Origin of the sequence: Streptosporangium sp. NPDC049046 (genome assembly GCF_040649155.1) — a bacterium.
Lineage (GTDB): Bacteria > Actinomycetota > Actinomycetes > Streptosporangiales > Streptosporangiaceae > Streptosporangium.
Genome location: NZ_JBEZEZ010000049.1, coordinates 1 through 43,754, shown reverse-complemented (window position 1 = coordinate 43,754; position 43,754 = coordinate 1). Strand labels below are relative to the sequence as shown.

The following is a 43,754-nucleotide window of genomic DNA, read 5'->3' as shown; positions in this document are numbered from 1 at the left end:
GACCAACCGGTCCGGCAGAACTCCGGGGCGTTCGTTTTATTCTGTTCTTTCGTTGTGCCTTTATTCTTTCAGGCCCGCTTTTTCGTGTCAAACCGGCTCGTTTTAATCCGGTTGATTCGATCTGGCAGATCCTGATGGAATTCAGGCGGCTCCGTTTCCAGAGCAACCCCTCAAACTTACCAGCCTCTGAGCGGCTCTGCGAACCGATCTCCGAGGCCGTTGGCTTCAAAGGGATTGTCGACGAACACGACACAAGCCATACGGAAGTCACCGGAGTGATTGGAGTGGTTTGCGCCGGACCTCGCCGACATCAAAAGATTAGCAGCCCTCGCGGACCGCTCAGGACACAACGACGAACCTCGCGGCCGTATTCCCCGGACTCCCCTAGCCGGGAGGAGCCGGCGAGCCGGCGCCCCGAGGGCTGGGGGCCCGGCCCCCCGGGGCGGCCTCGGCCCTCAGCCGAGCGCGCCCGCACGGAAGGGACCGGCCAAGCGAGACGGACAGCGCCAACGAGACAGGCAGTGCCAAGGGGGACCCGGCGAAACCGAATGGAACGAAGCGCGACGACCGAGCGGGTACACCCGAACAGGCACCGGCGGAAACATAGACTCGGCCGAGTGAGCAGCCAGACGCCGCCGACGGCGAAGAAGGTTCCCAGCGAGCGCGTGCACCACGGGGACACCGTGGTCGATGACTACGCGTGGCTGACGGTCAAGGACGACCCGGAGGTGGTCGCCTACCTGGAGGCGGAGAACGCCTACACGCAGGAGGCGACCGCCCACCTCAAGCCCCTGCGGGAGACGCTCTTCCAGGAGATCAAGGCACGCACCCTGGAGACCGATCTCTCGGTTCCCACCCGCAAGGGCGGCTGGTGGTACTACTCGCGGACGGAGGAGGGCAAGCAGTACGGCATCCAGTGCCGGGTGGCCGCGGACGGCGAGACGCCGCCCGAGCTGAAGGCCGGGGAGTCGCTTCCCGGCGAGGAGGTCATGCTCGACGGCAACGAGCTCGCCGGAGACTCCGACTTCTTCTCGATCGGCACCAGCTCGGTCAGCCCCGACGGCACCCTGCTGGCCTATTCGACCAACTTCACCGGCGACGAGCGCTTCACCCTGAAGGTGAAGAACCTCGCCACCGGCGAGACCCTCCCCGACGAGATTCCCGGCATCTTCTACGGCGGCGCCTGGTCCGCCGACGGCACGACGTTCTTCTACACGACGGTCGACGACGCGTGGCGCCCCAACCAGGTCCACCGGCACACGATCGGAAGCCCTGCCGAGGACGACGTGCTCGTCCACGAGGAGTCCGACGAGCGGTTCTGGGTCGGTATCGGGCTCAGCCGCAGCGAGCGCTACCTGGTCCTCTCCGCCGGAAGCAAGATCACCAGCGAGGTGCGCATCCTGGAGGCCGACAACCCCTCCGGTGAGTTCCGCGTCGTCAGGCCCCGGGAGACCGGTGTCGAGTACGGCGTCGACCATGCGGGCGACCACTTCCTGGTCCTGCACAACCGGAACGCGGAGAACTTCGAGCTGGCCACCGCGCCCCTCGACGCCCCCGGCGACTGGACGCCGCTCATCGAGCACCGCGCCGACACCCGGCTGCTCGACGTCGACGCCTTCGAGGGCCACACCGTCGTGCACTTCCGCAGGGACGGCCTCACCGGCATCCGCATCCTGCCCCGCGGCGGGGAGGCGTACGAGATCCCCTTCCCCGAGCCGATCTACGACGTCGCCCCTTCCGGCAACCCGGAGTTCGTCACGGGACGGCTACGGCTCGGCTACACCAGCATGATCACCCCGCCGTCGGTCTACGACTACGACCTGGGCGCGGGCGAGCTGGTCCTGCTCAAGCAGAAGGTGGTGCTGGGCGGTTACGACCCGGCCGACTACGAGCAGTTCCGCGAGTGGGCGACCGCCTCGGACGGCACCCGCGTGCCGATCTCGATCGTGGTCAAAAAGGGCACGGAGCGGCCCGCCCCCACCGTGCTGTACGGCTACGGAAGCTACGAGATCTCGATCGACCCCTCGTTCTCCGTCGCGAGGCTCAGCCTGCTCGACCGGGGCTTCGTCTTCGCCGTCGCGCACGTGAGGGGCGGCGGCGAGATGGGCCGCCACTGGTACGAGAACGGCAAGTTCCAGCAGAAGAAGAACACGTTCACCGACTTCGTCGCCGCCGCCGAGCACCTCTCCGCCTCCGGCTGGTCGAGCGCGATCATCGCGAGGGGTGGCTCCGCGGGCGGGCTGCTGATGGGCGCGGTCGCCAACCTCGCACCGGAGACCTTCGCGGGCGTGGTGGCGGAGGTGCCGTTCGTGGACGCGCTGAACACGATTCTCGACCCGTCGCTGCCGCTGACCGTGATCGAGTGGGACGAGTGGGGCGACCCGCTGCACGACCCCGAGGTGTATGCGTACATGAAGTCGTACACGCCCTACGAGAACGTGGACGGCCGGGTGTATCCGCCGATCCTCGCGATCACCAGCCTCAACGACACCCGGGTCTTCTACCACGAGCCCGCCAAGTGGGTCGCGAAGCTCCGCGAGGTGGCGCGCGGCGGGCCGTTCCTGCTCAAGACGGAGATGGGCGCCGGACACGGCGGCCGCAGCGGCAGGTACGATTCCTGGCGCGAGGAGGCCTTCACCCTCTCCTGGATCCTCGACACGGCAAAGGTGGCCCAGTGACGTACATCGCGGCGAACGACAGGTACGACGACCGTCAGCCGTACAACAGGGTCGGCAAGAGCGGGCTCAAGCTGCCCGCCGTCTCCCTGGGGCTCTGGCACAACTTCGGCGACGACAAGTCCTTCGAGGTCCAGCGGGACATCCTCAGGAGGGCCTTCGACCTGGGGGTGACCCACTTCGACCTGGCCAACAACTACGGCCCGCCGCCCGGGAGCGCGGAGACCAACTTCGGGCGGCACTTCCGCGAGGACTTCGCCCCGTACCGGGACGAGCTGGTCATCTCCACCAAGGCGGGCTACGACATGTGGCCGGGCCCGTACGGCGAGTGGGGTTCGCGCAAGTATCTGCTCTCCAGCCTGGACCGGTCGCTGGAGCGGATGGGGATCGACTACGTCGACATCTTCTACAGCCACCGGTTCGACCCGGACACCCCGCTCGAGGAGACGATGGGCGCGCTGGACCACGCGGTCCGGTCGGGCAAGGCGCTGTACGCGGGCATCTCGTCCTACTCGCCCGAGCACACCAAGGAGGCGGCGCGGATCCTGCGGGAGATGGGCACGCCGCTACTGATCCACCAGCCCTCGTACTCGATGTTGAACCGGTGGATCGAGGGCGGGCTGCTCGACGTCCTGGAGGAGGAGGGCGTGGGCTGCATCGCGTTCTCGCCGCTGGCGCAGGGCATGCTGACCGACCGCTACCTGAACGGGATCCCCGAGGGGTCGCGGGCCTCGCAGGGGCGCTTCCTCACCCCGGAGATGCTCACCGACGAGACGATGCGGCACATCCGCATCCTGAACGAGATCGCGAACCGGCGCGGTCAGTCGCTGGCGCAGATGGCGCTGGCGTGGGCGCTGCGCGACAGGCGCGTCACCTCGGTGCTGATCGGCGCGAGCAGCGTCGAGCAGCTGGAGAACAGTCTCTCCGCGGTGGAGAACCTGTCGTTCGACGACAGGGAGCTGGAGACGATCGACAAGGACGCGGTCGACGCGGGCATCAACATCTGGGCCAGGTCCAGCGAGGTCTGACCTGTCCCGCCCGTCCGCGCGTTTCCGAGGAGGCCGCCGGTCCAGGTGACCGGCGGCCTCCGCCCGTCGGAACCGTTCTCGAAAGCCGTTACAGAGACCCGAGACGAACGCGGATCGGGTCAGAGCGCCTCGTTTCGCTGCAGGTACGTGAACGAGGCCCAGCCGGGCAGGACCGGCAGCCAGAAGGTGAGCAACCGGAACAGCAGCACGGCCGGGGCCGCCACCTCGCGCGGCACACCCGCCAGGGTGAGGCCGGCCGTGAGGGAGAACTCGACGGCTCCGAGCCCGCCGGGGGTCGGGGCGGCCGAGCCGATGGCGTTGCCCGCGAGGAAGACGATGGCGACGGCGGCGAAGTTGATGGAACCCCCGAAGGCGCGGACACAGGCGTCCAGGCACATCACGAAGGACAGGGTGAGCATCAGGGTGCCGCCGAAGCCCTCGATGATCTTCTGAGGTGACTGGAGGATGTCGAGCAGACGCGGGACGACGCCGGAGAACAGTGAGCGGAGCCGTGCGGTGATCAGGCGGCGCAGGCGCGGGACGCTCAACACGACCAGGGTCAGTACGGCCACGGCGAGCAGCGTGATCACGAGCGTGCGCGACGGGGTGAACGACGAGGCGGTGTTGGAACCGGTGACGTAGGCGAAAAGCAGCAGCAGGCCGACGTGGGAGACGAGCCCGATGAGCTGGGAGGCCCCTACGCTGGCCACCGCCTGCCCCGGAGGGATACCCCGTTTTTGCAGGTAGCGGGTGTTGACCGCGACCCCGCTCACCGCGGCGGGCGCGACGAGCTTGACGAACGACCCGGCGAACTGGGCGAGAACGGTACGGCCGAGGGGCAGCTTCTCCGGGACGAACCCCCTCAGCATGAGGGCGGCGGCGACGTAGCTCAGTATCGCCGCGGCGAGCGCCACTCCGGTCCAGCTCCACTTGGCCGACGTGATCATGTTGAGGTTGATCTGGGTCAGGTAGTAGACCAGGAAGTACGCGGCGAACGCGGTGCCGATGATGGTGATCAGGGTCCGGGGACGGAAGCGCTCCAGGCGCACCTCCTCGGCCTCGACCTTCGGCTTGAGCTCGACGATCCGGTCGCGGATCTCGGTGAGCAGTTCCTTGTTCCTGGTGAGCGCGGCCCTGGTCTCGCGGGTCAGCGCGATCCGCTGGAGCAGGGGGAGCGCGTCGGCGAGCACGCCGGACCCGGCCACGGCCGCGGCGGCGGCGACCGCCCGCTGGGCGCCGACGCGCAGGCTGAGGTAGGTGAGCAGCTGGGCGACGTCGAGACGGAGCAGCAGGTCACCGGCGGCGATCTCGCCGCTTCGGGCGTCCATCAGGACGACCCGGCCGTCGCCGTCGACGTGGATGCTGTCGCCGGTCAGTCGCCGGTGGGCGAGCCGCTGGACCTGCAGCAGCAGGACCTGCTCCCAGATCTGGGCGAGCAGGTTGTCGTCGATCTCGTTGTCGGGGATGCTGTCGAGCGCGCGGGTGGGAACGTGCTCGTAGGCGAGCAGTGCGGCCTCGCTGCCGATCTCGCTGGTGGCGACGAGCCTGGGGGTGCTCGCTCCGGCCGCCTGCGCGGCGTACGCCATGAGGGCCTCGCGCTCCAGCTCGGCGCGGAGCGAGCGGATGGCCTTGCGGCGGGTCTCGGTGTTGAGGCGCATGCGCCGCCAGAGGCGGTAGAGCACACCGGCGACCTGGCGGTCACGGTCGAGGACGGTGACGTCGAGACGGCTGCCGTCCCTGAGGTCGACGGCGTAGCGGCGGCTGCTCTGGTGGTCGTCGTCGAGCCTGCGGGCCTTGACGGGGGCGAACCCCAGCTTGCGGAGCGCCGCGACGACCGTGCTGCCCGGAGGGCGGGTGTTGGGGCTGCCCACGCCGTACAGGGTGGCGTAGCCGACGGCCAGCCCGATCAGGATGGAGACGACGATGCCGAGGATCGTCGCGGCGAGCCCCGCGAACAGGGCGACGGCGTTGAGCGCGACCGCGCTCCACAGGGCCGCCCGCCAGGTGGGGCGGCGGGATATCCGCACCGCGGTGACGTAGGCGATGATCGGGGTGAGCAGGGTGTTGATCGGCTCGACCCCGGCCCGGCCGCCGGTCAGCAGGACCCGCAGGTCCTCGGGACCGGCCTTGAGGATCCACTCTCCGAGCGCGAAGGAGAACACCATCGCGGCGATCGCCGCGAAGAGCCCCTCGGCCACCCTGAGTCCGTCGCGGTGCAGCACTCTCTCGATGGCGAAGGCGACGGGCACGCCGAGCATCGCCGACGCGCTCAGCACCCCGGCCAGACCGCTGAGCAGGAACGGTGCCCGGCTGGTGCCGTCGGCGACGTCGCCCTCCAGGCCGTTCAGGGTCTTCTTGGCGACGAGGGCGAGCAGGACCACGGCCGTGAGCACGAGCAGGGTCGCCAGGAACCGCAGCAGGTCGGAGGGACGGCGGATCCGCTGCGGGAGCAGCGGCTCGACGACGTGCACGGCGAGATCGCCGTCTGCCGGCGGCCGTGTGCCGTCGACGGACGCCGTTTCGTCCAGTTCCTTGATTTCCGTCACCGCCTGCGATTCTGCATGTTCCGCATTACAGGTGCGTCACCGATCTTCTCGTTGAGTGTTCACAATCAGAGTCATGCGCATCTCGGTCGCCTCTGACAGTCTTGACGGTGTGGCCTCCATCTTGGTCTCCGAAATCGAAAAACGAGGCCACATGGTGATACCTCACGGCGCCCTGGCCGACGAGCGGGCCGACTGGGCGTGGTGCTGCGCGCGTGCCGCCGGAGACGTGGCCTCGGGGGTGGCCGATCAGGCGATCGTGTGCTGCTGGACCGGGACGGCGCGTCGATCGCGGCGAACAAGGTGCCCGGCGTACGGGCCGCGCTGTGCGCGGACGCGGTCACGGCGGACGGGGCACGTCGCTGGAACGACGCCAACGTGCTGGCGATCAGCCTCCGGTTGACCTCCGCCCCCCTGCTCGGGGAGATCCTGGACGCCTGGTTCGCGGGGAGTCTCAGCCTCGACGAGGAGGACAGGGCGAACACAGCGTACCTGTCGCAGATGGAGAATTGACCGTTCTACCTGCGAGAACAATCAATTCGATGGGTGAAGGACTGGAAGGCTGAACACCATGTTCCGTCACCCGCTCGCGTCCCGCCGAGTCGCGTCCGAGGGGCGGAAAGCCCCTTCCGTCGTCCCCAGGAAGTTGATGACCGCGATCACCGCGGTCTCGGTCCTGTCCCTGGCCGCGGTGTCGGCCGCGACCCCCGCCCCGGCCGACGCGGCACCCGTCGCGGGAGGCCCGGGACCCGTCGCATCCGCAGCCGTCACGGGAGGCTCGGGACCCGTCGTGGCCGACGCGGCATCCCTCGCGGGAGACGTGGCACCCGTCACAAAGGGCTCCGCACCCCTCGCGGGAGGCGACGACTCCGAGAGAGCCGCCGGGTCCGTCACCCCGGCCGGCGCGGCACCTGTTTCCGGGGGCGGCGACTCCGCGCCGCCGACCGGGAGCCCTCTGCCGCCGGAGGCGAAGGCGTTCGGGGCGTCGATCAAACTCGCCGCCCTCAGGGGGCACCTGGAGAGGCTCCAGAGCATCGCCGACGCCAACGGCGGCAACCGGGCGGCGGCCACACCCGGCTACGCCGCCTCGCTCGCCTACGTCGCGGACAGGCTCCGCGAGGCCGGATACCGGCTCACCTCGCAGGAGTTCAAGATCTCCTTCTTCCGCGAGGTCGCGACACCCGTGCTCAAGCGGACACGGCCCCTCGCCAAGAAGTACGTTCCCGGCACCGACTTCAGGACCATGACGTACTCCGGCTCGGGGGAGGTGACGGCCCCGGTGCAGGCGGTCGATCTGGTCCTGCCGCCGAAGAAGGGGCATGAATCCACCTCGGGGTGCGAGGCGAGCGACTTCTCCAGATTCGTCCGGGGCAACATCGCGCTGATCCAGCGCGGCACCTGCAGCTTCCAGGCCAAGGCGGAGCGGGCCGAGGCCGCCGGCGCGTCCGGCGTGATCATCTTCAACGACGGCCGGGCCGAGGGAGCCGACACCCACAAGGGTCTGTTCGGCGGCTCGATCAACACCTCCACCGTGCGCATCCCGGTCGTCAGCGCCGACTTCGCGACCGGTGAGCAACTGGCCGCCCGGGGAACGACGGTGGCACTCGTCGTGCAGACCGAGATCGCCCCCGACCGCAGGACACGCAACCTCATCGCCGAGAGCACCTGGGGTGACCCCGACAGGGTCGTCATGCTCGGCGCCCACCTGGACAGCGTCATGATGGGCCCCGGCATCAACGACAACGGCTCGGGCACCGCCGGCGTCCTGGAGACGGCGCTGGCGGCGAAGTCGCTGCGGACGAAGAACAGGCTGCGCTTCGCCTTCTGGGGCGCCGAGGAGCTGGGCCTGCTCGGGTCGAAGTACTACGTGTCCGCCCTGCCCCCCGCGGAGCGGGCGAAGGTCAAGCTCTACCTGAACTTCGACATGATCGCCTCACCGAACCACGTTTTCGGGATCTACGACGGCAACTCGTCGGGCAACGTGATCAGCGCGACCCCTCCTCCCGGCTCCGGCCAGATCGAGAAGCTCCTCCAGGCGTACTTCGAGGCGGTGGGCGAGCCGTACCAGGACGCCGACTTCAGCGGCCGATCCGACTACGGCCCCTTCATCGGGATCGGCATCCCCGCCGGCGGGCTGTTCACCGGCGCGGAGGGCCTCAAGAGCACCGAGGAGGCCAAGAAGTTCGGCGGCACCGCCGGGGTCGCGTACGACAAGTGCTACCACCAGGCGTGCGACACCATCGCCAACATCAACGACAAGGCCCTGCTGGTGAACAGCGGCGCGATCGCGGCGGCGGCGTTCACCTACGGGTACGCCGACGACCTCCCCCACGCTCCCAACAACCCGCCGAACGCCGGTGATTCCTTGGGCTCCAGGGGTTCCAAGGGCTCCGGGGTGCCCGGGGTGCCCGGCAAGGGGGCCGTCGTCCCCGGCAGGCCGGGCGCCGGCGCGGGCGGCCTGGAATCCGGCCACGACCACGACCACGGCGGCCTCCTCCGGTAGCACGGGGGCCGCGTGGCGTACGGCCACGAGGGTGCGGGGTGCCGGACACGGGAAACGACGGGATATGGAGGGCCGGGCGGACCGCGGAACCCGGGACGCGGGGCGCGGGGCGCGGGGCGCGGGGAGCGGGGCGCGGGGCGCGGGGCGCGGGGCGCGGGGCGCGGGGAGCGGGGCGCGGGGAGCGGAGGGGAACGCGCGTGCACCCCGCGCGGAGAGCGCGGCTACAGTCGGGACATGTCGTCAGGCGAATTGCGAGTGCTGGGGGCGTGCCCGCTGGACTGCCCGGACACCTGTTCCTGGGTGGTGACCGTCCAGGACGGCAGTGCCGTCAGGATGCGCGGCAACCCGGACCATCCCTACACCCGTGGCGCGCTCTGTGTGAAGGTGAACCGCTACCTGGAGCACACCAGGGCGGCCGACCGCATCCTGCACCCGATGCGGCGGGTCGGCCCCAAGGGGTCCGGCCGATTCCAGCGGATCAGCTGGGACGAGGCCCTGGAGGAGATCTCCGTACGGCTGCGCGGCATCGTCGACGAGCACGGCGGCGAGGCGATCTGGCCCTATGTGGGCACCGGAACGCTGGGATACGTCCAGGGGTCGGAGGGGATCGCCGGGAGGCGGTTCTGGAACGTCCTCGGGGCGTCGAAGCACTTCCTGAACATCTGCGCCTCGGCCGGAAACCACGGGCTGCAGCAGGTCTACGGCACGCCGGGCGGCATGGATCCCGAGACGTTCGCGCTGTCCAAACTGATCCTGCTGTGGGGGACGAACACGCTGACGACCGGGCACCACCTGTGGAAATTCATCCAGGACGCCCGCGCGGCCGGGGCGCACGTGGTGGCGATCGACCCGATCCGCACCCGCACCGCCGAGCAGGCCGACGAGCACCTGCCGATCCGGCCCGGCACCGACGCCGCCCTCGCCCTGGGACTGATGAACGTCGTCCTCGCCGAGGGCGCCGAGGATCGCGACTACCTGGAGAACCACACGAACGGCTGGGAGAACCTCCGCGAGGAGATCCTGCGCCACCCTCCGGCGCGTGCGGCGGAGATCACCGGGCTGCCCGAGGCCGACATCCGGGCCCTGGGGACGCGTCTGGCGCGTACGCGGCCCACCGGCATCCGGGCCACCATGGGCATGCAGCGGCACGCGGGCGGCGGCACCGCGATGCGTACGATCGCCTCCATCCCCGGCGTGACGGGCGACTGGCGCCACCCGGGCGGCGGGATCGTGTACTCCACCAGCGGGCACATCCACCTGAACATCGACACCCGCGACGACTTGCTCCCCGGCCCTGTCCGAACGCTCACGATGACGCGGCTCGCCGACGAGCTGGACGAGTCGGTCAAGTGCCTGTGGGTGTACGCGGCCAACCCGATGGGCTCCACCTCCGGCCAGAACCGGATCCGCGAGCGGCTGCTGCGCGAGGACCTGTTCACCGTCGTGATGGAGCAGTTCCCGACCGACACCGTCGACTACGCCGACATCGTCCTTCCCGCCACCATGCAGATCGAGCACGCCGACCTGCACGCGGGCTACGGGCACATGTACCTGATGTGGAACGAGCCCGCCGTCGAGCCGCCCGGCGAGTGCCTGTCCACCACCGAGACGTTCCGCCGCCTGGCGCGGCACATGGGGCTCACCGAACCGTCCCTGTACGACTCCGACCTGGAGCTGGCCGAGGAGCTGCTCACCTCGGGGCACCCGTCGTTGGATGGGATCACCCTCGACCGGCTGCGCAAGGAGGGCTGGGTCCGCCTCAACGTCCCCCAGCCGTTCGTGCCGTTCACCGACGGTTTCCCGACGCCCTCCGGCCGGATGGAGTTCGGCTCGGGGCCGGCCTACGTCCCCCCGCACACGGCCACGGCCGCGCCGGGGCCGTACCCGCTCGCGCTCATCACGCCCGCCTCCCACACCTTCCTCAACACCACCTTCGGCAACAACCCCGAGCTGCTGAGGCGCTCGAAGGGCCCGCGCGTCCTGGTCAACCCCGAGGACGCCTCGCGGAGAGGGCTGAGCGAGGGGCAGCGGGCGCGGGTGTTCAACGACGAGGGCGAGTTCGAGGCCGTGGTCGAGATCACCGAGAGGGTACGGCCCGGCGTGGTCGCGTCCACCAAGGGCCACTGGCGCAAGCTCAGCCCGGGGGGCGCGACGGCGAACGCCGTGGTGGCCGCCCGCGACGCCGACATGGGCCGAGGCGCCGTCTACCACGACAACCTGGTCGAACTCGCCCCCTGCACCACCACGGAATGACCGGCGGTCCCGGGTCGACGACTCAGGGAACAAGTCAGGGTTACTCCCCGATGTGGGCAAGGGGAGACGAGAGGCACCCTGGAGGCATGAACGACGAACTGACTCGACGTGACGAGATGTCCCTCGCCGGAGCGGCGCTGCGCGGTGCTCCCTGGAAGACCGCGGCGGTGACCGGCGGTGCGGTGGCGGCGGTCAGCCTGGGGCTGGACCTGCTCGACGGGGATCTGGATCTTACGTGGGCGATGGTGGTCGGTATCGGCCTGTTCTCGCTCATCGCGGCCATCGGCTCGGTCAGCAAGCCCGACGTCGGCGACCGGGTCACCCGGCAGGCCCGGCTCTGGGCGCTGCGCCACCCCTGGAGGTTCGCCCTCTATCCCGCGCTCGGCTCCGCGATCCTGATGTATCCGGTGCAGCTCGTCCTCGACCGCGAGGGCGTGTTCGGGGCGGCGCTGGACGCGCTCCAGGGGGGTGTCGTGGTCTATCTGATCACGGCGATCGTCGCCCTCACGCTCAAGGGACGCGGCCAGACCTCGCTCCCCGGTGGCCGCTGAACCCCACGATCCGGCTGTCCGGCTCCCGGGTGACCGTCCGGCTCCCGGGCGGGCGTTCAAGGCCCCGGCGAGTGCTCAAGATCTCCGGTGGACGTCCAGGCTCCCGGCGGGTGTTCAGGGGCCCGGTGGACGTTCAGGCTCCGGTGGGTGTTCAGGGGCCACGGCGAGCGGCCGGGGCGTGTGTGTCGCCCGGTCTCGCGGCCCGGCCGGGCCTTTCCGCGTGACCGGGCCAAGGGCGTCCGGGGACGCTAGACCCTCTCGTGCTCGGCGCGGCAGACGCAGAACTCGTTGCCCTCGGGGTCGAGCATCGTGACCCAGCCGCTGCCTTCGGGGTCGCGGTGGTCCTCGGAGATCGTGGCGCCGAGTCCGGCCAGGCGCTCGACCTCCTCGTCACGGGTGGTGCCCGCGGAGCCGGTGAGGTCCAGGTGGACGCGGTTCTTGACCGCCTTGTCCTCGGGGACCTTGATGAACAGCAGGTCGATCTTGCCTCCCTGGAGAAGGACCTCGTCGTCGTTCTTCTCCGTATCCGGGTGAAGCTTTCCACCGGTGGCGTCGCGCCAGAAGGTCGCCAGCTCGTACGGCTGGGCGCAGTCGAAGGTCACGCAGTGAACGTCAATCATCGCTCCACCCAACCCGACACCACCAAAGCCGTCAAGCAGGTTTCCGGATAGCCCGGTTCGGTTCCGGCGGGTCACGCCGTCGAACCCACGCGTTTCGGTTCTCGCCGGTCACGTCGCCGGGTGCACGGGTCACGTCACCGGATGTACGCCTCTCGGTTCTCGCCGGTCGAATGACCGGACGTACCGGCCCGGTCGCCGAGCGCGCGGATCGGGTTGCCGAACGTGCGGATCGTGGCGCCGGATGTACGCGTACAGCCCGCCGGGACGTCCGGGTGCGCGGTCAGTGGCCGCCGGCGGCGAGGTTGAGCCCGACGACGCCCGCGACGATGAGCAGGACCGAGGCGATCTTGAGGGCCGACGCGTCCTCGCCGAGGGCGACGATGCCGAGTGTGGCGGTGCCGACGGCTCCGATGCCCGTCCAGACGGCGTAGGCCGTGCCGACCTCCAGGGTCTTCAGGCCCAGGGCGAGCAGGCCGAAGCTGAATGCGCCGAAAACCAGGAAGCCGATGCTCGGCAGTGGCACGGAGAATCCGTCGCTCAACTTGAGTGAGTACGCCATCGCGACTTCGAAGAGACCGGCGATCACGATGAAGATCCAGGCCATGACAACTCCCCCTTGATCAGGAGCGTCGTCTTTGCCTACCGGGTACGGCGCGTCTCGTCCGGAAACGCTCCTTTTGAGCGTTGTGACAGTGGAACGTAGCCGGGCCTCACTTTGATTCCCACCAGATTGTGAACCACTGGTCGCGGGGCACCGGCCACATGTCCAGCTCGACCACCGCCGCGATGACCTCGTCCGCCCGCTCCCGTCCGAGGCAGAGCCTGCGGCAGGCGCTCTCGGCGAGGTCTTCCAGGCGGGTGAAGCGGGGCAGCGGGGCCACGCGCCGCTCGTGGCGAACCTCGTGGCCGAGGCCCTCCGCGATGGCGATCACGTCGTGGGCCGTGGGCCCGCTGGGGCGGGTGATGCCGTGGAAGTGCTGCCAGAGGGGGTTGAGCCAGCTCATCGGGTGCCGGCCGGTGAGCTCCAGGACGACCCGGGCGCGGGCGTGGCGAGTGAGTTCTGTAAGGAATCCCGCCAGTTCGGGCACGTTGTAGACGACGTGGGCGCAGACCGCGACGTCCGCCACCGGTGTCCGCGCCGCCACGTCGGGCCAGCGGCCGTTGACGACGAGGGTGGGAACGCCGAGCGCCTCGGCCCTGACGGCCAGCTCGGCGAGCATCGCCTCCGAGGTGTCGACCGCGATCAGCCGCCCGAGGTCCCGGCCCAGCGGCAGGGAGGCGGCCCCGGTCCCCGCGCCGACGTCCAGCACGCTCCCGCCGGGTGGGAGCGCCTCGGCGATCCGCGCCAGGGTGGGTCCCTCGGGGGCCGCGAGGGCGAGGTCGGTGCGTTCGGCGAACCTCGCGGGAGAGTGGCCCCAGGGATCGGCCGGCGCCTTCGCCGCGATCTCCGCGGGAATGCCCCACATCCCGAGGTCGGCCCGCCACTGCTCGTCCATGGGAAGAGCCTAGAAGAGCTCTCCCCTCCCCGTCGATCGGCGTCGCCCGGGCACCGTTCCAGCAGTACGGAGGCGTGATGAACGTCCCAGTCAGGGGTGTTTTCTAGGGGTTACCCGCGGGTAGCATTACCGGTAACGTTACTGACGAGTATGGAAAGTTCCGGATCCCCCGGTTTCAAGGAGCAGACCCCATGGGCCACTACAAGAGCAATGTCCGTGACCTGGAGTTCAACCTCTTCGAGGTCTTCGGACGCCGGGACATCCTGGGCAGCGGTCTTTACGCCGATCTGGACGAGGACGTCGTGCGGAGCCTGCTCGACGAGGTCAACCGCCTCGCCACGGGCGTGCTCGCCGACTCCTTCGAGGAGGGCGACCGCACCCCGCCGGTGTTCGACCCCGCCACCGGGACCGTGACGATGCCGGAGGGCTTCAAGAAGTCCTTCGTCGCCTACCGTGACGCCGGCTGGACCAACCTCAGTCTCCCCGCCGAGCTCGGCGGCCCCGGTCTGCCCAGCAGCGTGAGCTGGGCGCTGGCCGAGATGGTCCTCGGCTCCAACCCGGCCATCTGGATGTACTCCAGCGGCCCGGCCTTCGCCCACGTGCTCCACGTGATCGGCACCGAGGAGCAGAAGCGCTACGCCGAGCTCGCCATCGAGAAGCAGTGGGGCGCCACCATGGTCCTCACCGAGCCGGACGCCGGCTCCGACGTGGGCGCCGGCCGCGCGAAGGCCGTGCGTCAGGACGACGGCACCTGGCACATCGAGGGCGTGAAGCGCTTCATCACCAGCGCCGAGCACGACCTGTCCGACAACATCTTCCACCTCGTGCTCGCCCGCCCCGAGGGGCACGGCGTCGGCACCAAGGGCCTGTCGATGTTCCTGGTCTCGAAGTACCACGTGGACCTGGAGACCGGCGAGCTCGGCGAGCGCAACGGCGTGTACGTCACCAACGTCGAGAAGAAGATGGGCCTCAAGGTCTCCACGACCTGCGAGCTCACCTTCGGCGGCGAGCACCCGGCCGTGGGCACGCTCATCGGCGAGGTGCACGAGGGCATCAAGCAGATGTTCATGATCATCGAGCACGCCCGGATGATGGTCGGCTCGAAGGCGATCGCCACGCTCTCCACCGGCTACCTCAACGCCCTCGAATACGCCAGGCAGCGGGTGCAGGGCGCCGACCTCACCCAGATGGCCGACAAGTCGGCCCCCCGCGTGACGATCACCCATCACCCGGACGTACGCCGGGAGCTGATGCTCCAGAAGTCGTACGCCGAGGGCATGCGCGCCCTGGTCATGTTCACCGCCACCTACCAGGACGACGTGCTGCTCGCCGAGCACGAGGGCCGCAGGAACGAGCACGCCGAGGCGATGAACGACCTGCTGCTCCCGCTGGTCAAGGGCGTCGGCTCCGAGCGCTCGTACGAACTGCTCGCCCGCTCGCTGCAGACCCTGGGCGGGTCCGGCTACCTGCAGGACTACCCGATCGAGCAGTACATCAGGGACGCGAAGATCGACTCCCTCTACGAGGGCACCACCGCGATCCAGGGCCTGGACCTGTTCTTCCGCAAGGTCCTGCGCAACCAGGGGGCCGCCCTCGGCTCGCTGTACGCGGACGTGAAGGCCTTCGCCGCCTCCGAGGCGGGCAACGGGCGGCTGAAGGAGGGGCGCAAGCTCCTGGACGAGGCCGCCGACGAGGTCAAGGCGATGGCCGACACGATGGCGGGCTGGGCGATCGGCTCGCTGGAGACCCCGCAGGAGGTCTACAAGGTCGGTCTCAACACCACCCGGTTCCTGCTCGCCCTGGGCGACCTGGTGATCGGCTGGCTGCTGCTGCGCCAGGCCGAGGTGGCCCTGGCCGCCCTCGGTTCGACCGTCGAGGGGAGCGACCACGCCTTCTACAGCGGCAAGGTCTCCGCGGCCTCGTTCTTCGCGCAGACCGTCCTGCCCCGCATCGCCGCCGAGCGCCGCACGCTCGACGCCACGGACCAGGACCTGATGGAACTGCCGGAAGAGGCCTTCTGACCCGCCTCATCCCGGCCTGACACCGGCCCGATCCCCGTCGGCTCAGGCCGCATGATCACCTGCTCCCGCGGCAGGCACGACGAGGGACCGGCCCCGCTCTCCCGGGGCCGGTCCCTCGTCCGTTTTCCGCTTCTCCGCAAGGACGGATCGCCGCGAAGTTGTTGACAGTGGCCCTCTGTTATTCTCATACTGAGTTTGTCTCAACTTGAGAAGGACATGGGATGGATGAATCGGAGTTCCTCGCCGGCTATGACCCTCGGGCATACCCGGCGGTCGCGGTGACGGTCGACGTGGTGGCGCTCACCATTCGCGGGGGCGGGTTGCGCGTTCTGCTGATCAGGCGGGCCGAGCAACCCCATGCGGGGCTGTGGGCGCTACCCGGAGGGTTCATCCGGCCGGGAGAGGACCTGCCACAGGCCGCGGCGCGGGAGCTGGCCGAGGAGACGGGGCTGTCCGACCTGTCTGGGCCGTTGGGCCGAATCCACATCGAGCAGCTCGCCAGCTACGGGGCGCCCGAGCGTGACCCGCGGATGAGGGTCGTGTCGATCTCCTACCTCGCCTTCGCCCCCGACCTGCCCGATCCCCGGGCGGGCTCGGACGCGGCCGACGCCTCCTGGCACTCGGTCGACAAGCTGCCCGAGCTCGCGTTCGACCACGACCGCATCCTGGCGCACGGGCTGGAGCGGGCGCGCGGCAAGCTGGAGTACACCCCGCTCGCCACCGCGTTCGCCGGTGAGAGATTCACGATCTCCGAGCTGCGCGGCGTCTACGAGACGGTCTGGGGGGTGCAGCTGCACGCGGGCAACTTCCACCGCAAGATCCTGTCGGTTCCCGGCTTCGTGGAGAGCACCGGCGAGACCACCGAGAGCGGCGGGGCCAGGGGCGGGCCGCGCGCCAAGCTCTACCGGGCCGGTGACGCCCGGCTCCTGCACCCCGCCCTGTTGCGACCGGCCAGGGAGGAGCAGATCCGATGACCACGGCCGAGGCGATCGCGCTGGTGACCGCCGCTCACACGCCCGAGGACCTGTTCGGCGGGGACTCCCCCCACCGGGCGTACCGGAGGCTCGCGAGGCTGCTCCACCCCGACCTCGCGCCGGGAGCGGAGGCCGCCGCGGCGTTCACCCGGCTGGCGGAGCTGTGGGCGGCCCGCGAGGGAGCCTCGGAGCGGGCCAAGGAGGTGGTGATCACCACCAGGCGGGGCACCTACCGGATCGGGGGCGTCTTCCGGCGGGGCGCGACGGCCGTGCTCTACGAGAGCGGCACCGACACGCTGCTCAAGCTCCCGCGCAGCCACGCGGACAACGACCTCATGCGCCGTGAGGCGGAGTCGCTGGAGACGATCGCGCACGACGGCGACCCGCTGCTCCTGCCGTACGTCCCCCGTCTGGTGGAGTCGTTCCGGCACCGGTCCGACGGGGTCGAGCGGCAGGCCAACGTGATCAGCCGGGTGCCGGACGGGTTCCTGAGCCTGGAGGAGGTCCGGCGGCGCCGGCCGGTGCTGGACGTGCGGGACGCGGCGTGGATCTGGCGGCGGCTGCTGGTGGCCGTCGGCGCGGCTCACCGGGCGGGGGTCGTGCACGGGGCGGTGTTCGGGCACCACGTCCTCGTCCACCCGCTCGACCACGGCCTGGTGCTCGTCGACTGGAGCCAGTCGGTCCCGCTTGGCACTCCGATCACCGCCCTGGTGGCCAGGCACCGCGACGACTATCCGCCCTGGGTCCTGGACAGGAAGCCCGCGACCCCGGCCACCGACATCCACCTCGCCACCCGCTGCGTGGCCGCCCTCATGGGCGACCGCGTCCCCACCCCGGTCAGGCACTTCGTCCGGGGCAGCCTGCTCAGCCCGCCGAACGACGCCTGGCGGCTCCTGGGAGAGCTCGACGAGCTGCTCGACGACCTGTACGGGCCGAGGAAATACCGGCCGCTCCATCTCTGACCCTCGAAAACTCCGACCCTCGAAACCTTCGACTCTCGAAACCTTCGACTCCCAGAACGACCTTCGAAACGACCTTGACGACCTCAGGAACGACCTCATAGAACGTTCCACCTGATCCGAGGAGATCCCCCGTGGGAAGCGGAATCTGGTCCACCGACGTCTACTCCGCCGCCGCGAGCTACCGCGCGGCCAAGGGTTCGAGCGCCTTCGCCTACAGCGACAGCGGCGCCCGCTCCGCTCACCCCGACCTCGACCCGCACAAGGTCGCGCTCCGCGAGAGCCGCGACTCCGCCGAGCACCCCAACTCCCTCGCCGTGGCCGTCCTGTTCGACGTGACCGGCTCGATGCGCGGGGTGCCCCGCACCCTCCAGACCAAGCTGCCCGACCTGCTCGGACTGCTGCTCCGCAAGGGGTACGCCACCGACCCGCAGATCCTCTTCGGCGCGATCGGCGACGCCACCTGCGACCGCGCTCCCCTTCAGGTGGGCCAGTTCGAGTCCGACAACCGGATGGACGAGCACCTGGGCAAGATCCTGCTCGAAGGCGGGGGCGGCGGCCAGATGTCCGAGTCGTACGAGCTGGCGATGTACTTCATGGCCAGGCACACCTCGATCGACTGTTTCGAGAAGCGTGGCCGCCGGGGTTACCTGTTCATCATCGGCGACGAGCTGCCCTATCCGCAGGTCAAGCGGCGCGAGGTCGAGAAGGTGGTCGGCGAGCGGCTCCAGCGCGACATCCCGACCAAGGACCTCGTCGCCGAGCTGACCAGGATCTACGACGTCTACTACATTCTCCCCGCCGGATCGAGTTACGCCGGGGACGGCCGGGTGCTCGCCGCCTGGCGCGAACTGCTCGGCCAGAACGTGCTGGAGCTGGACGACCTGGACGCGGTCTGCGAGACCATCGCGCTCACCGTCGGCCTCGGCGAGGACGCCATCGACCTGCGAGAAGGTCTGGACGACCTCGACGAGATCGGCTCGAACGCCGGAAGCGCCGTGGGCAAGGCCCTCGCCAAGCTCGACCGGGGCGCCCTCGTGGTGTCCGACGGGCTCGACCTGGGCGGCGACAGCGGCGTGATGCGGCTCTGAGAACCTCCCCGCCGTGCGGCGGCCACCGCGAAAGCGGCGGGGAGTGCCACCACGAAGGGAGACGGTTCCTCCCCGGCGGGACGAAACCCGCCGGGGAGGAACCTCGACGGGCCTCGACGGGCCTCGACGGGGGCGACCGTCCCGGTGCCTCCGGTGACGGGAACCTTCGAGAAGCCTCCGGCAGGGACTTTCGAAGAGCCTCCGGCCGAGGAAACCGACGGCTCCAACGGTTCCGACGGAGGGGCCGGCAAGGGCTACCGGCTGAAGAGACCGGCCGGAGAACGGCTCGTCCGGAAGAGAAGCAGAAGAAGGGGAGACGAGGGTGAACGGATGGCCGTATGCGTGAGCACGTGATCGTGACCGACCTCGGGTACGGCGACGCGGGAAAAGGCACCGTCGTCGACTGGCTCTGCGCCCGCGAGCCCGTCCAGGCGGTCGTCAGGTTCAACGGGGGCGCGCAGGCGGGGCACAACGTCGTCCTGCCCGACGGGAGACACCACACGTTCGCGCAGTTCGGGTCGGGCACGTTCAGAGGAGTGCCGACCCACCTGTCCAGGTTCATGGTCGTGGATCCGCTCTCGCTGGCCGGGGAGGCGGCCCATCTGGAGGCGCTGGGCGTCCCCGACCCGTTCCGCCTGCTCACCGTGGACCGGGACGCCCTGCTCGCCACGCCGTACCACGTGGCGGCGGGGCGGGCCAGGGAGCTGGCGCGCGGTGAGGACCGGCACGGGTCGTGCGGGATGGGCGTCGGGGAGACGATGGCCTACGCCCTGGAGCACCCCGATCTCGCGCCGGTCGCGGGCGACTGCGAGGAACCTGTCCGGCTCACCCGCAAGCTGCGTGCGCTCCGCGACGCCCTCGGCGGGAGCGGGCCGCCCGTGGCGGACTGCGTGGACGCCTACCGGGCGTTCGCCGAGCGGGTGATCCTGGTCGGCTCCTCGTTCACGGCGGCGCTGCTGCGCAGGCGGCCCGTGGTCTTCGAGGGGGCCCAGGGTGTGCTGCTCGACGAGTGGCACGGCTTCCATCCGTACACCACCTGGAGCACGACGACCTTCGCCAACGCGCTGGAACTGCTCGACGGGGTGCCCGCCACGCGGCTGGGCGTGCTGCGGACCTACACCCCGCGGCACGGCCCGGGACCGCTCGTCACCGAGGACGCGGACCTCGCGCTGCCCGAGGCCCACAACGGGACCGGCCCCTGGCAGGGCCCCTTCCGCGCCGGCCACTTCGACGCGGTGGCCCACCGCTACGCGCTCGCGGTCTGCGGCGGGGCAGACGCCCTCGCGCTCACCCACCTGGACGCGCCGGTGTCGCGGATGTGCGTCTCGTACGAGATCGGCGAGCTTCCCGTGGGCGTGACGGGCGACCTCGACGGGCAGGCCCGGCTGACGGAACGGCTTCTGGAACCGCTGACGGGGGCCGGGCCGCGCTACGCCGACGGGATCGACGACTGGCCCGCGGCGGTGGCCGAGGCCCTCGGGGTGCCGGTGTGGCTGGGCTCGTCGGGACCCACCGCCGCAGACAAGGTCCTTCTCGGTGGTGTGATCACGCCGGAAAGGGTATGACCAATCCCGGACTCTCTCTTTGCCTGGCGTACAGCCTTTACCCGGAGGAACTCATGGGTGTCGGGGTCAGCATCTTCTTTCTCACGCTCGGCGCCATCCTCCGCTTCGCCATCGATCCCGACGTCCTCGGCGAGGCGGTGCACATCGACGTGATCGGCCTGATCTTCATGATCGTCGGCGCTGTCGGGATCGTGCTGAGCATCGTGATGTCCCCCAAGCGCGGGCACACGTCCGAGGATCGCCTGATGCACCGCGAGAACCACCCACCGGAGGTCTAGGACCCCCGGGGGTCTCGGGTTGTGCCGTCCTAGACCTCGAACTGCACCGCCGCCCGCGAGGCCACGATCGGCTTGATGTGATCGACGACCGCGGCCTGGTGCAGCGGGTGGTCACGGTAGACGAGGAAGTCGTCGGCGCTGTCGAAGTCCGCGACGACGGCGAACTGGTGGTTGCCGGGGTTCACGCCCGCGTCGGAGCCGATGGTGTAGGAGCGGATCTCGGTGATGGCTCCGGGCAGCTTGGCGAGCTCCGTGGCGACCCTGGCCCTCTGCTCCTCGGTGGCCTCTTCCGTCCAGGTGAACAGCACGACATGCCGAAACATGATCTTCCCTTCCCTCGGGTATCCCAGGTGCCCTGAGCGCCCGGCCAGCGTACGGCCAGACGCGCCGGGACGCGGCGGCGCCCCCACGGCACGGGAGCCGATATCACGCGGGACGCGATGTGGACCCTCGACGGCGTCCGGCGGCCTTGATCCTTATCCGGCCGGAGCGTCTCGGCACGGCTTCGAGCACGATCTTGTGGGCCGCCTCGGGGATGAACCTGAGGTCGTGGGTGATCAGGATGGTCGTGCGCCCGGCCATGAGCCTCTTGAGCGGTTCCATGATCCGCGCCGCCGTGGGCGCGTCGAGGCCCGTCATCGGCTCGTCGAGGACGAGGACGGGAGCGTCGCGCAGGATCGCCCTCGCGATGGCGATCCGCTGGCGCTGCCCGCCCGACACCAACCGGCCGCGCTGCCCGATCGGAGTGTCGTACCCGAGAGGGAGCGTGGTGACGAAGTCATGGACGTCCGCCAGCACGGCGGCCCGCACGACGGCGTCCAGGTCGGCGCCGGGACTTCCGTAGGCGATGTTCTCGCGTACGGTCCCCGAGAAGAGCAGGCTCTCCTGCTGCAGGATGGTGATGTTGTCACGCAGCGACTCGCGCGACAGGTCCCGGAGGTCCATCCCGTCCAGGAGGACGCGTCCTGCGGTGGGGTCGTGGAAGCGCAGCAGCAGCTTCGCGAGCGTGGACTTGCCCACGCCACTCGGCCCGGTGCACACGACCAGTTCTCCGGGTTCGACGGTGAAGGACAGGTCCCGCAGCGTGGGTCTTCTCCTGTTCGGATAGGTGAAGCCGACTCCCTGGAACTCGATGCGGCCCCGTCCGCGCCCCAGGTGAACGGCGTCGTCGCGATCGACGACGGTCGGCCGGGTCGTCAGGATCTCGATGACACGGTCGGAGCCCGCCGCCGCCTCGGAGACGGTGAGGGCGATCTGCCCCAGGCTCTGCACCGCCGGGTAGAGGTAGGCGAGGTAGGCGGCGAAGGCGAGGAGACCGCCGATGGTGAGGCGCCCCGAGGAGATCTCCCAGGCGCCGAACCCGAGGATGATGACGAGGCAGGCGGTCTCGATGACCTGGACGACGGGGCCGTACAGGGAGGAGAGCCACGCCTGCGCCACGTTCGCCCGCATCCAGGTGTGTCCCTCGGAGTGCAGCCGCTCGGCCTCGGCGCCCTGGCGGTTGTACGCCTGGACGAGCGACTGGTTGGACAGGCTCTCCTCGATGACGCTGTTCATGATCCCGTTGCTGAGCCGCTCACGCGCCGACACGATCCTGAACCTGCTCGCGAAACCCTTGGCGACCAGCAGGAAGGCCGGGACCAGCAGGAACGTCAGCAGCGCCAGGTCCCATCTGATGTAGAAGGCGGCACCGGCGAAGAAGACGACGCTGACGAGCGTGGTGAAGAGTTTGACCAGGCCGGAGCCGACGAGTTCCTCGATCGCCTCGATGTCGTCGGTGAGCCTCGCCATCAGGTCGCCCAGGCGGCGGTTGTCGAAGAAGTCGGGCGTGAGCGTCTGGATGTGCTCGAACACCCTGTCGCGCAACCTCAGCAGGAAGCGTTCGCCGCCCAGGGCGGTGAGGTAGGACCCCACGAAGGAGACCAGACCCGCGACGGCCGCGAGGCCTAGCCAGGCGGCGGCGGGGAGCCAGAAGGCCCCCAGGTTCTGCCTGCTGAGCACCTCGTCCGTGATGTACCCGAACAGGCCGATCGCGGCGACCTCGCAGACGGCCGCGACGACGGCGAGCACGCCACCGGCCACGAGCAGACGGCGGAGGCCGCGGGTGTACGGCCAGAACTCCCGGAAGGTCCTGCGGATGGAGACCGTGGGTGCCACCGGAGGACGGCGTACGGTGGCCCTCGCCCCGTGGGGCGAGAGCGACTCTGAGAATGAGAGCCGACGGTTGACCCGCCGGCTCTCATTTGTTTCCGCTAGCACCGGATCCGGCTCACCACCACCATCCGCCACCGCACCCTCCGCAGCCGCCGCAACCACCGCAGCGGCATCCACAGCGGCGGCGGCGACGGCAGCACCCCCAGCCGCCTCCCCAGTCCAGATAACGGCCCGCCGGGAAGAGCTGCTTGAAAGACATGGCTTCCCCCTTCGCATTGAGCTCGTCGCGCTTACCAATCACGACACTAACTCTCATACCCGGACAAACCGCCACATTTATCACGCATTCAAGATGTTTCGCCAAGCGATTCGTAAAGGCCGCAAACGGATCGCGAGTAAAGACCGCCTCGGCTTCCCGGCATCGCTCCGCCGCCCCGCCGGAGCCGGGGAAGCGCACCTTAAAGATCGATCCGCAGGAGAAAAAAGGGGTTTCCCATTACCGGCCGGGTGACGGCTCGCACCGCGTCCCGGCTGTTCGGTACGGACCCTCCCGAGGCGCCCCCTCGTTTTCCCACCGAGGTAATCGACTTGTGAAGCCGGGAAAGGGAAGGCGAGCACCGGGGGTATATCGCCCCTCTCTCTCCCACCCCACTTTCCCGACGGGCACGAAGGGAAAGGCGCCCTCACGGACATGTGGGAAGGGCCCCATCCCTCCTGACAGGTGGGAAAGAGCCCTTACCCGCGCGGGGAAGAGACGCTCGCGGCCGCGGGAAATCCGCGCTCTCGGGCGCGGGAGGGAGTTCTCACCGCGGCGGGAGAGGACGCGCACGTGGTCTCCCCCTCCGTGGGAGGAGGGGGAGACCACGTCACGGAGTCACGGGGTCACGGGGTCAGGCCCAGGCGAGCATGCGGAGAGGGTCCTCAAGCATGGCGCCGACGTCTCGCAGGAAGAGCGAGCCGAGTTGCCCGTCCACCACCCGGTGGTCGAACGAGAGGGCGAGCGTGCAGACCCTGCGCGGCACGACCTGCCCGTCCACCACCCACGGCATCTCCCTCACCTGCCCGAAGGCCAGGATCGCCGACTCCCCCGGGTTGAGGATCGGGGTGCCCGCGTCCACCCCGAAGACACCCACGTTCGTGATCGTGATCGTCCCCCCCGCCATGTCGGCGGGCTGGGTACGGCCCGCCCTCGCGGTCTCGGCGAGGGCTCCGAGGGCGGCGGCCAGGTCGGGCAGCGACAGGCGGTGGGCGTCCTTGACGTTGGGAACGAGCAGGCCGCGCGGGGTGGCCGCGGCGATGCCCAGGTTGACGCGGTGCTTGACCACGATCTCCTGGCGGGCCTCGTCCCAGGCAGAGTTGATCATCGGGTGACGACGGGCGGCGACGAGCACCGCCTTCGCGACCATGAGCAGCGGGGAGACCTTGACCTCGGCGAAGTCGGGCAGCCCGCGAAGACGCCGGACCGCGTCCATGGTCGCCGTCATGTCCACCTGGAGGAACTCCGTCACGTGTGGCGCGGTGAACGCGGAGGACACCATCGCCTGCGCGGTCGCCTTCCGCACCCCCTTGATCGGGATTCGCTCCTCGTCCTCCCAGGTCGCGGCCGGTACTCGTGCCCTGACGTCGTTCCCGGGGGTGAGCCCGGTCTCGACGGCGTCCCCGGGGATGGGGGCGGCGTCGAGAGCGGCCTGGACGTCACCCCTGGTGATCGAGCCGTGCGGGCCCGTCCCCACCAGGGAGGCCAGGTCGACCCCCAGGTCCCTGGCGAGCTTCCGTACCGGGGGTTTCGCCAGAACCGCGATCTTCCCCGGTGACGAGACCGGACCCGCGCCGGGACCGGCCACCCCGGGACCGGCCGGACCAGGACCGTTCACACCGGACGAGACAGGACCGTTCATACCGGGACGAGCCGGACCGTTCACACCGGACGGCGCCGGCTCGGCGGCCCTCGTCGTGGACGCCGTCCCCGTGGACGCATCCGCCGTACCCTCCTCGGGCCGCGTCGCCCCCGCCGCGGGGGACGAGCCGGGCGAGACCGGTTTGCGGGGACGACGCTTGGCCGTGCCCGGCTTCACGCCGTACCCCACCAGCACCGGCTGCCGGACCTCGGCCGGCGGGGTCGGCACCATGTCGTCGGCGAGGGCCTCCGTCCGCACCGCCGCCCCGTCAGGGGCCGTGGCCTGAGCGGGGGTCTGGGCGGGAGCCGGAGAGGCGCCCGTGCCGTCGTCCACCGAGATGATCGGCCTGCCGACGTCCACCACCTCGCCCTCGTCCGCCATCAGCGCGGCCACCACGCCCTCGAACGGGCAGGGAAGCTCGACGACGGCCTTGGCGGTCTCGATCTCCACGATGATCTGGTTGACCTTGACCGGTTCCCCGGCCTTCACGTGCCAGCGGACGATCTCCGCCTCGGTGAGGCCCTCCCCCACGTCGGGGAGCTTGAACTCCTTCATCTCTCCGCCCCTCCTCAGAACGCGAACGCGCGGTCGACGGCGTGCAGGACCCGGTCCAGGTCGGGCAGGTAGTGGTCCTCGAGCCGCGAGGGCGGGTAGGGGGTGGAGGGCCCGCCGACCCTCAGGACCGGGGCCTCCAAATGGTAGAAACACTCCTCGGTGACGCGGGCGGCGACCTCGGCGCCGAAGCCGTTGAAGACGGGCGCCTCGTGCACCACGACACAGCGCCCGGTCGCGCGCACCGACTCCGTGACCTTCGCGATGTCGAGCGGGTTGAGCGAGCGCAGGTCGACGACCTCCAGGGAGCGGCCGTCCTCCTCGGCCGCCTTCGCGGCCTCCAGACAGGTCTTCACCATCGGCCCGTACGCGAGCAGGGTGAGGTCCGTCCCCGGCCGCGCCACCCTGGCCTCGTCGAAGGGCGGCCAGCCGGAGGAGTCGACGTCCACCTCGGCCTTCTCCCAGTAGCGCCGCTTGGGCTCGAAGAAGATCACCGGGTCGTCGCACCGGATCGCCTGCTGGATCATGGTGTAGGCGTCGGCCGGGTTGGAGCAGGCCACGACGCGCAGGCCCGCGGTGTGGGTGAAGTAGGCCTCGGGCGACTCGCTGTGGTGCTCCACCGCGCCGATGCCCCCGCCGCACGGAATCCGTACGACGACCGGCAGCCTCAGCTTGCCCAGCGAGCGCAGCGGCATCTTGGCGAGCTGCGTGATGATCTGGTCGGCCGCGGGGAAGACGAACCCGTCGAACTGGATCTCGCAGACCGGGCGGTAGCCGCGCAGCGCCAGGCCGATGGCCGTCCCGACGATGCCCGACTCGGCCAGGGGGGTGTCGATGACCCGCTGCTCGCCGAAGTCCTTCTGCAGGCCGTCCGTCACCCGGAACACCCCGCCGAGCTTGCCCACGTCCTCCCCCATCACGAGGACCTTGGGGTCGTCCTCCATGGCCTTGCGCATCCCCTCGTTGAGCGCCTTGGCCATCGTGAGAATGCTCATGCCTCGAACCCCTCCAGGTAGGTGGCGAACTCGGCACGCTCGGCGTCGATCAGGGAGTGCCGCTCGGCGTAGACGTGGTCGAAGATGGCCGACGGTTCTGGGTCGGGCAGTTCGAGACAGCGTTTGCGGACGTCACGTCCCAGCTCGTCGGCCTCGGCGTCGACCGCGTCGAAGAACTCCTGGTCGGCGAGCTGGTTCTTGAACATGTAGGCCCTGACCCGCTCGATCGGGTCCTTGAGCTTCCACGCCTCCAGTTCGGCGGCCACCCGGTAGCGGGTCGGGTCGTCGGAGGTGGTGTGGGCGCCCATCCGGTAGGTGAAGGCCTCGATCAGCATGGGCCCCTGCCCGGACCTGGCGTCGGCGAGCGCCTTGCGAGTGACGGCGAGGCAGGCGAGGACGTCGTTGCCGTCGACACGGACGCCGGGGAACCCGAACCCGCTCGCCCTGCGGTACAGGGGGATGCGCGACTGCTTCTCCAGCGGTTCCGAGATCGCCCACTGGTTGTTCTGGCAGAAGAACACCACCGGCGCGTTGAACACCGACGCCCAGATGAACGACTCGTTCACGTCCCCCTGGGAGGTGGCGCCGTCGCCGAAGTAGACGATGCTCGCGGCCTCGGCGCCGTCGCGCTGGATACCCATCGCGTAGCCGACCGCGTGCAGGGTCTGGCTGCCGATCACGATGGTGTAGAGGTGGAAGTTGTGCTCGGCGGGGTCCCAGCCTCCGTGGTTGACGCCGCGGAACAGGCCGAGCAGGTTGACCGGGTCGACCCCCCTGCACCAGGCCACCCCGTGCTCGCGGTAGGTCGGGAAGGCCATGTCGGCCTCGGTCAGCGCCCGGCCGGAGCCGATCTGCGCGGCCTCCTGCCCGAGCAACGAGGCCCAGAGCCCCAGCTCGCCCTGGCGTTGCAGTGCGACGGCCTCCAGGTCGACGCGGCGGACCAGGACCAGGTCCCGGTAGAGCCCGCGGATCTCCTCGGGTGTCAGATCTATGTCGTAGTCGGGATGCTCGACCCGTTCTCCCTCGGGGGTCAGCAGCTGGATGAGCTCCGGAGGTGCTTCCGCACCACGAGAGGCGTCGGCTGTCACGTGCCACTCCTGTGTGCTCGGGGCCGTCTGGATGGGTTCTCCACCGTCGTCCGGCCGATTCGCGACGCGTTCGACCCTTCTGGTGGTGGTTCGTCCGCGCTTGTGGCCATCGTGGCAGAGGTCACATACCTGTGCGCAAGACCTGCCTCGACGTCCATATGCTCCCCGTTCCCCGCGCGTCCCCTTTCACCCGCCCGTACCTCCACGCGAGATCCGGCGTATCGCCTGCCACGTCGGGGATCCAGGGGTGTCACCCGCCGCCGGGTCCCTTCATCCGCGAGATCCGCGGCCGTTCACCGTCCGTGACCTCTCGCGCGGGATCCCTGGGTCCGGCCCCCGCACCGGAGCGCGGCCGGAGCCCGTTACTCTTGAGGCGCCGGACCGTCCCCGTCTCAACCAGGAGGAACACCGTGGCGCGCGTCATCGTCGACGTCATGCTGAAGCCCGAGATTCTCGACGCGCAGGGGCAGGCGATCGCCCGTGCACTGCCGCGGCTCGGCTTCGCGGGTGTCTCAGCGGTACGGCAGGGCAAGCGATTCGAGGTGGAGCTCGAAGGGCCCGCCGACGAGGCGGCAATTGCGGACGTCCGAAAAATGGCCGAGACCCTCCTCGCCAACACGGTGATCGAGGACTACACCGTCACCGTCGAGTCCTAGGCCGTCACTCCACGCAGATCGGCTGCACAAATCCGGTTATATCCGGCTTTAGGGGCGGAGCAATCCCACGGCTTGACCACCAGTCAATAACATTACGGTTATTTTGCGGTTAGCCCGGATTCTGCAGGGAAGCCTTCACAAGGTGACGTCTGACCCCGGGAGGAAACCGGTGGACATGGAGTTCTCGCTGGCTCTGCCACGACAGGCCGTCGGTATACCGATGGTCCGCAGGGCGCTCGGTGACTCCCTGCGCTCGCTCGGCGTCACCGAAGACTGCGTCTCCGACATCCTGCTGGCGGTGACCGAGGCGTGCGCCAACGCCGTGAGACACGGAGGTCCGGCCACCCGCTACGAGGTCGAGACCACCATCGGCCACGGCCGCTGCGACGTCCGCATCATCGACCGGGGCCAGGGCCTCGTCCGGGTGCCCGAGCACTACCCGCCGACCGACGCCGAGAACGGCAGGGGCCTGCTGATCATGCAGGCCGTGGTCGACGAGATCTCCTTCGACATCACTCCCGGCCGCGGGACCGTCGTGCACCTGTGCAAGCACCTCGACTGGGACCACGACGCCGCCTACCTCCGCGACCGGATGCTCGCCGCCGTCTGAAGGCCCGCCCGGCCGCGCACCCGAGGCCGTACGAACCCGGCCACCGCCCGCTGAGCTGTGCGATCGGACACTCCGCGGCTGAGCTCCCACCGGGAGCGGATAACCTGGGAGCACCGCCGCGGACCGACGTCCGAGTGTGTGAGACGCCGGCGCGGTGCTCGTTTGTGGAGGGGAACGCTGTCTTGACTTCTTCCCCCACGGCTGAAGCCGAAGGCAGGGTCTCCGCGCTGAAAGGAACACGATGAGTGCTGCCCGCGTGGGCGTGGTCACTTTTCCCGGAACTCTCGACGATCAGGACGCGGCTCGCGCCGTGCGCCACGCGGGCGGCGAGGCCGTCCCGCTGTGGCACGCCGACCCCGACCTCAAGGGAGTCGACGCGGTCTTCCTGCCCGGCGGATTCTCCTACGGAGACTACCTGCGCTGCGGGGCCATCTCCAGGTTCGCGCCGCTGATGGAGGAGCTGATCCCCGCCGCCAGGGCCGGGCTGCCGGTGCTCGGCACCTGCAACGGCTTCCAGATCCTCTGCGAGGCCCACCTGCTGCCCGGGGCGCTGATGCGCAACGCCGGGCTGCACTACGTCTGCCGCGACCAGGGCATCCGGGTCGAGAACACCGCCACCCCCTGGACCTCCGACTTCACCGAGGGTCAGGAGATCGTGCTGCCGATCAAGCACGGCGAGGGCCGCTACGTCGCCGACGAGGCGACCCTGAGCGCCTTGGAGGCGGGCGGACAGGTCGTCTTCAGGTACGCGGGCGGCAACCCCAACGGCTCCCTGAACGACATCGCGGGCATCCGCAACGAGGCCGGAAACATCGTCGGGCTCATGCCGCACCCCGAGCACGCCGTCGAGGACCTCACCGGCGCCCCGAGCATCGACGGCCGCGGCTTCTTCTCCTCGATCCTGAAGAATCTGGTGAACGCATGAGTCTCGACACCGTCAAGCGGGCCGAGGACACCCCGGACGAGCGCCAGCCGTACGCCGAGCTGGGCATGAAGCTCGACGAGTACGAGCGGGTCCGCCAGATCCTCGGCCGCCGGCCCACCGGCTCCGAGCTCGCCATCTACAGCGTCATGTGGAGCGAGCACTGCTCCTACAAGTCGTCCAAGGTGCACCTGCGCCAGTTCGGCACCAAGGCCCCCGCGTCGGAGGCGCTGCTCGTCGGGATGGGGGAGAACGCCGGGGTCGTGGACATCGGCGACGGCTGGGCCGCCACCTTCAAGATCGAGTCGCACAACCACCCGTCCTATGTCGAGCCTCACCAGGGCGCGGCGACCGGCGTCGGCGGCATCGTCCGCGACATCATGTCGATGGGCGCCCGGCCGATCGCGGTGATGGACGCGCTCCGTTTCGGCGCGGCCGACGCCCACGACACCCGCCGGGTGCTGCCCGGCGTGGTCGAGGGCATCAGCCACTACGGCAACTGCCTGGGCCTGCCCAACATCGGCGGCGAGGTCGTCTTCGACCCCTGCTACATCGGCAACCCGCTGGTCAACGCCCTGTGCGTCGGCCTGCTGCGCAAGGACCAGATCAAGCTCGCGGTGGCGCCGGGGCCCGGCAACAAGGTCGTCCTGTTCGGCGCCCTCACCGGCCCCGACGGCATCGGCGGCGCGTCCGTGCTCGCCTCGGCCACGTTCGAGGACGAGTCGCAGGCCAAGCGCCCCAGCGTCCAGGTCGGCGACCCCTTCATGGAGAAGCTGCTGATCGAGTGCTGCCTGGAGCTGTACCAGGCGGACGTGGTCGTCGGCATCCAGGACCTCGGCGCCGCCGGCGTCTCCTGCGCGACCACCGAGCTCGCGGCCAAGGGCACCGGCGGCATGGACGTCAGGCTCGACCTCGTACCGCTGCGCGATCCCTCGCTGCGGCCCGAGGAGATCCTGATGAGCGAGTCGCAGGAGCGCATGATGGCGGTCGTCACCCCCGACGACATCGATGCCTTCATGGCGATCTGCGCGAAGTGGGACATCCCCGCGACCGTGATCGGCGAGGTCACCGACTCCAGCCGTCTCGTGATGACCTGGCACGGCGAGACCATCGTCGACATCCCGCCGGGCACCGCGGCCGACGAGGGCCCGGTCTACGAGCGGCCGTTCCACGAGCCCGCCGGCCAGGTCGCGCTGAACGGCGACGTCCCCGGCCGTCTCGCCCGCCCCACCGACCTGCGCGCGACGCTGCTCGAACTCCTCGGCTCGCCGAACCTCGCGTCCAAGGAGTGGGTCACCTCCCAGTACGACCGGTACGTCCGCGGCAACACCGTGCTGGCCCAGCCCGCCGACGCGGGCGTGCTGCGCATCAGCGAGGCGATGCCCGGCGCCGAGGAGACGACCAGGGGCATCGCGCTCGCCACCGACGGCAACGGCCGCTACACCCGCCTCGACCCGTACGCGGGGGCACAGCTCGCCCTCTCCGAGGCGTACCGGAACGTGGCCGTGACCGGCGCGACGCCGCTCGCGGTGACGAACTGCCTCAACTTCGGCTCCCCCGAGGACCCCGAGGTCATGTGGCAGTTCTCCGAGGCCGTGCGCGGTCTCGCCGACGCCTGCAAGACCCTCGGCGTCCCGGTGACCGGCGGCAACGTCTCGTTCTACAACCAGACGGGATCCGTGCCGATCCACCCGACGCCAGTCGTCGGCGTGCTGGGCGTCATCGACGACGTGGCCTCGCGGGTTCGCAGCGGCTTCACCGGCGACGGCGACAGGATCGTCCTGCTCGGCGAGACCGAGGAGGAGTTCGGCGGCTCGGAGTGGGCGCACGTGGCCCACGGCCACCTCGGCGGCCTGCCGCCCGTGGCGCGACTGGAGTCGGAGCGCGACCTCGCCCTCGTCCTGACGGAGGCCGCCTCACAGGGGTTGCTCACCGGTTCTCACGACCTGTCGGACGGCGGGCTCGCCATCGCCCTCGCCGAGGCGTGCATTGCCCAGGGCGTGGGCTGTGAGGTCTCCTTGACGGGCGACGACGCGTTCGTCGACCTGTTCAGCGAGTCGTCGGCCCGCGCGCTGGTGACCGTCGCGCCGGAGTCGTTCGACGCCTTCGCGCAGCTGTGCGCGGCCCGCGACGTGCCCTGCTACGGCCTGGGCACCACCGGTGGCGACGCGCTGAAGGTGGAGGGCGTCCTGGAGATCCCGGTCGCCGAGCTCAGGGAGACCCACACGTCCACCCTGCCGGGCATCTTCGGCTGATCCTCGTACGAGATCCCGGGGATCTCGGAGGTCTTTTCTTTGGGAGGCCGGGCCCCTCACCGTCGTGTGACGGTGAGGGGCCCGGCCGATCTATATGGATCACACGGTCGGCGCGGGGAGACGGCGTGATGAGGACGGTGAGTCCCCACCGCGCCGCCAGCCCTTCGCGTTCCCGCGAAAACAGGTCGGACGGATCACGTGGGTCGCGTTCCCGTGAAAACGGATCGGGCGACCGGACGGATCACGAGGACGGCGCCCGGGCACGAGGATTCCCCTCCCGTGACCGCCACCGGTGGCATCACACGGTGATCGCGCAGCCGTCCGCGTTCCACCGCACGTGAGAGACCGTCCCGGGATCTCTCACGTGCTGTGGAGTGCCGCCGGAGATCAGGAGGCGCTCATGCAGAGCGCGTAGGCGCTGCCGCTGGTGTTCTTGCCGGCCACGGTCCAGCCGTTGCCGCTGGGCGCGCTCGTGTAGATCTGACCCGAACCGCTGCCGCTGCCGCTGAAGCCGCCGCCCGTGACGACCTTGCCCGCGCCGCAGCTCACGCTCTTGCTTCCGTTCTGACTGCCGAAGTTGAAGGATTCGGTGACGGTGGTGATGGTCGGGACAGCGCCCTTACCGTCCTTACCGTCCTTGCCGTCCGCGCCGTCCTTACCAGCGGGACCCGCAGGACCGGCCGGACCGGCCGGCCCCTGAGCGCCCTTGGCACCGTCCTTGCCGTCGGCACCGTCCTTACCGGGAAGACCAGGCTTACCGTCCGCACCGGGCTTGCCGGGGAGACCGTCCTTACCATCCTTGCCGTTGTAGCCGTTCCGGCCGTCCTTGCCGTCCTTGCCGGGGAGACCGGGCTTACCGTCCACACCGTTCTTGCCCGGAAGGCCGTCCTTGCCGTCGGCGCCCTTCGGGCCCTGGGCCCCGGCGTCGCCCTTCGGGCCCTGCGGGCCGGTGGCGCCGTCCTTGCCGTCCTCACCCTTCGGACCCTGCGGTCCGGCCTCGCCCTTGGGACCCTGCGGGCCGGTGGCGCCGTTCTTGCCGGGAAGACCGCGCAGCCCCTGCGGACCCTGCGGGCCCTGCGGTCCGGCGTCGCCCTTGAGGCCCTGCGGACCGCGCTCGCCCTGCGGGCCGGCGCTGGCGATGCCCTGCTGCTGAGCCTCGCCCTGCTGCCCCCACCTGATCCGGATCTCGGTCGTCCTGCACTTGGCCGTCGCGTTGACGATCCGGGTGTAGCGCGTCTGCTTGTGAACGCACGCGTGAATCTCCGCGCCCGCCGACGAGGCGACGGCACTGCCGCCCGCGGTGAACAGCGTTCCTACGAGCACGCCAACGGTGACGGCGGCGAGCGAGCGTCCGCCCGGCAACCTGATAGCCACTGGGCTTCCTTTCTGCGACACCAGAGCCTGGTGTGATTGAAGAGGTACACGTAGTACACGTTTCAAGCGTTCCAAGGGTTGGCACGCCAAACATCACGCTTAGGCCTCGAAACCCTGCCGTTCGACTCGCCTGCCGACACCTGCCGCGTACGGGATAATCGGGCCGTTCGGGGGAACCCGCCCGCTGGGCGCGGACGAACAAAGACAGGGAACCGACAGGGTTCTCCAGACGCGGAGGCCACCGTGCCGACCATCAACCCGACAGACGCGGTCGCGGAAGACGCGAAAAACCGCGCCCGGCGGGAACCGTACCTTCCACCGGCGACCCAGCCGATCCGCACCGTGGTGTGGGCGCTGCATCTGGCGCTGCCGATGCTCGGGCTCTGGCTGCTGCTCGCCGAGCCCGACCTGAACATCGTGTTGCAGGACAACCCCAGTCATTTCTGGCTGATCATCACCATCGCCGGGATCAACCTGGTCCTGGGGCTCATGGTCGGCGAGGCGTCGGCCCGGCGCTCGGACGCCCGCCTGCTGCTGGTCTCCCTGGTCTTCCTGAGCGGCGCGGGATCGTTCCTGGTGCACGGGCTGACCACGCCGGGGATCATCCTGGAGGGCACGAGCTACGGCTTCGACCTCTCCCATCCGGTCGGTCTTCTCGTCGCCTCGGTGTTCGCGTTCGCGTCGGCGCTGCCCCTGGGCGAGCGGGCGGCCGAGGCCGTGCTGAGAAACCAGATGTGGCTGCGCGGGGGACTCGCCGCCCTGATCATCGGGTGGGGGGTGGCCTGCCTGGTGCCGGACCTCACCCCGCTCAGCGGCTCGCCTCCCATGGGGACGGGCCTGGGCGGGCTGGAGTGGGCCGGGGTGGCCCTGTTCGCGGCGGCGTCGGCGATGATGTTCCAGCTGCACCGCAGGCGCCCGGCGGTCGTGCTGATCAGCCTGGTCACCGCGTACGCGCTCCTCGCCGAGGCGCTGGTCGCGGGGTTGTCCCACCGCAACTGGCACCTGTCGTGGTGGCTGTGGCACGCGCTGCTGACCACCGCGTTCGTCTTCGTCGCCTACAGCGCCTACCTGCAGTTCCGGCGGGAGGGCACCAGCGCGGGGCTGTTCGACTCGGTGGCGCTGTCGGCGACGGTCCGCAGGATCAGGGCCGACTACGAGGCCGCCTTGGAGGAGCTCGTCGGCCACCTGCGGCGCGGGGAGGAGAGCAGGGTCCCGATCGCGGACCGGCTGGCGGGCAAGTTCGGGCTCACCGAGTCGCAGGCGGCGGTGCTCGACCGGGCGGGTGAGGCGCTCGCCAACGAGCGGGAGCTGAGCGACCGGCTCGCGGCGCTGGCCGACATCGGCAGGCAGGCCCGGGTGGGCCTGCCGGAGAAGGAGATGCTCGCCCAGGGTCTCGACCGCGTCCGGCAGGCGTACGGGGACGTGCGGATCAAGCTGGTCGACAACGGCCGGGTCACCGTGAACTCCACGGAGTACGGCCGGCGGGACTTCCCCGAGGACCGGCCGATCCGGCTGGAGGGGAAGGTCGTCCACCCGCTGATGGTGAAGGGCAGGCTCGCCGGGGCGATCGAGGTGCCGGTCGGCAGGACCCCGCAGGACGAGGCGCTCGCCGCCACGCTCGCCGGCCAGATGTCCATCTCCTTGGAGAACGCCCGGCTCTACAGCGAGCTGGAGACCCTCTTCCGGCAGTACATGTCACCGGACGTGGCCCAGTCGCTGCTCGCCGACCCCCAGACCGCGGCGCTCGGCGGCGAGCTGGTGGAGCTCACCGCGCTCTTCGCCGACCTGAAGGGCTTCACGAGCTTCTCCGAGCGGGTGGCGCCCGGCGAGATCGTCGAGATGCTGAACCGCTACCACACCGCGGCCGTGCCCATCGTGCTCGGCAACGGCGGCACGATCGTGCAGTTCGTGGGTGACGCGCTGCTCGCGCTGTTCAACGCCCCGGCCCGGCAGGAGGACCACGCCCTCGCCGCGGTGCGGGCCGGCCTCGCGATGCAGCGGGCCGCCGAGGAGATCGCGGAGGGAATGCCCGGATATCCTCGCTTCAGAATTGGGATCAACACCGGTGAGGCGCTCGTCGGAAACATCGGCAGCCCCGAGTTGCGCGGTTTCAACGCGATGGGCGACTGCGTCAACGTGGCCGCCCGGCTTGAGGGGATCGCCGAGCCGGGCAGCGTCGTGATCGGCCAGAGCACCCTCGACCTGATCGGCTCCCGGGCCGAGACCCGATCGCTGGGCCCGCTCAGCCTCAAGGGAAGGGCGCAACCCGTCCATGCCTACGTACTGTCCGGTCTCAGGTAAAAGTACCTTTCGCCGCGAGAGCGGCGCGCACACAATCGAAGTCGCCAGGAGGTGGTCATGATTTCTTCCCCCGAACCGGGCGAATTCATCACGTTGCTCACGGAAGACGAGGTGAAGGCCCTGTACGCCGCCGGGAGGCCCCGGCGCTGGGACAGGGGTGACACGGTGTGCACCGAGGGCGACGAGAGCGACTGGGTGCTCGTCCTCACCTCCGGCCGCGTCAAGGTCTCCTCGCACACCGCGGTCGGCAGTGAGGTGGTCCTCGCGGTACGAGGACCCGGTGCGCTGCTCGGCGAGTTCGCGGCGATCGACGGGCTGCCCAGGTCCGCCACGGTCACCGCCCTCGAACCCGTGGAGGGGATCACGGTCCGCGACTTCTCCTCGTACCTGCGCGACCACGGGAGGGTCGCCGTACTGCTGATGCGGATGGTGATCGGCAAGATGCGCGACTCCGACCGCAAGCGCATCGAGTACGGCGCGTTCGACACCACGGGCCGGGTGGCCACCCGGCTGGTGGAGCTGGCCGAGCGGTACGGCGAGCCGGACAACGGCGGGGTGCGGGTGGCGCTGCCCCTCTCCCAGGACGAGCTCGCCGGCTGGACCGGGGCCTCCCGCGAGGCGGTCAGCAAGGCGCTGCGCTCCCTGCGCGATCGCGGGCTGATCGAGACGGGCCGGCGCCGCGTGATCATCCACGACATGGAGGGCCTGCGCAAACGGGCCCGCTGAGGGCCCCGAGGGGCGAGGGGCAACGTCCGGCAGACTGGTAGGTATGGTCGCAATCCCCCAAGACCTACCCGGATCCCCCGAATACACATCCAAGCTCCGCTACGCATGGCGGGTCTGCTCGGTCACCAGCCTCGGCCTGGTCTTGATCGGCATCTCCGGCAGCACCCTGAACGTGGCGCTTCCCACCGTGGTCAGGCACTTCCACGCCGACGCGTTCTCCGCGGGCTGGGTGCTGCTCGCCTTCCTGCTCGTCAACACCGCGACGCTGGTGTTCTTCGGCAGGGTGGCCGACCTGCTCGGGCGCCGGGAGATCTACCTCGCGGGGTTCGTCCTGTTCACCGTGGGATCACTGCTGGCCGGGCTCTCGCCGGGCATCTGGTTCCTGATCGCGATGCGCGTCGTGCAGGCGATCGGTGCCGCGATGATCCTCGCCAACGGCACCGTGATCATCACCGACGCCTTCCCGCCCGACCGGCTCAGCCAGGGCATGGGCGTCTACATCGGCACCCTCTCGGTCGCCCAGCTCGCCGGTCCCACCCTCGGCGGCCTCATCGCCGACACCGCGGGCTGGCAGTGGGTCTTCTGGATGAACGTGCCCGCGGGGCTGATCGCCCTCGTCTGGGGCGCGTTCACGCTCCGCCACGTCTCGCGGGGAGCGCGCCGACCGGTGGACGCGCTCGGCAACCTGATCGTGTTCGCCGCCCTCTCCGCGGCCCTGATCGCGCTGTCCGAGGCGGGATCGCGCGGCCTGTCGAGCCCCGTGGTGATCGTCGGCGCGGCGATCGCGGCGGTACTGGTGCCGGCGCTGGTCGTGGTGGAGCGCCGGGCCTCGCATCCCGTACTCGACGTGGGGCTGTTCGGCGAGCGCGTGCTCGCCTTCGCCAACCTCGCCTCCTTCTGCAACGCGCTGGCGCGCTCCGCGCTGATCCTGCTGGTCGCCCTCTACTTCCAGGCCGCCAGGGGCCTCGACGCCGTCACCGCGGCCCTGGGCGTGCTTCCCGTCCCGATCGGCATGGCCCTCGCCTCCCCGATCACCGGCGCCCTCGGCCGCCGCATCAGGCCGTACGCGCTCTCGGTGGGCGGCGCCCTGCTGAGCGCGACCGGGCTGGGCGTCCTGCTGCTGAACACCGCCCCCGCCACGCCGTACTGGATCATCGCGGTGGGCCTGTTCCTGTGCGGCTGCGGCAGCGGCACCTTCATGACCGGCAACACGACCCAGGTCATGTCCGCCCTGCCCGCGGGGAGCCTGGGCGTGGTGAACGGCTTCCGACTCATGATCATGAACGTCGGGATCGTGCTGAGCGTCGCCCTCACGCTCAGCGTCCTGACCGGCTCGGTCAGTGCCGAGCTGCGCGGCCAGGTCTACGCGGGCACGCTGTCGCGCCTCTCCCCCGTCGCCGTCGAGCACCTGATGACCGGCTTCCAGCGGACCTACGCCGTCCTGTTCGCCGTCGCGCTCACCGGTGTCCTCACGGCCGCCCTCGCCCGTCCCCGCCGCCCGGGACACGCGAGGTCAGCGCCCTCCTGAACGGGCGGAAAGCAGCTCGATGCCGGAGACGAGGACGTCGACGCCGAAGGTGTCGTAGAGGTCGGGATCCCCGCCCTCGGAGAGGGGGACGGCCATCTCCACGATGTGCGGGTAGACGTCCGGCGGCAACGACTGGAGCCTGAGCCGCTTGAGGCGCATCCGCTCGGCCGCCTCCTGCTCGGAGACCCCGGGAGGGGAATGCCGCCCCGGCCCCGCCGCCAGCGCGATCGCTCCGCTGAGCAGATACTGGGAGATCATGCAGCTCTCCTCGGGGGAGAACCCGCCGCGCTTGGCGAGACCGAGGGTCGTGTCCCAGACCTCCAGGAAGGTGGGCACCTCCGTGTGGTCCACCGCGTCCAGCACGTCCGCCGCGCACGGGTGGCGCCGGAGCACCCTGACCAGGCCCGCGACGAGCTCGCGGAGCCCTTCCTGCCACGGGCCCGTGTAGCCCCCCTCGATCACGAAGTCCTCGATCAGGTGGTCCGCCATGCCGACGGTCAGCTGCTCCTTGTTCTTGAAGTGCCAGTAGAGCGCCATCGGGGTGACGCCCAGCTCCTGGGCGAGTCTCCGGATGGTCACCGCCGGCAGTCCTTCGGCGTCGCCGATCTCCAGCGCCTGCTCGACGACCGCTTCACGGGTCAGTTTCCCCATCACGCTTGACAACTATACGCCGTACGGGTTCCACTGTACGCCGTACATGTACGACGTATAAGTACAACGTAGAGGACGGGGAATGACGGACACCCGCAGGTGGTGGGCGCTGGGAGCGATCTCACTGGCCACTTTCATGACATATCTCGACAACAACGTGGTGAACGTGGCGCTGCCGACGATCCAGCGTGACCTCGGGCTGAGCATCTCCGGGCTGGAATGGATCGTGAGCGGCTACATCCTGGTGTTCGCCGGGCTGATGCTCGTCGGCGGGCGCCTGGCCGACGTCTTCGGGCGGCGGCGCGTCTTCCTGATCGGCCTCGTCGTGTTCACCGTGGCGTCGTTCGCGGCCGGGATGGCCACCGACGGCGGCGTGTTGATCGCCACCAGGGCGGTGCAGGGTGTGGGGGCGGCCTTCCTCACCCCCACGGCGCTGGCACTGCTCACCTCGATCTTCCCCGACGGCAGGGAACGCGCCACGGCGGTCGGCCTGTGGAGCGCGATCGGCGCGCTGGCCCTCGCCCTCGGCCCGCTGACCGGCGGGTTGATCAGCGAACGCTGGCACTGGGGCTGGATCTACCTGATCAACGTGCCGATCGGGGCCGTGACGCTCGGCCTCGCTCTCTGGGCGATCAGGACGGCCCCGCAGGAGACCGTACGGCGCGGCCTCGACGTCCCGGGCCTGGTGACATCGAGCCTGACGCTGTTCGCGCTGACGTACGCGCTCATCGAGGGCGCGGGTGCCGGATGGACCTCGCCGGAGATCCTGGGCGCCTTCGGGGTCGCGGCCGTATCGGCGTCGGCCTTCGTGACGATCGAACTCAGGAGCCGGGAGCCGATGATCGACCTGTCGCTGTTCCGGTCGCGGGTGTTCAGCGGGGGCACGCTGTCGATGGGCCTGTGGTCCTTCGGGGTGTTCGGGATCTATTTCTTCACCGCGCTGTACCTGCAGAACGCGCTGGGCTTCTCGCCGATCGAGGCTGGGGCCGCGTTCGTGCCGATGGCGCTGACGATGGCCGTCACCGCCGTCCTCGCCCCGAGGCTGGCCAGGGTCCTGGGCACCGCGCGGACCGTGGCGACCGGGCTCCTGCTGATGGCCGTGTCGGTGTTCGGGATCTCGTTCATCGGGGAGGACGGGGCGTTCGGCGACCTGCTGCCGTGGTTCCTGGTCTACGGACTGGGCGGCGGCATGCTGGTGCCGCTCACCACGGCGATCCTCGGCGCGCTACCCGCCGGCAGGACGGGAGTCGCCTCGGGGGTGCTGAACGTCTCGCGCGAGGTCTTCGGCCTGCTCGGGATCACGGTCCTGGGGGCGATCCTCAACGCGCGGCAGTCCTCGCTCCTGGCCGAGGGCGCGGGACAGCTGACCGCCTTCCTGGACGCGTACCGGTACACACTGGTCGTCGCCGCGGCCATCGTGCTGGTGGGCGTGCCGGTCAGCCTGCTCTCCCTGCGGGCCTCCCGGACCGCGAACCCGCCCATGGCCGCCGAGGAGCGTCCGGCCGTACCGGTGGGCTAGGGAGGCTCCCGCCTACCGAGACCGCACATCTGGAACGGCACCGGCCCGCGCCCCTCCCGAAGGGCGCGGGCCGGCGGCCTGGTCAGGAGCCGATCTTGTCGCCCTTCGCGTGCCAGGCGACCACGACCGACGGGCGGGGCTGGGAGGTGCCGCCGTCGGGCCAGCGGCTGCTGGGGGCCTCAGGGGTGGCGCCGTTGGTCTCACCGGGGTGCTGTACGGCGACGAAGACGCTGCGCTGGTCCTCGCTGACCAGCGGGCCGCAGGTCTCGGCGCCGACGGGCACGCTCAGGAACTGCTTCAGGTGGCCGCGCTCGGGACCGCGGACCGGCATGACGAACAGGCCGTCGTTGGTGCCGAGCTGGCTGCCGTCGGTGGCGATCCAGAGATTGCCGTCCGCGTCGAAGGCGACGTTGTCGGGGCAGGAGATCGCCGAGACCTTGGTCTTGTCGAACCCCGCGAAGTAGGTCGCCGGGTCGTTCGGGTCTCCGCAGACCAGGGGCAGGGACCAGGCGAAGGTGGTGGCCCCGGCGTCGTCGCGCCGTTCGACGATCTCCAGGACGTGGCCGTGCTTGTTGGCCGGACGCGGGTTCGCCTCGTCCACCTGGGCCGGGGTCCGGTTGGTGTTGTTCGTCAGGGCCACGTAGACGCCGCCGGTGACGGGGTTGCGCTCCACGTCCTCGGGACGGTCCATCTTCGTCGCGCCGACCTTGTCGGCCGCCGTACGCGTGTAGACGAGCACCTCCTCGGCCGTCATCCCGGGAACGTGCGAGACCTTGCCGGTGACGAGCGGGATCCACTCGCCCGAACCGTCGAACTGCCCGTCGGCGGGAAGCGTGCCGGTGCCGTCGATCTCGGCGGCCGGGCTGTCGCCGGTGAACTTCGCCACGTACAGCGTGCCGTCGTCCAGCAGGGTCCGGTTGTGCCGGTCGAAGCCCTGGACGTAGCGCTGCCGGGAGACGAACTTGTAGACGTACTCGAACCGGGAGTCGTCGCCCATGTAGGCGACCACCCGGCCGTCGGCGGCGAGGGAGGTGGTGGCGCCCTCGTGGGCCATCCTGCCCAGGGCGGTGCGCTTGATCGGGGCGGAGTCGGGGTCGAACGGGTCGATCTCCACGATCCAGCCGGTGCGGTTGATCTCGTTCGGGTGCTTGGCCAGGTCGAAGCGCTCCTCGACCCGGTCGAACCTGCGGTTGCCGCTCGGGATGCCCGCGGTGGTGCTCACCCCGTACCGGGCGAGGTACGGCTTCTGCGCCTCGGGCACGCCGTTGCCGTTGACGAAGTACTGGTTGAAGTTCTCCTCGCCGCTGAGCACCGTGCCCCACGGCGTGGTGCCGCCCGCGCAGTTGTTCAGCATGCCGATCGGCGTGGTGCCCCGGGGGTCGGCCGCGGTCTTCAGCAGGGCGCTTCCGGCCGCCGGGCCGGTGAACTTCATCGGGGTCTGCACGGTGATGCGGCGGTTGTAACGGCGAGCGCCCTTGGTGACCAGCTTCCACTGGCCGGAGTTCTTCACCCGCTCGATCTCGACCACCGAACCGCCGTGCGCCGCCAGCGCGATCCTGATCTGCTCCTCCGTCGCGGCGGTGCCGTCCGTGTAGCCGCGGAACATGAGGTTCTCGTCGGTGTACTCGTGGTTGACCCAGAGCAGCCCCCGGTGCTGCCCCATCGGGAAGAGGGTGACGTAGTCGCAGTTGTAGCCGAACTGCTTGGCCTGCGCGGCGGCCGTCTGCCTCTCGAAGTCGAACGCGGGGGCGCCGGGCAGAACCGGGTCGCCCCAGCGCACCACGGCCGCCGACAGGTAGCCCGAGGGGACCGTCACCTTGTCGTCGGTGTTCGGCGCGATGGCGGTGAAGCGGAGGCCGCCCTGCCGGCCGGGGCCGTGGCCCGGACCGTGGCCTCCGCCGAGGGTCTTCGCGTTCACGTCCGTGTCCGGGTCGGCGAGGGCGGGGGCCGCCGTACCGAGCCCGACGCCGGCGACGACCGCGCCCAGGGCACCGGCGCGCAGCATGCCCCTGCGGGTCATCGCCTCGGCGACCACGTCGCCGAAGTAGGTGTTGTCGCTGGTGTTCACCACATCGTGGGCGCACTGGTCACCGCAGCGGAACCGGCAGGTGAGCGCGCTGCGGCCCCCCTTGTGCGGGCTCGTGAGCAGGGGGAGCAGTCGGCGCGGTGACGTGTTCGCCACGGGGTCCTCCAAAAAGGGGCGAGGTCTTCCGGCCCGGAGGCTACGTGCGCCGACCGAACCTGAGGTGAACGACGTTTGCCGGGATAATGAACCGTCTGTCCGAATGAGCTGTTCAGGTGAGCGTCACGCCCCGGACGAGTGGCCGGTACGGGCCGCTCCGACACCGTCCGGAAGGCGCGAGTGGGTCCGGAGTCGTCCGCGGGCGCGGCTCAGGCGGGCATCATGGAGGGCGTGCCACCTCACAAACCCGACCCGGCCAAGGTCCGCGCCGCTCTCGACACCCAGCTGAGCGCCCTCGACGAACCACCCTACGACGGGCCGGGAGGGCTCGCGGCGCTGCTCGGCGCCTGCGTGAGCGTGGTGCTGCGAGCCTTCGCCCGGGAGGTCCGCCCGGAGCGGGACATCACCCGTTTCGCCGTACGGCACCTGCTGGACGAGCTCGCGACGGCGGCCCCCGGCAGGACCGTCGAGGTCCGTGTCCCGCCCTACGCGGCGGTGCAGTGCGTGGAGGGGCCCCGGCACACCCGGGGCACCCCGCCCAACGTGGTGGAGACCGACGCGCGCACCTGGCTGGAACTCGCCACCGGCGGCCTGACCTGGTCGGAGGCGACGGCGGCGGGAAAGATCGCGGCGAGCGGCGCCCGCGCCGACCTGTCCGGCCACCTGCCCCTGCGGTAACCCCGGTCCGGCCACCCGCCGTTACGGGGCGGGCCGCACCTGGATGCCGAACCTGTCCTCGATGCAGCGCCGCTGGAGCTCGGGAGGCAGGTTCATGCAGTCGCCGACCTTGCTGTAGACCCAGCTCAGGAACACCGCCGCGATCACCAGGGTGAGCAGGCTCAGCACGATTCCCACCCAGGCCCTGCCGGGAGCCGACCGCTTGGCGAGCGCGACGATGCCGATGATCAGGCCGACGACCGCCACCAGTACGCCGAAGCCGCAGACGACGAGCGAGAGGATCGCGACGATCCCGAGCACGAGCGCGGCGGTGCCCAGCTTCCCGCTGGACCGGCGCCCCTCGTCCGGATACGCCGGATAGGTCGCGGGATACGGATAGCCGGGCGCGCCCTGCGGTGCGGGATACGGCGCGCCGGCATGGGGCTGCTGGGAGGGGGCGGCCCCGGGTGGCGGCACTCCCGGACCACCGTAGGGCTGCCCGGCCTGCTGTGCCTCCCCGTATCTCGGCTGCTCGTACCCCGATCCCGGTTGCTCGTAGCGCGAGGGCGGGGTGGAGGGCTCAGGGACCTCGGGGTGATCAGGCTCGGGCCTGCCGGACTCGCCGGAGGTCTCCGAGGCACTCTCCCAGCCGGGGTAGGCGGACGGCGTGGTGCCGGGCACCGTGTAGGGCTGCCCCTCGGGCTCCCCGGCTCCCCCGGACGTCCCCTCCCGTGCTCCTTCGGGTGTCCTCTCGGGCGCCCCCTCAGGCGACGGGCCGATCGGCGTTCCCTGCGCCCCGGGACTTCCCGGGGTCCCGGAAGAGCCCGGCGTGACGTGCCGGCCGCCCCCCTGGTCGGGCGGGGGCACCTCGGGAGCGGTCGGCGTGTCCGGGTGCGGCGGCACCTGCGGTTCCGTGGGGATGGAGGACGGCTTCCAGGTCGGCTCGTTGGGATCGGGCACGGGTGTTTCCGGGTCCGGCTCCTCCCACGGCTCGGGAACCGACGGCGTCGGGGGGTTGGGGGGGGGGGGGGCCCCCCCCCCCCCCCCCGCCCCCCCCCCCCCCCCCCCCCCCCGGCGGCGGGGCGCGCCACAGGGGATGAAAGGGAGTGTGGGTATAGGGGTTAGCGGC

Annotated in this window: 33 protein-coding genes, 1 pseudogene and 1 riboswitch; of the genes and pseudogenes, 21 read left to right on the top strand and 13 right to left on the bottom strand. The window is 70.2% G+C overall.

Annotation, left to right across the window (positions count from 1 at the left end):
• The first annotated feature begins 617 nt into the window (after positions 1–617).
• Together AB0B96_RS38545 and mgrA are read left to right on the top strand one after the other, a co-directional pair.
• Complete coding sequence (locus AB0B96_RS38545; RefSeq protein ID WP_362906972.1) at positions 618–2,678, top strand: S9 family peptidase; 2,061 nt, start codon at positions 618–620, stop codon at positions 2,676–2,678.
• Positions 2,675–3,703, top strand: a complete 1,029-nt coding sequence (gene mgrA / locus AB0B96_RS38540; protein ID WP_350950169.1) for an L-glyceraldehyde 3-phosphate reductase — start codon at positions 2,675–2,677, stop codon at positions 3,701–3,703. Before AB0B96_RS38545 ends, mgrA begins: the two co-directional genes overlap by 4 nt.
• Positions 3,704–3,822: 119 nt before the next feature.
• On the opposite strand, the gene AB0B96_RS38535 is transcribed toward mgrA, so the two are convergent.
• Positions 3,823–6,249: a lysylphosphatidylglycerol synthase transmembrane domain-containing protein gene (locus tag AB0B96_RS38535; protein ID WP_362906969.1), complete on the bottom strand. Its 2,427-nt coding sequence runs from the start codon at positions 6,247–6,249 to the stop codon at positions 3,823–3,825.
• A 73-nt stretch (positions 6,250–6,322) separates the two neighbouring features.
• On the opposite strand from AB0B96_RS38535, the pseudogene AB0B96_RS38530 reads away from it, so the two are divergent.
• The 4 genes and pseudogenes from AB0B96_RS38530 to AB0B96_RS38515 all read left to right on the top strand — a co-directional run bounded on the left by AB0B96_RS38530 (position 6,323) and on the right by AB0B96_RS38515 (position 11,553).
• A pseudogene (locus AB0B96_RS38530) lies at positions 6,323–6,759 on the top strand (RpiB/LacA/LacB family sugar-phosphate isomerase).
• A gap of 136 nt (positions 6,760–6,895) precedes the next feature.
• Positions 6,896–8,749 carry a M20/M25/M40 family metallo-hydrolase gene (locus AB0B96_RS38525; protein WP_362906967.1) on the top strand — a complete coding sequence of 618 codons (1,854 nt, stop codon included), beginning with the start codon at positions 6,896–6,898 and terminating at the stop codon, positions 8,747–8,749.
• A 234-nt stretch (positions 8,750–8,983) separates the two neighbouring features.
• Positions 8,984–11,002, top strand: a complete 2,019-nt coding sequence (locus tag AB0B96_RS38520; RefSeq protein WP_362906965.1) for a molybdopterin oxidoreductase family protein — start codon at positions 8,984–8,986, stop codon at positions 11,000–11,002.
• Between the two features lie 86 nt (positions 11,003–11,088).
• On the top strand, positions 11,089–11,553 hold the full coding sequence (locus AB0B96_RS38515) for a hypothetical protein (RefSeq protein WP_362906963.1): 465 nt from the start codon (positions 11,089–11,091) through the stop codon (positions 11,551–11,553).
• Positions 11,554–11,801: 248 nt separating this feature from the next.
• On the opposite strand, the gene AB0B96_RS38510 is transcribed toward AB0B96_RS38515, so the two are convergent.
• The 3 genes from AB0B96_RS38510 to AB0B96_RS38500 all read right to left on the bottom strand — a co-directional run bounded on the left by AB0B96_RS38510 (position 11,802) and on the right by AB0B96_RS38500 (position 13,669).
• Positions 11,802–12,173, bottom strand: coding sequence for a VOC family protein (locus AB0B96_RS38510; RefSeq protein ID WP_362906961.1), 372 nt, complete (start codon positions 12,171–12,173; stop codon positions 11,802–11,804).
• A 280-nt stretch (positions 12,174–12,453) separates the two neighbouring features.
• The gene (locus tag AB0B96_RS38505; protein ID WP_362906959.1) at positions 12,454–12,777 is read right to left on the bottom strand and encodes a multidrug efflux SMR transporter; all 324 of its coding nucleotides are present in this window, start codon (positions 12,775–12,777) and stop codon (positions 12,454–12,456) included.
• 19 nt (positions 12,778–12,796) lie between these two features.
• Positions 12,797–12,862, bottom strand: a riboswitch (guanidine-III (ykkC-III) riboswitch).
• A 21-nt stretch (positions 12,863–12,883) separates the two neighbouring features.
• Complete coding sequence (locus AB0B96_RS38500) at positions 12,884–13,669, bottom strand: class I SAM-dependent methyltransferase (protein WP_362906957.1); 786 nt, start codon at positions 13,667–13,669, stop codon at positions 12,884–12,886.
• A 191-nt stretch (positions 13,670–13,860) separates the two neighbouring features.
• Between AB0B96_RS38500 and AB0B96_RS38495 the strand changes: the two genes are divergently transcribed.
• From AB0B96_RS38495 to AB0B96_RS38470, 6 genes are all read left to right on the top strand, one after another.
• A complete protein-coding gene (locus tag AB0B96_RS38495; RefSeq protein ID WP_362906955.1) occupies positions 13,861–15,690 on the top strand; it encodes an acyl-CoA dehydrogenase in 1,830 nt (609 codons plus the stop codon).
• 221 nt (positions 15,691–15,911) lie between these two features.
• Positions 15,912–16,664 carry an NUDIX domain-containing protein gene (locus AB0B96_RS38490; RefSeq protein ID WP_362906953.1) on the top strand — a complete coding sequence of 251 codons (753 nt, stop codon included), beginning with the start codon at positions 15,912–15,914 and terminating at the stop codon, positions 16,662–16,664.
• On the top strand, positions 16,661–17,626 hold the full coding sequence (locus tag AB0B96_RS38485) for a lipopolysaccharide kinase InaA family protein (protein WP_362906951.1): 966 nt from the start codon (positions 16,661–16,663) through the stop codon (positions 17,624–17,626). The genes AB0B96_RS38490 and AB0B96_RS38485 overlap by 4 nt, the downstream gene beginning before the upstream one ends.
• A gap of 131 nt (positions 17,627–17,757) precedes the next feature.
• The gene (locus AB0B96_RS38480; RefSeq protein WP_350950155.1) at positions 17,758–18,714 is read left to right on the top strand and encodes a hypothetical protein; all 957 of its coding nucleotides are present in this window, start codon (positions 17,758–17,760) and stop codon (positions 18,712–18,714) included.
• Positions 18,715–19,052: 338 nt separating this feature from the next.
• Positions 19,053–20,279: an adenylosuccinate synthetase gene (locus tag AB0B96_RS38475; protein WP_362906949.1), complete on the top strand. Its 1,227-nt coding sequence runs from the start codon at positions 19,053–19,055 to the stop codon at positions 20,277–20,279.
• Positions 20,280–20,332: 53 nt separating this feature from the next.
• Positions 20,333–20,557 carry a DUF6458 family protein gene (locus tag AB0B96_RS38470; protein WP_350950153.1) on the top strand — a complete coding sequence of 75 codons (225 nt, stop codon included), beginning with the start codon at positions 20,333–20,335 and terminating at the stop codon, positions 20,555–20,557.
• Positions 20,558–20,586: 29 nt separating this feature from the next.
• On the opposite strand, the gene AB0B96_RS38465 is transcribed toward AB0B96_RS38470, so the two are convergent.
• The 5 genes from AB0B96_RS38465 to pdhA form a co-directional block, all read right to left on the bottom strand.
• Positions 20,587–20,880 (bottom strand): Dabb family protein, encoded by a 294-nt coding sequence (locus tag AB0B96_RS38465; RefSeq protein WP_362906947.1) that lies wholly within the window; start codon positions 20,878–20,880, stop codon positions 20,587–20,589.
• A gap of 103 nt (positions 20,881–20,983) precedes the next feature.
• Positions 20,984–22,714, bottom strand: a complete 1,731-nt coding sequence (locus AB0B96_RS38460) for an ABC transporter ATP-binding protein (RefSeq protein WP_362906945.1) — start codon at positions 22,712–22,714, stop codon at positions 20,984–20,986.
• 887 nt (positions 22,715–23,601) lie between these two features.
• Positions 23,602–25,164, bottom strand: coding sequence for a 2-oxo acid dehydrogenase subunit E2 (locus AB0B96_RS38455; RefSeq protein ID WP_362906943.1), 1,563 nt, complete (start codon positions 25,162–25,164; stop codon positions 23,602–23,604).
• Positions 25,165–25,178: 14 nt separating this feature from the next.
• Positions 25,179–26,156 carry an alpha-ketoacid dehydrogenase subunit beta gene (locus AB0B96_RS38450; RefSeq protein WP_350950149.1) on the bottom strand — a complete coding sequence of 326 codons (978 nt, stop codon included), beginning with the start codon at positions 26,154–26,156 and terminating at the stop codon, positions 25,179–25,181.
• On the bottom strand, positions 26,153–27,244 hold the full coding sequence (pdhA, locus tag AB0B96_RS38445) for a pyruvate dehydrogenase (acetyl-transferring) E1 component subunit alpha (RefSeq protein ID WP_350950148.1): 1,092 nt from the start codon (positions 27,242–27,244) through the stop codon (positions 26,153–26,155). The genes AB0B96_RS38450 and pdhA overlap by 4 nt, the downstream gene beginning before the upstream one ends.
• A gap of 410 nt (positions 27,245–27,654) precedes the next feature.
• Here pdhA and purS point away from each other — a divergent pair, with 410 nt between their 5' ends.
• The 4 genes from purS (at position 27,655) to purL (ending at position 31,687) form a co-directional block, all read left to right on the top strand.
• On the top strand, positions 27,655–27,900 hold the full coding sequence (gene purS, locus AB0B96_RS38440; RefSeq protein WP_350950147.1) for a phosphoribosylformylglycinamidine synthase subunit PurS: 246 nt from the start codon (positions 27,655–27,657) through the stop codon (positions 27,898–27,900).
• A 142-nt stretch (positions 27,901–28,042) separates the two neighbouring features.
• Entirely contained in the window at positions 28,043–28,510 is a 468-nt protein-coding gene (locus AB0B96_RS38435) for an ATP-binding protein (protein WP_350950146.1), read from the top strand.
• Positions 28,511–28,751: 241 nt separating this feature from the next.
• Positions 28,752–29,435, top strand: a complete 684-nt coding sequence (gene purQ / locus AB0B96_RS38430) for a phosphoribosylformylglycinamidine synthase subunit PurQ (RefSeq protein WP_362906940.1) — start codon at positions 28,752–28,754, stop codon at positions 29,433–29,435.
• Positions 29,432–31,687, top strand: a complete 2,256-nt coding sequence (gene purL, locus AB0B96_RS38425) for a phosphoribosylformylglycinamidine synthase subunit PurL (protein ID WP_362906938.1) — start codon at positions 29,432–29,434, stop codon at positions 31,685–31,687. Before purQ ends, purL begins: the two co-directional genes overlap by 4 nt.
• A 387-nt stretch (positions 31,688–32,074) precedes the next feature.
• On the opposite strand, the gene AB0B96_RS38420 is transcribed toward purL, so the two are convergent.
• Positions 32,075–33,061, bottom strand: coding sequence for a hypothetical protein (locus AB0B96_RS38420; protein WP_362906936.1), 987 nt, complete (start codon positions 33,059–33,061; stop codon positions 32,075–32,077).
• Positions 33,062–33,304: 243 nt separating this feature from the next.
• On the opposite strand from AB0B96_RS38420, the gene AB0B96_RS38415 reads away from it, so the two are divergent.
• The 3 genes from AB0B96_RS38415 to AB0B96_RS38405 are packed head-to-tail and all read left to right on the top strand — an operon-like array spanning position 33,305 to position 37,616.
• Positions 33,305–35,362 (top strand): adenylate/guanylate cyclase domain-containing protein, encoded by a 2,058-nt coding sequence (locus AB0B96_RS38415; RefSeq protein WP_362906934.1) that lies wholly within the window; start codon positions 33,305–33,307, stop codon positions 35,360–35,362.
• 57 nt (positions 35,363–35,419) lie between these two features.
• Complete coding sequence (locus AB0B96_RS38410) at positions 35,420–36,088, top strand: Crp/Fnr family transcriptional regulator (protein WP_362906932.1); 669 nt, start codon at positions 35,420–35,422, stop codon at positions 36,086–36,088.
• Positions 36,089–36,131: 43 nt separating this feature from the next.
• The gene (locus AB0B96_RS38405; protein ID WP_362906930.1) at positions 36,132–37,616 is read left to right on the top strand and encodes an MFS transporter; all 1,485 of its coding nucleotides are present in this window, start codon (positions 36,132–36,134) and stop codon (positions 37,614–37,616) included.
• Here the strand turns inward: AB0B96_RS38405 and AB0B96_RS38400 are convergent.
• Positions 37,602–38,267, bottom strand: coding sequence for a TetR family transcriptional regulator (locus AB0B96_RS38400; protein ID WP_350950172.1), 666 nt, complete (start codon positions 38,265–38,267; stop codon positions 37,602–37,604). The genes AB0B96_RS38405 and AB0B96_RS38400 overlap by 15 nt on opposite strands.
• Positions 38,268–38,349: 82 nt before the next feature.
• Here AB0B96_RS38400 and AB0B96_RS38395 point away from each other — a divergent pair, with 82 nt between their 5' ends.
• A complete protein-coding gene (locus tag AB0B96_RS38395; RefSeq protein ID WP_362906928.1) occupies positions 38,350–39,786 on the top strand; it encodes an MFS transporter in 1,437 nt (478 codons plus the stop codon).
• 82 nt (positions 39,787–39,868) lie between these two features.
• Here the strand turns inward: AB0B96_RS38395 and AB0B96_RS38390 are convergent, their stop codons facing one another.
• Positions 39,869–41,968: a PhoX family phosphatase gene (locus AB0B96_RS38390; RefSeq protein ID WP_362906926.1), complete on the bottom strand. Its 2,100-nt coding sequence runs from the start codon at positions 41,966–41,968 to the stop codon at positions 39,869–39,871.
• A gap of 222 nt (positions 41,969–42,190) precedes the next feature.
• On the opposite strand from AB0B96_RS38390, the gene AB0B96_RS38385 reads away from it, so the two are divergent.
• Positions 42,191–42,646 carry a sterol carrier family protein gene (locus AB0B96_RS38385; protein WP_350950171.1) on the top strand — a complete coding sequence of 152 codons (456 nt, stop codon included), beginning with the start codon at positions 42,191–42,193 and terminating at the stop codon, positions 42,644–42,646.
• Between the two features lie 21 nt (positions 42,647–42,667).
• On the opposite strand, the gene AB0B96_RS38380 is transcribed toward AB0B96_RS38385, so the two are convergent.
• Positions 42,668–43,585, bottom strand: a complete 918-nt coding sequence (locus AB0B96_RS38380; RefSeq protein ID WP_362906924.1) for a hypothetical protein — start codon at positions 43,583–43,585, stop codon at positions 42,668–42,670.
• Between the last annotated feature and the right edge of the window lie 169 nt (positions 43,586–43,754).

What these genes read in the sequence shown, in the direction of transcription:
- AB0B96_RS38520 (WP_362906965.1), top strand. Translation starts at nt 8,984, where the DNA reads ATGTCGTCAGGCGAATTGCGAGTGCTGGGGGCGTGCCCGCTGGACTGC.
- AB0B96_RS38485 (WP_362906951.1), top strand. Translation starts at nt 16,661, where the DNA reads ATGACCACGGCCGAGGCGATCGCGCTGGTGACCGCCGCTCACACGCCC.
- AB0B96_RS38470 (WP_350950153.1), top strand. Translation starts at nt 20,333, where the DNA reads ATGGGTGTCGGGGTCAGCATCTTCTTTCTCACGCTCGGCGCCATCCTC.
- AB0B96_RS38510 (WP_362906961.1), bottom strand. Translation starts at nt 12,173, where the DNA reads ATGATTGACGTTCACTGCGTGACCTTCGACTGCGCCCAGCCGTACGAG.
- AB0B96_RS38405 (WP_362906930.1), top strand. Translation starts at nt 36,132, where the DNA reads ATGGTCGCAATCCCCCAAGACCTACCCGGATCCCCCGAATACACATCC.
- AB0B96_RS38450 (WP_350950149.1), bottom strand. Translation starts at nt 26,156, where the DNA reads ATGAGCATTCTCACGATGGCCAAGGCGCTCAACGAGGGGATGCGCAAG.
- AB0B96_RS38495 (WP_362906955.1), top strand. Translation starts at nt 13,861, where the DNA reads ATGGGCCACTACAAGAGCAATGTCCGTGACCTGGAGTTCAACCTCTTC.
- AB0B96_RS38490 (WP_362906953.1), top strand. Translation starts at nt 15,912, where the DNA reads ATGGATGAATCGGAGTTCCTCGCCGGCTATGACCCTCGGGCATACCCG.
- AB0B96_RS38455 (WP_362906943.1), bottom strand. Translation starts at nt 25,164, where the DNA reads ATGAAGGAGTTCAAGCTCCCCGACGTGGGGGAGGGCCTCACCGAGGCG.
- AB0B96_RS38410 (WP_362906932.1), top strand. Translation starts at nt 35,420, where the DNA reads ATGATTTCTTCCCCCGAACCGGGCGAATTCATCACGTTGCTCACGGAA.
- AB0B96_RS38525 (WP_362906967.1), top strand. Translation starts at nt 6,896, where the DNA reads ATGACCGCGATCACCGCGGTCTCGGTCCTGTCCCTGGCCGCGGTGTCG.
- purL (WP_362906938.1), top strand. Translation starts at nt 29,432, where the DNA reads ATGAGTCTCGACACCGTCAAGCGGGCCGAGGACACCCCGGACGAGCGC.
- AB0B96_RS38515 (WP_362906963.1), top strand. Translation starts at nt 11,089, where the DNA reads ATGAACGACGAACTGACTCGACGTGACGAGATGTCCCTCGCCGGAGCG.
- AB0B96_RS38395 (WP_362906928.1), top strand. Translation starts at nt 38,350, where the DNA reads ATGACGGACACCCGCAGGTGGTGGGCGCTGGGAGCGATCTCACTGGCC.
- AB0B96_RS38500 (WP_362906957.1), bottom strand. Translation starts at nt 13,669, where the DNA reads ATGGACGAGCAGTGGCGGGCCGACCTCGGGATGTGGGGCATTCCCGCG.
- AB0B96_RS38505 (WP_362906959.1), bottom strand. Translation starts at nt 12,777, where the DNA reads ATGGCCTGGATCTTCATCGTGATCGCCGGTCTCTTCGAAGTCGCGATG.
- AB0B96_RS38385 (WP_350950171.1), top strand. Translation starts at nt 42,191, where the DNA reads ATGGAGGGCGTGCCACCTCACAAACCCGACCCGGCCAAGGTCCGCGCC.
- AB0B96_RS38465 (WP_362906947.1), bottom strand. Translation starts at nt 20,880, where the DNA reads ATGTTTCGGCATGTCGTGCTGTTCACCTGGACGGAAGAGGCCACCGAG.
- AB0B96_RS38475 (WP_362906949.1), top strand. Translation starts at nt 19,053, where the DNA reads ATGCGTGAGCACGTGATCGTGACCGACCTCGGGTACGGCGACGCGGGA.
- AB0B96_RS38400 (WP_350950172.1), bottom strand. Translation starts at nt 38,267, where the DNA reads ATGGGGAAACTGACCCGTGAAGCGGTCGTCGAGCAGGCGCTGGAGATC.
- purQ (WP_362906940.1), top strand. Translation starts at nt 28,752, where the DNA reads ATGAGTGCTGCCCGCGTGGGCGTGGTCACTTTTCCCGGAACTCTCGAC.